The sequence below is a fragment of the Bacillus sp. Au-Bac7 genome (assembly GCF_021341655.1).
Classification (GTDB): Bacteria; Bacillota; Bacilli; order Bacillales; family Cytobacillaceae; genus Niallia.
In genome coordinates, this window is the sequence record NZ_JAJTTG010000001.1 from 1093930 (window position 1) to 1151122 (window position 57193).

The 57193-nt window shown below is 35.1% G+C and carries 70 protein-coding genes (2 of these 70 running past the window's edge); 13 read left to right on the plus strand and 57 right to left on the minus strand.

Annotated elements, in window-relative coordinates; genetic code table 11:
- The 5 genes from LXM54_RS05610 to LXM54_RS05630 form a co-directional block, all read right to left on the minus strand.
- Nucleotides 1-314, minus strand: the start of a protein-coding gene (locus LXM54_RS05610; RefSeq protein WP_233314096.1) for a sensor histidine kinase. Its footprint begins 601 nt before the window's first position; 314 of the gene's 915 nt are visible here — the first part of the coding sequence; it begins with the start codon at nt 312-314; the stop codon falls past the left edge of the window.
- 18 nt (nt 315-332) lie between these two features.
- Complete coding sequence (locus tag LXM54_RS28210) at nt 333-1004, minus strand: response regulator transcription factor (protein ID WP_233314097.1); 672 nt, start codon at nt 1002-1004, stop codon at nt 333-335.
- Nucleotides 1005-1014: 10 nt separating this feature from the next.
- Nucleotides 1015-1794 carry an ABC transporter permease gene (locus LXM54_RS05620; protein WP_233314098.1) on the minus strand — a complete coding sequence of 260 codons (780 nt, stop codon included), beginning with the start codon at nt 1792-1794 and terminating at the stop codon, nt 1015-1017.
- Complete coding sequence (locus tag LXM54_RS05625; RefSeq protein ID WP_233314099.1) at nt 1787-2704, minus strand: ATP-binding cassette domain-containing protein; 918 nt, start codon at nt 2702-2704, stop codon at nt 1787-1789. Before LXM54_RS05625 ends, LXM54_RS05620 begins: the two co-directional genes overlap by 8 nt.
- A 696-nt stretch (nt 2705-3400) precedes the next feature.
- Nucleotides 3401-3721 (minus strand): hypothetical protein, encoded by a 321-nt coding sequence (locus tag LXM54_RS05630; protein ID WP_233314100.1) that lies wholly within the window; start codon nt 3719-3721, stop codon nt 3401-3403.
- Nucleotides 3722-4582: 861 nt separating this feature from the next.
- Here LXM54_RS05630 and LXM54_RS05635 point away from each other — a divergent pair.
- Nucleotides 4583-5944, plus strand: coding sequence for an arsenic transporter (locus tag LXM54_RS05635; protein WP_233314101.1), 1362 nt, complete (start codon nt 4583-4585; stop codon nt 5942-5944).
- 330 nt (nt 5945-6274) lie between these two features.
- Here LXM54_RS05635 and LXM54_RS05640 read toward each other — a convergent pair whose 3' ends face one another.
- Nucleotides 6275-6520, minus strand: coding sequence for a hypothetical protein (locus LXM54_RS05640; protein WP_233314102.1), 246 nt, complete (start codon nt 6518-6520; stop codon nt 6275-6277).
- 372 nt (nt 6521-6892) lie between these two features.
- On the opposite strand from LXM54_RS05640, the gene LXM54_RS05645 reads away from it, so the two are divergent.
- Nucleotides 6893-7066: a YjfB family protein gene (locus LXM54_RS05645; RefSeq protein WP_233314103.1), complete on the plus strand. Its 174-nt coding sequence runs from the start codon at nt 6893-6895 to the stop codon at nt 7064-7066.
- A gap of 207 nt (nt 7067-7273) precedes the next feature.
- Here the strand turns inward: LXM54_RS05645 and LXM54_RS05650 are convergent, their stop codons facing one another.
- The 4 genes from LXM54_RS05650 to LXM54_RS05665 form a co-directional block, all read right to left on the minus strand.
- A complete protein-coding gene (locus LXM54_RS05650; RefSeq protein WP_233314104.1) occupies nt 7274-7555 on the minus strand; it encodes a hypothetical protein in 282 nt (93 codons plus the stop codon).
- Nucleotides 7556-7844: 289 nt separating this feature from the next.
- Complete coding sequence (locus tag LXM54_RS05655; protein WP_233314105.1) at nt 7845-8771, minus strand: DNA/RNA non-specific endonuclease; 927 nt, start codon at nt 8769-8771, stop codon at nt 7845-7847.
- A gap of 352 nt (nt 8772-9123) precedes the next feature.
- Nucleotides 9124-9366, minus strand: coding sequence for a M23 family metallopeptidase (locus LXM54_RS05660; RefSeq protein ID WP_325169555.1), 243 nt, complete (start codon nt 9364-9366; stop codon nt 9124-9126).
- The gene (locus LXM54_RS05665; protein ID WP_233314106.1) at nt 9351-9884 is read right to left on the minus strand and encodes a glucosaminidase domain-containing protein; all 534 of its coding nucleotides are present in this window, start codon (nt 9882-9884) and stop codon (nt 9351-9353) included. The genes LXM54_RS05660 and LXM54_RS05665 overlap by 16 nt, the downstream gene beginning before the upstream one ends.
- Nucleotides 9885-10127: 243 nt before the next feature.
- Here LXM54_RS05665 and LXM54_RS05670 point away from each other — a divergent pair, with 243 nt between their 5' ends.
- From LXM54_RS05670 to LXM54_RS05680, 3 genes are all read left to right on the plus strand, one after another.
- Nucleotides 10128-10400, plus strand: coding sequence for a hypothetical protein (locus tag LXM54_RS05670; protein ID WP_233314107.1), 273 nt, complete (start codon nt 10128-10130; stop codon nt 10398-10400).
- 170 nt (nt 10401-10570) lie between these two features.
- Nucleotides 10571-10957, plus strand: a complete 387-nt coding sequence (locus LXM54_RS05675) for a YiiX/YebB-like N1pC/P60 family cysteine hydrolase (protein ID WP_325169556.1) — start codon at nt 10571-10573, stop codon at nt 10955-10957.
- A gap of 58 nt (nt 10958-11015) precedes the next feature.
- Nucleotides 11016-12089, plus strand: a complete 1074-nt coding sequence (locus LXM54_RS05680; RefSeq protein WP_233314108.1) for a hypothetical protein — start codon at nt 11016-11018, stop codon at nt 12087-12089.
- 581 nt (nt 12090-12670) lie between these two features.
- On the opposite strand, the gene LXM54_RS05685 is transcribed toward LXM54_RS05680, so the two are convergent.
- Nucleotides 12671-13384: a Ger(x)C family spore germination C-terminal domain-containing protein gene (locus LXM54_RS05685; RefSeq protein WP_233314765.1), complete on the minus strand. Its 714-nt coding sequence runs from the start codon at nt 13382-13384 to the stop codon at nt 12671-12673.
- Between the two features lie 104 nt (nt 13385-13488).
- On the minus strand, nt 13489-13728 hold the full coding sequence (locus tag LXM54_RS28435) for a Ger(x)C family spore germination protein (protein WP_442780417.1): 240 nt from the start codon (nt 13726-13728) through the stop codon (nt 13489-13491).
- A 397-nt stretch (nt 13729-14125) separates the two neighbouring features.
- On the opposite strand from LXM54_RS28435, the gene LXM54_RS05695 reads away from it, so the two are divergent.
- On the plus strand, nt 14126-14338 hold the full coding sequence (locus tag LXM54_RS05695) for a hypothetical protein (protein ID WP_233314110.1): 213 nt from the start codon (nt 14126-14128) through the stop codon (nt 14336-14338).
- 133 nt (nt 14339-14471) lie between these two features.
- On the opposite strand, the gene LXM54_RS05700 is transcribed toward LXM54_RS05695, so the two are convergent.
- The 3 genes from LXM54_RS05700 to LXM54_RS05710 all read right to left on the minus strand — a co-directional run bounded on the left by LXM54_RS05700 (nt 14472) and on the right by LXM54_RS05710 (nt 17844).
- A complete protein-coding gene (locus LXM54_RS05700; RefSeq protein WP_233314111.1) occupies nt 14472-14957 on the minus strand; it encodes a CBO0543 family protein in 486 nt (161 codons plus the stop codon).
- Between the two features lie 158 nt (nt 14958-15115).
- Nucleotides 15116-15352, minus strand: a complete 237-nt coding sequence (locus LXM54_RS05705) for a hypothetical protein (protein WP_233314112.1) — start codon at nt 15350-15352, stop codon at nt 15116-15118.
- 1310 nt (nt 15353-16662) lie between these two features.
- The gene (locus LXM54_RS05710; RefSeq protein WP_233314113.1) at nt 16663-17844 is read right to left on the minus strand and encodes a Ger(x)C family spore germination protein; all 1182 of its coding nucleotides are present in this window, start codon (nt 17842-17844) and stop codon (nt 16663-16665) included.
- Between the two features lie 1996 nt (nt 17845-19840).
- On the opposite strand from LXM54_RS05710, the gene LXM54_RS05715 reads away from it, so the two are divergent.
- From LXM54_RS05715 to LXM54_RS05725, 3 genes are all read left to right on the plus strand, one after another.
- Complete coding sequence (locus LXM54_RS05715) at nt 19841-20317, plus strand: hypothetical protein (RefSeq protein ID WP_233314114.1); 477 nt, start codon at nt 19841-19843, stop codon at nt 20315-20317.
- Nucleotides 20314-20808, plus strand: coding sequence for a hypothetical protein (locus LXM54_RS05720; RefSeq protein WP_233314115.1), 495 nt, complete (start codon nt 20314-20316; stop codon nt 20806-20808). The genes LXM54_RS05715 and LXM54_RS05720 overlap by 4 nt, the downstream gene beginning before the upstream one ends.
- Before the next feature lie 186 nt (nt 20809-20994).
- Entirely contained in the window at nt 20995-21276 is a 282-nt protein-coding gene (locus LXM54_RS05725; RefSeq protein ID WP_233314116.1) for a hypothetical protein, read from the plus strand.
- Between the two features lie 113 nt (nt 21277-21389).
- On the opposite strand, the gene LXM54_RS05730 is transcribed toward LXM54_RS05725, so the two are convergent.
- The 41 genes from LXM54_RS05730 to LXM54_RS05930 all read right to left on the minus strand — a co-directional run bounded on the left by LXM54_RS05730 (nt 21390) and on the right by LXM54_RS05930 (nt 53535).
- Entirely contained in the window at nt 21390-22265 is an 876-nt protein-coding gene (locus LXM54_RS05730; protein ID WP_233314117.1) for an N-acetylmuramoyl-L-alanine amidase, read from the minus strand.
- A gap of 52 nt (nt 22266-22317) precedes the next feature.
- A complete protein-coding gene (locus LXM54_RS05735; protein WP_233314118.1) occupies nt 22318-22599 on the minus strand; it encodes a phage holin in 282 nt (93 codons plus the stop codon).
- 12 nt (nt 22600-22611) lie between these two features.
- Complete coding sequence (locus LXM54_RS05740) at nt 22612-23121, minus strand: phage holin family protein (RefSeq protein ID WP_233314119.1); 510 nt, start codon at nt 23119-23121, stop codon at nt 22612-22614.
- A gap of 59 nt (nt 23122-23180) precedes the next feature.
- Nucleotides 23181-23408: a hypothetical protein gene (locus LXM54_RS05745; RefSeq protein WP_233314120.1), complete on the minus strand. Its 228-nt coding sequence runs from the start codon at nt 23406-23408 to the stop codon at nt 23181-23183.
- Nucleotides 23401-23649 carry a hypothetical protein gene (locus LXM54_RS05750; RefSeq protein ID WP_233314121.1) on the minus strand — a complete coding sequence of 83 codons (249 nt, stop codon included), beginning with the start codon at nt 23647-23649 and terminating at the stop codon, nt 23401-23403. The genes LXM54_RS05745 and LXM54_RS05750 overlap by 8 nt, the downstream gene beginning before the upstream one ends.
- A gap of 1 nt (nt 23650) precedes the next feature.
- On the minus strand, nt 23651-26263 hold the full coding sequence (locus tag LXM54_RS05755; RefSeq protein WP_233314122.1) for a hypothetical protein: 2613 nt from the start codon (nt 26261-26263) through the stop codon (nt 23651-23653).
- Between the two features lie 13 nt (nt 26264-26276).
- Complete coding sequence (locus tag LXM54_RS05760) at nt 26277-26573, minus strand: hypothetical protein (RefSeq protein WP_233314123.1); 297 nt, start codon at nt 26571-26573, stop codon at nt 26277-26279.
- 3 nt (nt 26574-26576) lie between these two features.
- Complete coding sequence (locus LXM54_RS05765; RefSeq protein WP_233314124.1) at nt 26577-28013, minus strand: phage tail protein I; 1437 nt, start codon at nt 28011-28013, stop codon at nt 26577-26579.
- Nucleotides 28006-29124 carry a baseplate assembly protein gene (locus LXM54_RS05770; protein WP_233314125.1) on the minus strand — a complete coding sequence of 373 codons (1119 nt, stop codon included), beginning with the start codon at nt 29122-29124 and terminating at the stop codon, nt 28006-28008. The genes LXM54_RS05765 and LXM54_RS05770 overlap by 8 nt, the downstream gene beginning before the upstream one ends.
- Nucleotides 29117-29425: a hypothetical protein gene (locus LXM54_RS05775; RefSeq protein ID WP_233314126.1), complete on the minus strand. Its 309-nt coding sequence runs from the start codon at nt 29423-29425 to the stop codon at nt 29117-29119. The genes LXM54_RS05770 and LXM54_RS05775 overlap by 8 nt, the downstream gene beginning before the upstream one ends.
- A 5-nt stretch (nt 29426-29430) precedes the next feature.
- Complete coding sequence (locus LXM54_RS05780) at nt 29431-30102, minus strand: phage tail protein (protein ID WP_233314127.1); 672 nt, start codon at nt 30100-30102, stop codon at nt 29431-29433.
- A 14-nt stretch (nt 30103-30116) separates the two neighbouring features.
- Complete coding sequence (locus tag LXM54_RS05785) at nt 30117-30311, minus strand: hypothetical protein (RefSeq protein WP_233314128.1); 195 nt, start codon at nt 30309-30311, stop codon at nt 30117-30119.
- On the minus strand, nt 30311-31330 hold the full coding sequence (locus LXM54_RS05790; RefSeq protein WP_233314129.1) for a phage late control D family protein: 1020 nt from the start codon (nt 31328-31330) through the stop codon (nt 30311-30313). The genes LXM54_RS05785 and LXM54_RS05790 overlap by 1 nt, the downstream gene beginning before the upstream one ends.
- Nucleotides 31330-31599 carry a phage tail protein gene (locus LXM54_RS05795; RefSeq protein ID WP_233314130.1) on the minus strand — a complete coding sequence of 90 codons (270 nt, stop codon included), beginning with the start codon at nt 31597-31599 and terminating at the stop codon, nt 31330-31332. Before LXM54_RS05795 ends, LXM54_RS05790 begins: the two co-directional genes overlap by 1 nt.
- On the minus strand, nt 31596-36071 hold the full coding sequence (locus LXM54_RS05800) for a phage tail tape measure protein (protein WP_233314131.1): 4476 nt from the start codon (nt 36069-36071) through the stop codon (nt 31596-31598). The genes LXM54_RS05795 and LXM54_RS05800 overlap by 4 nt, the downstream gene beginning before the upstream one ends.
- Nucleotides 36072-36240: 169 nt before the next feature.
- Nucleotides 36241-36579, minus strand: coding sequence for a phage tail assembly protein (locus LXM54_RS05805; RefSeq protein WP_233314132.1), 339 nt, complete (start codon nt 36577-36579; stop codon nt 36241-36243).
- 17 nt (nt 36580-36596) lie between these two features.
- Nucleotides 36597-37109: a phage major tail tube protein gene (locus LXM54_RS05810; RefSeq protein ID WP_233314133.1), complete on the minus strand. Its 513-nt coding sequence runs from the start codon at nt 37107-37109 to the stop codon at nt 36597-36599.
- Between the two features lie 2 nt (nt 37110-37111).
- Nucleotides 37112-38569, minus strand: a complete 1458-nt coding sequence (locus LXM54_RS05815) for a phage tail sheath family protein (RefSeq protein WP_233314134.1) — start codon at nt 38567-38569, stop codon at nt 37112-37114.
- A complete protein-coding gene (locus LXM54_RS05820; RefSeq protein ID WP_233314135.1) occupies nt 38569-38979 on the minus strand; it encodes a hypothetical protein in 411 nt (136 codons plus the stop codon). The genes LXM54_RS05815 and LXM54_RS05820 overlap by 1 nt, the downstream gene beginning before the upstream one ends.
- Entirely contained in the window at nt 38976-39482 is a 507-nt protein-coding gene (locus LXM54_RS05825; RefSeq protein ID WP_233314136.1) for a hypothetical protein, read from the minus strand. The genes LXM54_RS05820 and LXM54_RS05825 overlap by 4 nt, the downstream gene beginning before the upstream one ends.
- Nucleotides 39483-39490: 8 nt before the next feature.
- Nucleotides 39491-40051: a phage tail protein gene (locus LXM54_RS05830; protein ID WP_233314137.1), complete on the minus strand. Its 561-nt coding sequence runs from the start codon at nt 40049-40051 to the stop codon at nt 39491-39493.
- Entirely contained in the window at nt 40051-40368 is a 318-nt protein-coding gene (locus tag LXM54_RS05835; protein ID WP_233314138.1) for a hypothetical protein, read from the minus strand. Before LXM54_RS05835 ends, LXM54_RS05830 begins: the two co-directional genes overlap by 1 nt.
- A complete protein-coding gene (locus LXM54_RS05840) occupies nt 40361-40759 on the minus strand; it encodes a hypothetical protein (RefSeq protein WP_233314139.1) in 399 nt (132 codons plus the stop codon). The genes LXM54_RS05835 and LXM54_RS05840 overlap by 8 nt, the downstream gene beginning before the upstream one ends.
- 2 nt (nt 40760-40761) lie before the next feature.
- Nucleotides 40762-41805 carry a major capsid protein gene (locus tag LXM54_RS05845; RefSeq protein ID WP_233314140.1) on the minus strand — a complete coding sequence of 348 codons (1044 nt, stop codon included), beginning with the start codon at nt 41803-41805 and terminating at the stop codon, nt 40762-40764.
- Nucleotides 41806-41820: 15 nt separating this feature from the next.
- Entirely contained in the window at nt 41821-42189 is a 369-nt protein-coding gene (locus LXM54_RS05850; RefSeq protein ID WP_233314141.1) for a head decoration protein, read from the minus strand.
- Nucleotides 42189-43337, minus strand: a complete 1149-nt coding sequence (locus LXM54_RS05855) for a head maturation protease, ClpP-related (protein ID WP_233314142.1) — start codon at nt 43335-43337, stop codon at nt 42189-42191. The genes LXM54_RS05850 and LXM54_RS05855 overlap by 1 nt, the downstream gene beginning before the upstream one ends.
- Nucleotides 43334-44914, minus strand: a complete 1581-nt coding sequence (locus tag LXM54_RS05860) for a phage portal protein (RefSeq protein WP_233314143.1) — start codon at nt 44912-44914, stop codon at nt 43334-43336. Before LXM54_RS05860 ends, LXM54_RS05855 begins: the two co-directional genes overlap by 4 nt.
- Before the next feature lie 13 nt (nt 44915-44927).
- Nucleotides 44928-45164: a DUF6148 family protein gene (locus tag LXM54_RS05865; protein WP_233314144.1), complete on the minus strand. Its 237-nt coding sequence runs from the start codon at nt 45162-45164 to the stop codon at nt 44928-44930.
- The gene (locus LXM54_RS05870) at nt 45164-46957 is read right to left on the minus strand and encodes a phage terminase large subunit family protein (RefSeq protein ID WP_233314145.1); all 1794 of its coding nucleotides are present in this window, start codon (nt 46955-46957) and stop codon (nt 45164-45166) included. Before LXM54_RS05870 ends, LXM54_RS05865 begins: the two co-directional genes overlap by 1 nt.
- Complete coding sequence (locus LXM54_RS05875; protein ID WP_233314146.1) at nt 46938-47540, minus strand: hypothetical protein; 603 nt, start codon at nt 47538-47540, stop codon at nt 46938-46940. Before LXM54_RS05875 ends, LXM54_RS05870 begins: the two co-directional genes overlap by 20 nt.
- Nucleotides 47541-47981: 441 nt before the next feature.
- Nucleotides 47982-48539: a tyrosine-type recombinase/integrase gene (locus tag LXM54_RS05880; protein ID WP_233314147.1), complete on the minus strand. Its 558-nt coding sequence runs from the start codon at nt 48537-48539 to the stop codon at nt 47982-47984.
- Nucleotides 48536-49153: a sigma-70 family RNA polymerase sigma factor gene (locus LXM54_RS05885; RefSeq protein WP_233314148.1), complete on the minus strand. Its 618-nt coding sequence runs from the start codon at nt 49151-49153 to the stop codon at nt 48536-48538. The genes LXM54_RS05880 and LXM54_RS05885 overlap by 4 nt, the downstream gene beginning before the upstream one ends.
- Before the next feature lie 282 nt (nt 49154-49435).
- Nucleotides 49436-49627: a hypothetical protein gene (locus tag LXM54_RS05890; RefSeq protein ID WP_233314149.1), complete on the minus strand. Its 192-nt coding sequence runs from the start codon at nt 49625-49627 to the stop codon at nt 49436-49438.
- Between the two features lie 322 nt (nt 49628-49949).
- Nucleotides 49950-50153, minus strand: coding sequence for an XtrA/YqaO family protein (locus LXM54_RS05895; protein ID WP_233314150.1), 204 nt, complete (start codon nt 50151-50153; stop codon nt 49950-49952).
- A gap of 305 nt (nt 50154-50458) precedes the next feature.
- Nucleotides 50459-50647, minus strand: a complete 189-nt coding sequence (fbpA, locus tag LXM54_RS05900) for a Fur-regulated basic protein FbpA (protein ID WP_233314151.1) — start codon at nt 50645-50647, stop codon at nt 50459-50461.
- 14 nt (nt 50648-50661) lie between these two features.
- Complete coding sequence (locus LXM54_RS05905; RefSeq protein ID WP_233314152.1) at nt 50662-51720, minus strand: DnaD domain-containing protein; 1059 nt, start codon at nt 51718-51720, stop codon at nt 50662-50664.
- A 46-nt stretch (nt 51721-51766) separates the two neighbouring features.
- A complete protein-coding gene (locus LXM54_RS05910) occupies nt 51767-51943 on the minus strand; it encodes a hypothetical protein (RefSeq protein ID WP_233314153.1) in 177 nt (58 codons plus the stop codon).
- Nucleotides 51944-52098: 155 nt separating this feature from the next.
- A complete protein-coding gene (locus tag LXM54_RS05915) occupies nt 52099-52428 on the minus strand; it encodes a hypothetical protein (protein WP_233314154.1) in 330 nt (109 codons plus the stop codon).
- Nucleotides 52429-52440: 12 nt separating this feature from the next.
- Nucleotides 52441-52701 (minus strand): group-specific protein, encoded by a 261-nt coding sequence (locus tag LXM54_RS05920; protein ID WP_233314155.1) that lies wholly within the window; start codon nt 52699-52701, stop codon nt 52441-52443.
- 13 nt (nt 52702-52714) lie between these two features.
- Nucleotides 52715-53227: a helix-turn-helix domain-containing protein gene (locus LXM54_RS05925; RefSeq protein WP_233314156.1), complete on the minus strand. Its 513-nt coding sequence runs from the start codon at nt 53225-53227 to the stop codon at nt 52715-52717.
- A gap of 74 nt (nt 53228-53301) precedes the next feature.
- Nucleotides 53302-53535 carry a helix-turn-helix transcriptional regulator gene (locus LXM54_RS05930; RefSeq protein WP_233314157.1) on the minus strand — a complete coding sequence of 78 codons (234 nt, stop codon included), beginning with the start codon at nt 53533-53535 and terminating at the stop codon, nt 53302-53304.
- Nucleotides 53536-53704: 169 nt separating this feature from the next.
- On the opposite strand from LXM54_RS05930, the gene LXM54_RS28440 reads away from it, so the two are divergent.
- From LXM54_RS28440 to LXM54_RS05950, 4 genes are all read left to right on the plus strand, one after another.
- Nucleotides 53705-54124: a helix-turn-helix domain-containing protein gene (locus LXM54_RS28440; RefSeq protein WP_442780418.1), complete on the plus strand. Its 420-nt coding sequence runs from the start codon at nt 53705-53707 to the stop codon at nt 54122-54124.
- A 149-nt stretch (nt 54125-54273) separates the two neighbouring features.
- Nucleotides 54274-54852, plus strand: a complete 579-nt coding sequence (locus LXM54_RS05940) for an ImmA/IrrE family metallo-endopeptidase (protein WP_233314158.1) — start codon at nt 54274-54276, stop codon at nt 54850-54852.
- 74 nt (nt 54853-54926) lie between these two features.
- Nucleotides 54927-55850, plus strand: a complete 924-nt coding sequence (locus LXM54_RS05945; RefSeq protein WP_233314159.1) for a serine/threonine-protein kinase — start codon at nt 54927-54929, stop codon at nt 55848-55850.
- Nucleotides 55850-57058, plus strand: coding sequence for a hypothetical protein (locus LXM54_RS05950; protein ID WP_233314160.1), 1209 nt, complete (start codon nt 55850-55852; stop codon nt 57056-57058). The genes LXM54_RS05945 and LXM54_RS05950 overlap by 1 nt, the downstream gene beginning before the upstream one ends.
- Here the strand turns inward: LXM54_RS05950 and LXM54_RS05955 are convergent.
- Nucleotides 57044-57193 carry the final stretch of a helix-turn-helix domain-containing protein gene (locus tag LXM54_RS05955; RefSeq protein WP_233314161.1) on the minus strand. The gene runs 576 nt beyond the window's last position, so only the last 150 of its 726 coding nucleotides appear in the window; the start codon falls outside the window, past its right edge; its stop codon occupies nt 57044-57046. The genes LXM54_RS05950 and LXM54_RS05955 overlap by 15 nt on opposite strands.

The following is a 57193-nucleotide window of genomic DNA, read 5'->3' on the forward strand; positions in this document are numbered from 1 at the left end:
AAGAGTTGCACATAGCCATTGATGGAAGTAAGCGGTGTTCGCAAATCATGGGAAAGCCCGGCAATTGATAACTTCACATTCTCTTCCATCTGTTTAGCTTGGTGATTCCTATGCTCAAATTCATCTATCATTTGGTTTAGTTCATCAACTAATTGAATTAATGCCTTCTCGCGGAAATCAAGATACAGCCTGCTTCCGAAGCTCGCGCGGGTTGATAGTTCTTTTACTTCCCTTGTTAATTTTCGCAGTTCTCGTTTTAAGAAAAATATATAAACAAGCAGCGCCAATGCTAAGAAGAAGAACAATATCCACATAACATTCACGCCCTTTCATTAATCAAATTTAAAGCCGATGCCCCAGACAGTTTTAATATAGTTGGTCCCATTACTATTAAGCTTATTTCGTAAATTACTTATGTGCATGTTAATCGTTTTATCATTATCGAAAAAAGGTTCGTTCCAGACACTTTCATATATATTAGCACGACTGAAAACTTTTTGGGGATTCTCCATAAGTAATTGAAGGATTGCAAATTCACGACCAGTAAGGTGGAGTGCCCGATCACTTAGCTTTACTTCACGGGTATCTAAATTAAGGCTGATATTTTTATAATGAATTTCTTGCCGATGCTCAGCTGTAACCTTTGCTGCATGGCGCAGTTGAATATCAATTCGGGCAAGCAGCTCTTTTACATCAAAGGGCTTCGTGATGTAATCATCTGCACCGTTCGTTAACAATTGTAACTTAGAAGGCTGGTCAATCTTTGCGGAAATGACAATGACAGGAATGCTAGAAGTACTTCTAATATGTTGTAGAAATTCCTCACCATTCATACCAGGAAGCATCAAATCTAAAAGAATGACATCTGCTTGGTTATTTTCGACTAACATTTTACCTTCTGTGCCTGAATAAGCACTTAGTGTATTAAAGCCATTTATTTCCATTGCTTCTTTTATCAAAGAATGAACGGCGGTGTCATCTTCTATAATTAATATTACTGCCACACTAATCTACCTACTTTATATCTGTTCGATTAAACAGAATGATTCCTATAGCTGATGATAACATGATTGTAATAAGACTCACCAATATCATCTCAGGAAATTTTGCGATATCTGTTTTGCTGGCGAAATCTGAATAAAACAGAAAGGATTCTGTAAACCAAAACGTTACTTGTTTAAAGTGCGTTGTTTGCTGAAAAATCCCTGCACCAAAACCTGTAGCCATCGTATAAAGGAAACTCCAAATCAAGGAAATCCCACTGTTTTTTGTCATAAACGTAATCATAACATAAATAGACACATTAGCCAGAATTAATAAGTACAGTATACTAAAAGCCTTAAAGGCGTATTCGCTGTAATTGCTAATACCTCCAAGCTCACCAAAGCCAAATACAGCTGAAAAGCTGATTATGCCAAACCCAGTCATTGCCAGCACTCCAATAATGCCTAGCAGTGCTGCTACAATTAACTTAGACAAATAATAATGCGTCCGGCTGCGCCCTAAAGATAATGCATTTCGAATCGTACCATTTTGAAATTCTTCGCCGATAAAGAAGCTGATAAAGGCACTCATAACAAGCAAAATAGTTAAAGCATTTTTCTCGATCATCAAAACACTGGATGCACCATTTACTACAGTATCAATCGCTTGAATGAGTTCTGTACCATAATGGACCATCATTTTACTATTTATAGCTTGCATGACAGGAAGTATGGAAAGTATGCCTAGAACAATCCATAGCTTTTTACTGCGTACTAATTTTATCTTTTCTGCTGTTAAAAGATTAAGCATTTTTATTTCCTCCCGTTAACTGCAAGAAATAATCTTCGAGCTTTTGTCTCGTTGTGCCAATTCGTGAAACATTTACATTTGCCAGCACTAATGAACGATTTATAGTAGCAACTTCATCGAGCTGTTCATAAATATTAATCTCTGTCCTATTCATAACTGTATAATCCTTTATTCCTAATTCATCTAAAACGACAATAGCTTTTTCGACCTCTGTTGTTTCTAATTCAATATATTGACGAGTTTCTTTCGCAAGCTCTTCCCGCGAAAATTCACTAATCAGTTTGCCATCATGCAAGATACCGTAATGGGTCGCAACTTGGGAAAGCTCATCAAGCAAATGACTAGAAAGCAACACAGTAATCCCTCGTTCTGTTACCAACCGTTGAATAATCTCACGCATTTCCACAATTCCTGACGGATCTAATCCATTTGTCGGTTCATCTAAAATGAGAAACTCAGGATTAGTAATAAGTGTTGACGCAATCGCCAAACGCTGGCGCATTCCCAATGAGAAATTTTTTGCTCTTTTCTTGCCTGTATTACTTAAATTCATTAACTGCAGCAAAGCATCCATTTCACGTTCACTCACACCGCCATTTGCCGCTTGAACACGCAAGTTCTCCCGTGCGGTTAACTCAGGATAAAGAGCCGGCGTTTCAATAGATTGCCCCATCTTCCTTCGTGCCCGCTGCAAGCCTTTTACACCTGATTGCCCAAATAGTTCCATTTCCCCACTATCAATAGATATCAATCCCATTACCGTCCGCATAAAAGTCGATTTACCTGCACCATTTTCGCCAATCAAGCCATAGATCATCCCGCGCTTAATTTCAATTGATACTTTATCAAGCGCTTTATGCTTGCCATATACCTTCGAAACATTTGCAGCTTTAAGAATTGTTTCTGCCATAAATTTCATCCCTTCATTGTAGATGTTATTAGAATAAGTGAGAGGTATAAATAATTAGACTAGAAAAGTATAAAAAAAGTATAAAGAATTCAGCAAAAGAAAAAGCATCCACAGTTGTTGTGGAATGCTTCCGTTTCTAGTAATTGTTCAGCCTACCTTATTGTTTTTCCGTTCCCTTAATCGTCTGAGGATAGTAAGAGACACAGAAATAGCAAACATAACAGCACCAATAATCATAATTACATCTACAAAAACTTGTATCCAGCTGTTAAATGTTATATCTCTTACAACACGCATATAAAAGTAAAAAACAGCTATAATGAAAAACACTAAGTCAGAGTATTTATCCATAAATTGCATAACTAAATAGACTTGGCAAAAGTTAAAAATACTGTATTATTATTGCCCACAATTCCATATTAACTTCTATTTAACCAAATCTATAGACACCTCTCTTCCATTTGTTTATGATATCATTTCTATTTGCAAAAGGATATTGGGGTGGAGATTTTTTATAGGAAATTTGAATTTAAGTAAATTCAGTTATGGTCATAAACCTTTCTAGAAATTGAAAAAATCCCTGATTCTGCATCAGGGATTTTTCAATTTCTATATAGCCATGCTTTATCTTAAAAATAGATATCCGGCTTTTTCATTAAATGTATTAGCTTCACTCTATTCTATGTGAGCAAGCTTTTACCACCAAATAGGATAAAAAGGTCCAAATCTTCTGATACCATAAAACGGGAATCCAAACAGACCAAACCCTCCAAATGGAATAAATAAGCGATTGTTATCATTCCCACTTTGGTTTGATACTAATATATAAACATTCTCATCATCATAACTGTGAAGAATACCTTGGTGAATCTCATCGTCTCTTGTCTCAATTTGAACAAACTGAAATAAAAGTTTATGGCATTTTTGATGATGCTTGTGTTTATGATGCTCATGATGATGACTCATTTTATGGTGCTGTTGACTTGAGGACTCATCAAAATCTCTAACGTTTTCCATACCCAATCTCCCCTTTTTTTAAACTCAAGGCATATTATTCAGGAGCATAAAAAAGGTGAGACTGAAAATTTTTTCTAAAACAAAAACACCAGATTATTCGAATGCTTGCATTAATTTGGTTTTAAAAGTTCATATTTCATCAGCCAACAACTATTGGATATCTTCAAAAAAATTCCCTCCTCTTCAGCTTGCTTCTTTCTATAATCACTCCATAAATTAATCGCATCAATACTGCCTTTTGCTAAAACTAGTACTCGGCCAATATTTGTTGTGATAAAAAAATATTCTTTCTACCATTCGCCTCTTCTCATCTAACATGCTTATTTAGATTGCTATTTGTAAGCCTATATTTACTACATAAGGAAACTCTTATTTATATAATCCGTGATAGATAAATCCAATAAGATTTTAATTATATATCAACAAGATAGACTTACCATTTCCAAGCCCTAATACTTTCTGTCCAACTCATTGAGCCAATTCTACCTTTTAATAATTTCAAGATAAAAAATTAAAGCATGAAGGAAGCAATCATATATGCTCTTTCTGATTTTTCTTTATCTAAGAAAAATCTCTCCATAATGAAATCACAGACAAAACCACCCATCAACTCCATCCTTTACATTTGTATCAGTTAACTTCTGTGTAATTGAGTAGAATTTTTTAGACTCTAGTGGATTTATTGAAAAAAGGGTACAAACCTAAGGCCTGTCTTAATCGTGATACATATAGATATAGTACAGCACCACATGAGGGATAAATGAAACGGAGAGACATTAGTGGATTTACTTACAAACGGAGAAAATGCCCTTTCGTTTCAAAAAAGATTCATACTATTCATCACATGAAAGGAGTATTTTTATGGCCGACTTCACCGTTTGGATAACCATTGCCACTTTTTTGGTTACCCTCGGGTTAATACTTTGGAGACCTAAAGGATTGAATGAAGCAGTGCCTGCAGCTGTTGGTGCAGTTATTGTTGTGCTTTGCGGCAGTGTATCATTCTCCGATTTAGGCATCATATTGAACACAATCAGCGGCGCCGCTATTACAATCATGGCAACAATTGTTATGGCAATTGTTTTAGAAAGCTTTGGTTTTTTTAATTGGGTGGCAGAAAAACTGGCAGCTATGGCAAAAGGATCAGGAATTCGTTTATTCTGGTATGTCAATTTATTATGTTTCCTAATGACACTATTTTTTAATAATGATGGTAGCATACTCATTACAACACCGATTCTCCTCATGCTGTTAAACAACATGCGCTTAAAAAATCATCAAAAAATCCCCTATTTACTATCTGGGGCGCTAATTGCAACTGCTTCAAGTGCTCCAATTGGTGTAAGCAATATCGTCAATCTAATTGCATTAAAAATTGTCCATATGGACTTATGGCTCCATACAGCGATGATGTTTGTACCATCAAGTATTGGATTATTATTTTTGACCTTCCTGCTGTTTCTGCGGTTTAAAAAAGTCCTGCCCGAAAAAATTCCAGTACAAGTTTCCGGTCTGTCTAGATCTTCCTATCACCCATTAAAATCCGTCATCCAACACGAATCAGAAAAAGCTCGTTCAAAATTTATGAGAAATATTTTATTATTTGTTCTTGCTGTCCGCTGTAGCTTGTTTCTTGCCTCCTATCTTCACATTCCGATTTCTGTGATGGCTGTCATCGGATCACTCGTTCTTTTAGCCTGGAGATGGATATATTTAAAAATATCCCCTGCTGATATGCTAAAGAAAACCCCGTGGTATATCATCGTCTTCGCCTTTAGTATGTATACCATCATCTACGGCCTCAACAATATTGGCTTGACTAACTGGCTGATTGGTTTTATGGAGCCTGTCGTTTCAGGAAGTCTGCTTCAAGCGAGTGTATTAATGGGTACACTGCTAACAGTTCTTTCCAATATTTTCAATAACCACCCTGCCTTAATGGTGGGTACCCTTACCTTGACACATATGGATCTTAGTTTGCTTGAATTGAAGGTTGCTTACTTGGCTAACGTAATAGGCAGCGACATGGGAGCATTACTGCTGCCGATGGGTACACTAGCCACTTTAATGTGGATGCATATCGTCAGAAAAGGTAAAGTTTTCATTAGTTGGTGGGATTATATCAAAATAACAGCCGTAGTAATTCCTCCTGCTACAATTTTCACCTTAATTATTCTATATTACTGGGTTTCTTCCCTTTTTGCTGGTGTACTTCAACAATAGAAAAATATCGATTGAGACACATACAATACCCATCCTTTAAACATGCAGAAAGAGTAATCCTCCCTAAAGATTACCCAAAGGTTAGATTACTCTGGAAACACCTATATCAACTAATAGTATATTCCCCCCTAAGGCAGACAGACAAAATAAGTTATGTTCACCATTGGGGGAGAATTTTTACATACTTCTATAATAGTCAGTTTATGTACTTACTATTTTATTATCGTTTAAATAAGCTAATTTAGTTTAACAATCAATTCCCCTTTCCTACTCCTTTATATCTCAAAAATAAAAAAACACCTGTCTAAAACAGATATCTTACTATATAAATTAAGGTTCATCCCAAAGTATAGTCATTGCAAGAAAAAATAGTACGAGTACAAGAAACACTAAGCCAAGAAACCAAAGAGCAATCTTTCTCCAAATATTTTTTTCAGCATACAAGGCAAATATTAAGGATATTGCCATGGAAACGATTAATATTTGTAAAAACCATTCGCCAATGTCATAGATAAATAACGGGCTAATACCTATTAACGTAAAGACAATAGAAAGTGCAGCAGAATATCTCTTCACTTCAACACCACCTTTTTTTAACATTTTTAATATATTTAGTATATTTGTAGAAATGTCTACTCCATTGACCAAGACCCTTTTTTCTTGATTTAAAGCCATTTACTTTATTGCAAATGGGTTAAATCTGTAGGAATTTTATCTCATTCAACATACTCATTGTCCACATTACTCTACCTAAATCTTCACCTCCCTTCGCTGAAATTTAGCTTTAAAGGAGATGTGAATCTGTAGCATTTTTTAAGTCTAACTGTACAAGTGCTAATCATCCATTACATTTTATAGCTGTTCCCTTCCACATCAAGCTGCATTTCATTCTATACAGTAATTTAGATTTTTTATATTTTGCCGATAATAATAAGGGAGGTGAGTTTCTTGGATATTCCAGCTTTATCAGTTAGCATGCACCAAGCTTCACTTAGTCAAAGTGTAAGCTTAGCATTAACTAAAATGTCTATGGATAATACTCAGCAAACTGCAACACAAATGATGGAAATGCTTCAAGCTCCACATCCAACATTAGGTAATTCTATTGACCTAAAAGGATAAATCTACATAAAAAATGTATTCTTAATGGGATGCATTTTTTTCTTTCTCCAAAACTACCCTTACATTTTTTTACGCTTTTTACCTGTATTTTGTTGGGTGTAAATTATATGCTGTTGAAAATCCACCTCTGTATATAATAGTTGGATTTTTTCGTTTCGATTTTTTCAACTCTGATTTCACCTTATCTAGAAACAGCAATAAAAATTATTATCTCTTAATACTAAACAATACAGGATTAAGGAAAGATAGAACTACAATAACAAGAAACATTACAAATGATACAGCATCTCCTACTAAATTAAATTCATCTACAACGATACCTTCTTGCCAGATATTAATAGCACCCACTATTAAACATACTAATGAAATACTTATAACAGTAAATCCATTGAGTTGCTTCCATTTCTCTTTAAATTGAATTAAAATCAGTAACAATAACAAAACCGAAATCATGGTAATAAAAACAGGTCTAAAAACCGCTAATTCCATTACGTCACCCATCCTCAAAATTAGTCAACATCCACATTTTACCATAAATTCCAAAACAACGTTTCATTTATTTTCTATTTTTGAGATATTAGACATAAGAAACAAGAGCATTCATCCTTTTTGGATAGATGCTCTTGTTAACGAAAAATAATAACCATACAAATCTAGATGATACAACCATTGATTTCAGTTGTTCATATACAAACATCCATTCGCAAATTGTTATAAAACTTCCAACGAGTTAAATGTTCTCTCATTCCTATATTATTTTGCCTCATAATTCTAGGGCTTACTCTCCTACCAAACCGTCCTTATCAGCATCGTGCATATAGGGGTATAACCAATGGTCACTCGTTATTGGCATACTGAACCCTGCTGCTTTTGCTTCTTTAATCGTCACCTGTCCATTACCGTCTGTATCAACACTAGAAATATCACCATCTGTGTTTGAACTAGTTGAATCAGAAGGCTTACTGCCTGTTAAACCGAGAGATGCGTTCACTTCATCAGGGTTCACATTGTCAAATGTATCTACAATCTCGTTCCCCATTAAAGTATAGGTATACTGATAACTTGAAGGAATCTGCGTTTTCGTATCCGGATATGTGATTATTGCTTCAAAATTAGTGGCTCCACCTGCTCTACGGATTGCGTCTTCCATATAAGCTTGATCACCATGTCGGTTAAGCGTACTATCTTGTGGAGTAATATTGTAAGCATTCGATACCCCTCCCAGAGAATCAGCAATGATATGTCCTTCATCTAAAACGTCACTTTCGACACCAGGAACCTTTGCCTCATCAGAGTAATATCTGCCAGACGATAATACAGGTTCGTTCTCGTCATCTTGAAGAGTGATTTCATCAGCAATAACACGAACTAGCTGCCCGTATTCATTAGTAAATGCCCAATATTTACGGTCCCCATAACCAATGTCAACGACGACATTAGGTTCACGATATCCAGACAAATCACCACCATCCACTTCAATAAGTTTGTACCCTGAGAACAGTTCCTTATTTGTTTCGGTTGGTGTTTCCTCTTCCACTGGTTCATTAACCAACGCAGTATCAGCTTCTTCTTTTTCACTAGTTTTATCTGTATTAACTGTGGTTACTTCTTGTGAATCTGTCTTTTCATCTGTGATAGACACATCTTCTACGTTGGTACAACCAACAAGAAAGATGGTCGTTAAAAGTAAGATTAAATAGTTCATTTTTATTTTAGTACTCTCCTATAATAATTCTATTAAACTCGGGATGTTAACAGAGATTAATGCTGGGTTATCGTTCAATTTTTCATGAAACGAAATGGTTTAAATATCAAGATATAATAATGTATTTAAGATAAACTTATTTATATCCTATTTGCACCATCACAATAAGAAAAAATACCTCTTCTTTTTTATTATACAGATTAATAGTATTACATCACAATATAATATTCTTTAGCTTATACTATAGTTCTACATGTCCATCCGTTTTCTAATGTTCATATTTAAAACTTCGTTATTCATTACAATATCTCATAAAAGGTGCAGGATGTATTTGTCCACCTAGTACGTTTTACTAATATAAAAAATGCAAGTGAGGACCCGTACTGTCTCCTGTATTCCCCACCTCACCAATAACCTCTCCTTGTTTAACTTTCTGCCCAACTTTTACATGCACTTCACTTAAATGTGCATATAGTGTCCATTCACTTCCATGCTGAACTTGAATAACATGTCCATAGCCACTATACCCTGGCACTACACGAGTGTTCGCAACTGTAACCGTTCCTGCATCAGCTGCTTTTACTGGTCTACCAATTGGATGTCCAAATCAATACCCTTATGAAGCGTTCCCCATCTTATGCCAAACCCAGAAGTAACAACGGGATTATCTACAGGCACGATATAGCTTCCTGTTCCCAAACTGGATGAATCACAGTTTTTTGTTAGTCCCCCTAACTTTCCGACTATCTCCAATACTGTTGGAACCCAATGAACATTTAATCCTGTTGGATCATTTTCTGCCCCAATCGGCGCGTACACTTGTCCTAACAATTCAATTGTACTTTTACCGTCGATTAAGATTCGGTTATGAAGTGTAACTCCCATTGCTTCTAACCCTTCATCTAAACTAACAAAGACAAATAAACCATTACTGGACATTAAGCCGCCGGGATTATTCTTTTCTATTACAGCTTTAGACGTTCCCCATGCTGTTTCATGAAAAGCTATGGACGTAAAAAGAACAGGGTCAATTCCCTGTTCCTCAGCAATATCTATTATCTTATTTCCCTTCTTCTTTAGTACACCAGCCTTAGAAAAAGACTCCTCCCACATCGACTTATTAATCTCTCCAGTTACAAAACAACTGACAATACTTTACTATTAATCCTAATTCTCTCTCACTTCACCTATCTAACTGAGATAAAATTATTAAATAGATTTATGTAAACAGTATTATAATTCTATTTTTGAATTCTTTATAACAAAAACCAAAAACCAAATTAATTAACTGAATAATATGGTAATATTTCCATGAACCGGTTCATTAGACATTTTTAATGTTGGAGGGGAAATAATGTGTTTAAAAAAATATCTACTTTTACCTTAGCTGCATTCATTATTGGAAGTAGCTTTAATCCAATAAGCAGTAATGCTAAGGAACAAAATTTATCCTATGATCAAGTGATGTTACAACTTGATTCAATTAAAGAGCAGATAAAGAACGATAAAAACATGACAGAGGACGAAAAACAGCACTTTAGTTTGCAAGGGACAGATATTGTCGAAGAATTTTTAGAAAATGATCCAGACTTGGTTGCTGACAAAACCTCTACTAAATTAATAGTTTAAATGAAATTGACAGTCTTTTATATGATGTTGCAAACCAAAAAGGAAATACTGAGTTCGTTAATGAATCTAAAGTAGGTGCTTCAAGAGCCATAAGCGGTTGGAGTGGGAAAGGAGATATCCTGATAAGTTTTAGGGCTAAAACAGGTGGTTTTGCTCATGGACATGCAGGGATATTAAGTACTACGAAAGATAAAGTAATTGAAGCTCTCCCTAAACCAGGAGTGGTACATCAATCTGCCTCAAAGTATTGGTCAACTGTTCCTGATGAACAACAATATTATGTAAAAAATGCACCTGATAAAGCATATATCAATGCTGTAAATTATGCGATGAAACAAGTAGGTGACCCTTATAAACTGAAAACTACGATAGGTAATGAATCACAGTGGTATTGCTCTAAATTAGTTTATAAAGCTTGGAAGTCTGCTGGATACAGTATTGGAGGTGGTGAACCAAAATTAATAACTGTTTTACCTTATGATATAGCTGCAGATTATGACACCGTTTCATATAAAAAAAAATCCATACTAAGTAACCTTGATAATCGTGTGCAATAACTGTACACGATTTCTGTTTAAATGCTTTTCTATATTATCCTGACGGAAGGAGAATGATATGAAGTTTTTCCTAGTAATTTCACTTGTATTTACACTAAGTAGTTGTATCCAATTAGAAAAACCTGTAACTGATATAAGAAAGTTTTCTTTAGAAAAAAATAACGGTTATTTGCTATTTCATTTCCATACACCTTTTACCCAAGATGGATATATAAAACAGATTGACTTAAATGGAAATGAAATTCAAAAGTACAATATAGAAGATTCACTCTTCGCTCCTTCAGATGTATTTAAATTTGATAACAATTTTTATTTTGCCAGCGGTGCATATTCAAATGACAATAAAGTTATTAATTATAATCCCCAAACAAAGAAAATGAGTTTGATAGAAACAAAACAAAAAAAATATATAGAAAAGTATTTTAAAAAAAGTAATTCTGAATTTATAATAACTATTCTTGATTCCAATAATCAGAATGAATATTGCGATATTACTTTAAAAAAATGCAATTACTTATCAGAAGCATTCAGAACACATGATATAACCGTACTAGAAAATTATGTAATTGCGGTAGGTATAAACAAATCTGCAATTAATGATCAAAAAGGTATCTTACAAATTAAAAAAATGGATAGTAACTTTAAACCTTTAGAAGAAATACACTTGGATAATATGCCTAATTATTTTACTTATACTAGTCCAGATGAAAAACTTTATTTATTTATGTTCAATGGAGATATAGTTAGTATAGACAGCGACTTAAATATCAAAAAATTTCCATTCCATTCTTTCGCTCCCTTTTCTGGTAACCCTAAGATTATAACTTATAATAAAAATGTTAGCATAGACAATAACACAATACTAATAAACTTTAAACTAAATGATGAAGATAAGTCCTATCTAGCTAAATTAAACTTTGATAAAGCTACACCTACGATGCAAATCATTTCTAGTAATACAGATGAACAAATATTAAATGTTGATGACTCAAAACCCGAAGTATATACACGTTCATACGTAAATGATAAAACAATAATTACAGTTAGAGATATTACTACTCTGAAAGTAATAAAAACTATCCTACTAGAAAGTGACGATCCAATTTATTTTGTAGATAATATAGAATTATAAAGTGATAAAATTCAACAGATTTGAAAATGTATTCATCTCATGACCACTAGTTTATTGGATATTCAGGGTTAGGATATTAGCAATTGCTCAAAAAACAACTTTATAAATAAGAAAAGCCCTGACACCAACAGTGTCAAGGCTTCTTCCTCTTAGTACATTTCCATGTATTGATCTCTTTCCCATGGATGCACTTGTGTGCGGAACATGCCTTCTCTCTTTACTCCACTTCATAACGTATAAAAATAACGTAGTTTTCCTAAGTTTTAAATCTGAAATTCTTATTTTGTTTCATATCTTTTTACCAATCAGGGGCATATTTGGGGCACAATTGGGGGCAAAGTTATAATTTAAGAAAATGGTACCTTATTTCACTAATGCCCCCATTTGTTTAAGTGAATTTCTTCACAAACTCTGTTTTCAAATTAAAGAAAAAAGCTACCAATCGGCAGCCGATAAATGTTCCAGTTCAAATAGTTATAATAAAATATTAGATATTTTCCGGGTTAGATATTCAACTCTAGGTAATATTAAAGAATCATTAACGCAAGAAAGATTTAAATTCAGCTATTTACTAATTCTATTTAATAATGAAGCGATCTTTCCTTAAACCACTTCTTCGATTTAGCATACCCATCATCCCAAGTATCTTTATACTTCTTAAAATGCTGGTAATCCTGTTCTCGTAACATATCACCTAAACCAAATATATCCGCGTTAAACTCCTCTTTGGTTTTTTTTACAAGCTCTTTTATCTGATTCTCCATCTTTTGATTAATACTTTTTTCAAAACTCTCAAAAGAGGAAGGTTCTTCTAACTTCTGAGTACACTCACTCCCATCTAACGACCCTTCTGTCTTAATTTTTATATGAAAGTTAGGTATACCATTTATCTCCTTAGCTGTTATCTTTGTTTTTGCTTGAGTAATTCGATACCCAAATTTCCTATTACCACCTTCACAAGTTGCAGTTAATGTAGTGGTTTTTATCTTTCCTTGAACAAAAAGCATATCTCTGACCTCATAAAGTGATGCATATCCCGCAAGCTTTCCCTTCTTTAATACCGCCAAAGAGCTCACATCGACTTCACTCTCTGGCGTATTACTTTTCATATTCTCAACATTTCCTCCTTTTTGGGGATTACCAATTACTTTTACAGCAGGGATTACTGGGGCTTGTCCCTCCGAAGTATAAATTCGAGTGTAATCATTCAACTTAACATCTGGAGTTCCACCCCAATCCTTTTGCATAGTAGTTAGTTGGGTATATAATTTAAGGGAAGCACTTTTTTTATACATGTTAGTCACTTTTAAAACATCCCCTGCACTCCTCCTTCCGCTTTTGCAATGACAATGTAAAAATCATCTCTCATTTGATTGTTGCGATCAAAGAAATCCATAAATTATAGCAATCCATCTTTAGCCAATTCTTCACTAATGACCAATAGTCGCATATGAGAGTATATAGGGATTGTGGCGTTTACTATGTTAAACTTAGAAGCAATCTCCGCAACAGTATTACCTTCCAATGAGGCAACATTGGATGGAGCTAAACCAGCTGCTGTTTTTATATTCATTTCTCTTGCTTCCGTAGTTTCTATTGTTAATCTATTTTTAAACGAATCTCCTTTATCTACAGCCATCCCTGTAACGATGGAAGTTTTAGATAATTCCCGTCTATCCCAACACCCTGTTAATAAGAACGTTCAACAAATGAACAAAATTGTCTTTGACCAATGCATGATAGGACTTCCCAAACAATCAAAATTATATAACTCCTATTATATTATGGATTTCGGGATTAATTATCCTAAACGTTACATCTTATTAATTTCAATTCCAAACTAACTGAGAATACTGCACATTAGTTTTTCTAACAGTTGACTTTAAACTCATAGAAAGTGTTGCTACACTATTGAGCATTTTATATTTTATTCAAGGGTTAATGTTTTTTCTAATACCCATTTTAATAAAAAAATCCTTTTTAATTTGTATGAAAAATCATCCATTTACCCAACCTAAAAATAGGTGGTGTGCATTATGAAAATTAAAATCTTTGTATCCATATTTGTATTTTTTTTATTAATCCTAAGTTTTTGGCGTTTGAATTATACGGAGGAAGTAGAGTTTTTAGTGTATGATAATACATGGGAAGAATTAATCGGAATGGAGAATGAAATGAATATATATATGAAGATAAAAGCTGAAAGTTTTCAATCTAGAGAATATTTAAGGACTAGAAGAGTTTTCTAAAACATTCACTGTTTTCCCCTTAGTTTTTAACAACCTGTCATTAGGATATTTATACCCCCGTGACAGGTTTCTTCAGATTCCTGTAAGTATTTGTTTATGTATAAGAAGTATAAAATTATCACTCGGATAGTCACTAATTATCCGAAACTGTAACAAGACGTTTTTTAAACCAATTATAAAATTTTTGGTTTATAAATAAGAAAAGAATAACTAAAAAGAAAGTCCAATACCACTTCCATTCATGGTATACAATTAATTTTGTCTTATTTTCTAGTACTACCTCCACTAGGGTAAAAAAACTAGAAAAAGCTATATAATAAAACAAATTATGCCATAAATCTCTTCCACTAGGAATATATAAGCTAAACAAAGTTGCTGTTATTGGAAAGAAAATAAGTTCAAAAGAAAAAGTAGGATTAACCACGCCATTTATTTGTAACAGTTTTGAATACTCAATCAACCCCAACTGAACAGCAATTAGTCCAACCGGCAATATTATTACTTGAATAAATAAAAATACTACGCACGCATCTCTTCTTTTTTTCTTTGGAACAAATTTTACTAAAGTGACTATACAAATAATAAAAAAAACAATAAGAATATATCCCTCAAAATCCATAATAACCTCCAAAATATAATTTTAGTGTTATTATTCGTTTTTTAGATTTGGATATTCCTCTAAGTTTAACATAATAATAAATATCTTCATTCTGATTTAATGGATCATTCTTATAAAGTCTAGTTATAATTCAAATTGTCTTTAAGGTTAACCCTTCCCTAAGTTTCAAAAAATAGAATGAAAACAGACCCAATTATATAGAGACACGCCAGAATTATCATTACAAGTGGAGCAATTTTATGTTCCTTTTTTATCTCGGTAGCTCCTATAACAAGAAATAATAATCCTAAAAATAAATACATAAATGCCCATATTAGAATACTTTCAGTAATATTTCCGATAATAGCTAATAGAGCTGCAAGAATGGCTAAAACAACCTTTAATCCTTTGGACACCCTATTCACCTCCTAACCAAAAAGGACCTGTCACCAAAAGACATAGTTGTCTCTTGGTGACAGGCTCCTCCAATTACATTAGTTTATTTATATATATTTTCACCATGTTAGCATATTCAGTTTATTAGGTCTAGTTAAACAGTAAATCGGTAACGCATGCTATGACAGACTATTTTTTAGTTTAATTTCTATCAGTTGATAAGTAAAACAGGATTTACTTATCGGCACGTACTATGTTACCGTTTTAATACATCACTTATTATATTGGGTCCTATTAGACTTTTCTTAGTCACCTTCCCTTTATACAGTGAAGGAGGCTAAGAAAATATAGTCATGTCAACAGCCAAGAATTTAGACCATTTTAGTAATATCACGTTCGGTCAAAAAGTTATATACAACAGTAAAATACACTTTTGTTTCTTTAATCATGAAAATAGATTATTAGAAATCATAGATCCTAATACAAACTCTATTTTTTTAGTTAGACAAAAATCACTCATTTATAGGGTAAAGTAAAACCATCAATAATTAGCATTGATGGTTTTACTTTACCCTTCTTTTGCAAACCTGCCGGTTTCTTCCATAAGCTGGTCTTTCCTTTATTACAGGAATGCTGCCCTGACTGTGACATAAGAATAGAGCTATTCATTTATTTATAAACAAAACACTCTCCATCTAGAGAGTGTTTTGTTTATTAGCTATTTCATATGATATATTAATTATTTTCAACTTTGTAGATCTTATTCCAAGCTGACATAGCGAAAAACTGCAATAGCTTCCCCAATGGCATAAAGACCTTTAAATAAAAGTTCCATAAATATTATCATCGTATTTACTATATTTTCCTACATTAGATAAAAAAAGCAACTATGACTTTTAAAAAACACATTATTTTACATATACTTATTACTTACAGTTTAGTTCCTGATAAATTTCCGCCATTTCACTAAACTTGCCACGTTAGTGCCGAAGCAATAAATAATGGATTAATGCACCATATAGTCTAGGTGAATTTTTTACACAAATATTCATTGTGTCAAAGATGGAGACTGGTCTGCGAAGTTTCCACTTTTTGCATTATATCGGATAAGCAATATTCCATAAAGAAACTTTAAAATATAGTTATATAAAAATAAGAAAGGTGTACGTGGACATTGTACACCTTTGAGGAGGAGGCTCTACATACAGTTGCGTTAACCTAATTTTATATTATTAGCATCATCCAATTCGGCCACGGCGCTTGTCCTTTTGTTCGTTTTCTTTATTTCTCGAAGTAGAATATAAAAAAAACTGGATAGTACTATTTGTGATTATTTTATAATATACCGATCTTTTCTTAATCCAGTTCTTTTTATTTCCGCATTAAAGTTAATATGTATTTTCGCTTTAGCATAACCATCATCCCAGGTATCTTTGTATTTTTTAAAATGCTTATAATCCTGTTCTCTCATAAGTTCTCCTAAACCAAAAACATCCGCATTAAATTCCTCTTTTGTTTTTTGAACAAATTCTTTTATTTCTTTTTCCATCTTTTTATTAATAGATTTTTCTAATCCCTCAAAGGCGTAAGGGTCCTTAAAATTTTGAAGGCAGTCCGTTCCATCTAAATTACCTATTGTTTTAATATTAATATAAAAATGAGGAGTTCCATTTACCTCTTTGGCAGTAACCTTTGTTTTAGAATAAGTAATATTGTATCCAAATTTTCCATTGGTGCAATTGGATGCTATTGTTGTACTTTTAATTTTATTTTGCACAAAAAGCATATCGCGAATTTCAAAAAACGATGCATATCCTGCAAGTTTTCCAAGCTTAAGAACCGCCATGGATTCAACGTCTACTTCACTTTCTGGATCCTCACTTTTCAAGTTTTCCACATTTCCACCTTTTTTGGGATCACCCACTAATTTTACAGCAGGAAGTACTGGTGCTTGTCCATATGAGTTAGTAATACGAGTATAATCATTTAACTTAACATCTGGAGCTCCTCCCCACTCTTTTTGCATCGTATTTAATTGAGTGAAGAGTTTTAGTGAAGGGCTTTTTTTGTACATATTGTTCACTTTCAGGATATCACCAGCATTGGAACCTCTTGCAACTACAATAGCAAAATCATCTCTTATTTCTCTGTTTCGATCGAAAAAATCCATGAACTCTAACAATCCTTCCTCTACTATTTCCTCACTAATAACTAACACTCTTGTATGGGAATAAACAGGATGAGTGGCATTAACAATATTAAATTTAGAAGTCAGCTCCCCGATATTATTCCCTTCTAATGAAGAAACAGTTGATGGGGCTAAACCGGCTGCTGTTTGGTAACTCATTTCTCTTGCTTCTGTAGTCTCAATAGTTAACTTATATTTAAACGACTCTCCTTTATCTACAGCCATCCCTGTAACAATAGAAACATCTCCTAACTCTCTTCTATCCCAACATCCCGTTAAAAGGAATATTAAACAAATAATAAAAATACATTTTAAGCACCTCATAACAATACTCCTTAAGGTTAAATAATTCACTTCTTATATTTTTTGAATTACTTAGAAATAATATCCCTCATCCCGATAGTTTAAGTGTAATAATTCACAGCTCTTTTTTTCACTTATTACGGGAATGCTGCCCCTTTAGCAACATAAAGAAAAAGGCTTCCCTTTTATTTATTTATTTACTTATTTTGTCCCTATTGACCAAATAAAAAATAAATAAAATAACTACCCATAAATAAAATAAGTCACCTAATAACCATTTAGGGACCAAGACTGATTTTGGTAGTCCGATTTTTTTTGATGGAACAATTCTAATGTTTCTTCATAAGATATCTTGTGGAAAAGGAACAATGAAATGAAATGCTCCTTTCTTTGTTTTCTTTTAACACATACATCATGTAAAACCACTTCCCTCCCTATGGGTAGTGGTTTTTTCTACATTACAAAATGTATAAAGCAAAACAAGGTATATCAATAAAGATACACCTTGTTTTACTGAATACAATTGAAAGGGTTGTTTTCATGGCTAAAAAACCTTCCCTATATCAATTTATGTAATTATTTCTAATGTGTAACGGCATTATCCTTAACAACATTAAAGGATGTACCACAAAATGGCACACCCTTTTTGTAATTTATCTTGGACATGTTACGATATTATACATGGTTAACAGATACATCGGGAGTAGCCAGAAATATCTGTTTCTATATACTATACAAAAATTGTAAAATGAACAGGGTAATTGTTTTGTATTAAAAGCCTTTTAATATCTCTTATTAAACAAACTTGCCATTATAGTCACACACAAAAAAATTCCTAATAATTAAGAAAATCCCTGATTATTTACAAATTTGTCATTTTCAAATTTCTTTTTCAGTCGACATCGCAACTTTCTGTACTCAAGGATAGCTCTCTGAATAAGATATATAGACTTTTCAAGTCAGAATAGTCACAGTAATGAAGAATCGGGAACTCCGTCGATGCCAGCGGAGTTCTTTTATTGAATACTGAACCGTACATAAATTATTGGGTAGAGAGTATTTGTGTCAAAAAAGGAAACCCTACTCTGAGGAATAGGGTTAGATATCAACATAATCATATGCTGGTTTATATATTATGTAAACAAGTTACTGTTATATATTTATAGTACGGGACGGAGACAAAGAAATGAACAAATGTCTCCGTTGGGTTCTTCTAGATTTAAAGGGATACTTTATACTACGTTTGATTAATTTGTTGGATCGGGTTATTACTTAACTTAACTAAGATTCTTTTATATAAAGAAGACAATCCGCCATTTGTCTCCGATAATAGAAGCTCACTTGAGAGAACTGAAAATATGTCTATATATTCTTATTAATTAGTATCTTGTTAAGGTTCAATTATTATTTTTTCACATTTATGGAAAAGTGCCGTTCATTAAATTAATGAAAGTAATATATTATAGTGTGATGTACAGGTCACACGCTATATGTATGATACGGATTGGAAGGATCCGTACTTCTCCTAACTCTTAGTTGAGTTACTGGGTTACCTATTATTTAGGTATACCCTTTTTACTTATGTAGGGGACAACCTCACTAAAGTTGTCTCCGAATATGAATGGTGGGATCAATACATAATATGTTTAGTAAAGACATTGCTAAAGGCTGGTTATTTATATCATGATTAATCCTACCTATGTTTTCCCTTTACTAAACACAATTTGCTCGACATGTTCCCAGAAAAAAAGTGCTACAAAAAGCATTGATACGTCTAGTACCATAATACAATCTTGAAACTTTATTTATTATCGTTTGTTAATAAATGTACTTAAACAAAACTCCCTGTTTGTTGATTAGAAGGTTTGTAAATTTCTCATAGAGGAAGTGCTGCCCTATTAGAAGATATGATTCTTCCTTACAACAAGCTCCTTAAATTCCTTACTTATAAATTTACTCATATTGTTTTCATAAATAGTTGTAAATAAGGAGAAATTATTGGAAAGGAGGATTTATTATGGCTTTAGCTTTTTATTTTTTCTTTGGATGGCTTGGAATTTACATCTTTTTTTTATGTAAAAAAAATTTATCTATTGTGGAAAACATCATTCTCTATTTACTAATTCTTATTATTCACATCAATTGGAATTGGTTAATAATTGAGGAGTTTGCTTTTCTAAAATACTCACATGAATCACACAAATATATATCTATCTTAATAAACCGTAGTATTTTAACACCAATAATTATTTTAATATGTTTTAATTTAATCCCAAAAGGAACTCCATTAATAATAAGAACAATTAGCTTTCTAAGTGCTTCACTTCTTTTAACTATATTTGTACAATTCTCTATCTTTTTTAATGCCCTTACAATAGTAGACTGGGATCTTGGGTTTGACTTCCTTTATTTCATTGGTCTAATTTATGTTATTCATTTTTTTCATTTATCATATTCTAAGTATATTGTGGAAAAGGAGAGCACTTTAAAATGAAATGGATTGGTGAATTTGATTTAAATGAAATATCCTTGATATTCATAACTTCAGCTGCTTATTTGTTTGTTTTCCTTGCTCCGAAAAAATTAAAAAGAGAAATAAAATTAATGAGTATTTTATGGGGAATTACAGTAGGTATAATGTTCGATTTTACTATTGGTGGGGGATTATTGGATTATTATAGTGAAAATGATACAAATCATTATGAATTCTTTGATATTGTTTATTATTTACTTTATGGTCCGTTTGGTTATGCATTTATGTATTTCTATAAACAATTAAAAATTACTAGAAAGACCTTTGGAATCTACATTATCACTTGGGTGGCTATTGGGATTCTATCTCAGTGGGTGTTTACACTACTAAATATAATTACATATCAACATCACTATAAACTCGCTTATTCTGTACCCATATTTATATTTATACAAACAGTTACAGGATTATTATATGAATTTGTCTCTAAAAATTATAATAAGACTACTTGAAAGTTTTATTTCTATATGAAGTCTCTGTGACCCCAAAAACATTAAGAAATCAATAAATACAATTAAACCCTTTTGAATGAACATACGTTCTGTTATCATTAAATAAGATTGAATTTTATCTCCTTGGAAACAAATGAATTGATTACTGCGGCTACCTATTAAATTTTGAAAAAAAGGAGGGATAACTTGAACATAGTCATTGACCTGGAATATTGGACAAAAGAAAACATAGGTAAACAGAAAGCCAGTTTTGGCGTAGATGTATTACAATATAAAATAAATCCAGATAAAGAAGCATTAAGAGTTGCTTACCAATGGTTTGATAAAGTACGTAGAGAATTTCCACATGATATTACAATCAATAGTGTTAAATACAATGGAGAGCATGATATTACACAAGGAATGAAAAATGTTTTAAATAAAGAAACCCGAATAGCCTTGGAAGAATGGAAAGCTGCCTGGGAATAAAAAAGGCCTTTCTCAAAGAGAGAAAAGGCTCATTTTTTTGTTTTAAACTGTTTTCTTGCTTCAGCTAATTCTTCTTTTAATTTTACTACTTCTACTCTTAAAAATATGTTCTGCTATTTAAGTTTAATTGTTTGTCCTACCTTCAATTCTTTTGCATCTACCTTTGGGTTTAGTTTAGACAATATACCATGCTTTAGCTTCAACTTTACTTCAATTCCCCAAAAAGTATCCCCTTTCTTAATTTTGTATGTCTTAGCAGTTTCCTTTTCTCCAAGTTGAAGTTTATCTCCAATCTGCAGTGCTTTTTCCTCTACAGCAGGATTCCACTTTTTAAGCTGAGCAACCGATACTTTCTCTTTATGAGCAATACCCCAAAGTGTATCTCCTTTTTTGATTGTATAAGTATTGCTTGTTATAGTTGCTGGCTTTTCTTTTTCCGCCTTTTCTAAATTAAAGGCTTTTACTAAACCATCCACATGACCTTGAGCAATTGCATCTAAGAAAGAATCATCTTTAAGCAATTTAGCATCTGCGGCACGGTCAATAAATAAGCTTTCTGTCAATAAAGCTGGCATATTCGTTTGTCTTAAAACGGCATAATTAGCAGCCTTTTTCCCTCGTGTTGTAACTCCATAACCCTTAATCGATTTCATAATTTCATCATGAATAGTGTTCTGAATTTTCCCCGTATTAGAAGAAGCAGAAACTTGTGAACAGCGATAATCCTCGTATCCAGTTCCTCCACCAGCATTAATATGGATAGAAAAGAAGAAATCTGCTCCCCATTTATTTGCGTCTACTGCACGTTGGGTTAAAGTCGGGTACGTATCACCCGTTCTGCTTAATTTTACGGAAACGTTTTTATAACCCTTTAACAATGCTTGTATCTTTTTAGCAATTTTCAACGTTAAGTCTTTTTCTTGGAGCCCGTTTCCTAAAGCTCCTGGATCGCTTCCGCCATGTCCTGGATCAATAAAAATTTTTGCCATAATAGATCATCCTCCATATTTTTAAATTAAAGAGCAGCCTTTTTGACTGCTCTTACTTTGCGTTTGTTAAGTTGTTTGCTTTTAGAACCGCCTTTTGTTGCTGTCCTTTTTCTGTTACATAATTGTTCTTAAACCATGCCACCAAAGTAGCAACTGCAGTAAGAATAAAACTGCCAACATAGTAAATCATTTCGATTAGGCTTGAAACTTGGTCATCGCTGAACGGCAAAGCTTCTTTCCCGAAAACAGCCAATCCTTGGTTTGCAAAAGCCAATAATAAAAGCACTGTCCGAATAACAGTGCCTTTGTCCATCTTTTTTAATGTTTGTAACATGTTCCTTCACTCCTATTTAATTGATTCATCTTCACTTTTTTCTGGAATAGAAACCCTGGTGTTAGCTCGCTTGATTTTGGAATCAATTTCGCTCGAGACATATTCAATAGCCCAATTAGGAATAAACTTATCCCATCCTGCTCTTGTGAAATTCGCAGTCATAGAATTTAAAGTGTGATACATTAAGCCACCCCAAAACAAGAAGAAGATAAGGTTTGGCATAGAAAAGATTTGATCCATTAAAACACCAAAGACAGGTAATAATAGCATTACCATTGTTCTTGCTAATCCTTGCAATCCATAGACACTGGCATAGCTGCCATCCTTCTTAGAAGCAACGGAACCACTAGTCCAATCAAATGCAATAACAAGCGTTAAAGCTGCCATGCAAAGCAAATTGTAAGTTGTTCCCCCATAAAGCCAAGTCAAAAACCCACCAACTCCACTCGCTAGAAATGCTGCGGCACCCATTTTGACATTGAATAGTTCGCTAATGTTAAATATCTCTTTGTATGAAAACACTGCTATTCTCTCCCTAATATAAAATAGCGCTACTATTTAGCAGCGCTTTGTTCCCCTGTTTATTCGGATACCGTTGATTGTTCATTTGTTTCTGCGACTGGTGTTGTTTCTACTGGAGACTCTTCCACTGGCTGTTCTTCTGGAGTTTCCACGACTGTTTCTGTTGGCTGCTCCTCAACAACATCCTGGATTCCTAATTCCTTTTTAACGTCAGCTTGAAATGCAGAAGGGACTTGATCGATAGACATATATTTAAGCCTGACTGCGGTACATAACATGTTAAGCATTGGTGTTTCCCCCTTTTAATTCGTCAATTTGTTTTTGTAATTCTGCGTTTTGCAACATAACTAAAGAAAGAATGTTTGCCGTAGCATCCATGCTTTCCATCATGAGGGAAACCAAGTTTCCCATTACCTCAATACTTGAGCTATCTTTCAATTCCTCTACTTCTTTATCAAATTCTGCTCTGGTCTTTCCAATCTTTTGTAGAGTTTGTTCTAAAAGTTGCTCCATAATTTCTTTATCCATCTTATAATCCACCAGCCTTTAACCTTTTTAGCATGTCATAAATAAACAAAGTATTTACGGATATATCCCGTTTGTTATCCTCTGTGCGCTTGATATTATCGTCTAATGCTGTGCGAATATTATTGGCAAAAGTGGCAGAACCACCAACAACATTTGTAGAAAATTTGCTCTTGTCATAGATAATATAAGAAACAAAATATTCTGCTGTTGTATCAACTAGACTTGTCTTCTTTGAAGCATACACTTTTCCATTTGCATTAATCGATGACTGAATGTTCCAATCTGATTCCAACATACTCCCCTTATAAACACCTAAGATAGCAAGCGCAGGGTTGCTTAATTGGGCTGTATTTGCGCTAAATAGAGCGTTTATATATGTTAAGCTATCAGCAGCATTGTGTAGGGCTCTCACTTTCTCACGAATAATACTTCCGCTTCCAACCTCTACTTGAGTAAGGCCATTTACAGAGATAGCTCCCTCTGATCTTAATTCAACAAGAACCAAGTTATTTAACATGTAAGAAATCTTATAGGGAATATACCCATTGGCTTTATTAGCAGCTACATAAGCTAATGTTTGTGTCGGAGCATCTGTACCGTCTACCAAACTTGTCCAAGAAGTCGGTTTTAGAGTGGTAGCGTCATACGCCTTAACTTTCCATCCATTAAAATATGCTTTTATTTCGTCAACAGCTGGAGCATAGGTTTCAGCAAATCCAGTTTCTGCATTACTTACAGATACTTTAAATTCCTTTATGTTGTTAACATAGCCAATATCGGCACCTACAAAGCCAGCATTAGCACTTGTATATCTTAATAATGCACCATTGTATTTAATGAATTGAGCATATGCTACATTGGCAACATCACTGATAGGACCGCCGAAAGTTTTAAATCCAGTTCCACTTTCAGATGGACGATAGAACCAGCTTAATGTTCCATCTGCCACATAGTCTTTTTCAATAATTTTTCTCATCATCATTTTCCCATCTTCTTCAAGCAGCAAATCACGATAGTTTCCAATGGAACCAAGCTTTGCTTCCACAAACAAATAGGATGGGTTTCTAGGAACAAAAGGCTTAATGTTTTCACCTACCACTAACATAGGATTTTTTAAAGTAACAGCCACGTTAGCCACTTGATTGCTATTGAATAATCGCACCGAAATTCTTGTAACACCAGCTGGAACCGTAAAGGTAATTTTATTTTGTATAGAAGCAATTGGTGTTTGCCATACAATGTTTGTGGCTAAATCAGAACTACGTATAACTACAGCCCCACCAGTTCCTTTTTGAATTTCTTCTACAAAGAAACTATATTTTTGTCCTGGTATTACTTTGATAATCCATTCAATTGTATTTGTTTGTGGACCCGTGGTTTGGAGATCAATTTCATAATCTCCTTTAATAACAAAATCCGAGCTAATAACGCTTAGACTGGCTTCATTAAAAGTGGGAATTAAGTTATCACCTTCTGCAATTATGAACGGATTTTGCACATGCTGATATCCTTCCACCATTGGATAACGGCGAAGTACTTCTTCCTCATTCCAGTTAACTAGAATGTTGTCGTAATGCTCTTTTGACACCTCATATAAAGGAATTCTTGGAGCATGTAAAACAGCTGTAGATTTTAATTCAATCTCCAGCTCCACATAATCAATATTAACTTGTGATTGGGATGTAGCATCTGCTGCTTCTGTGAAGGCAATGAAATGCACAAATCCATCCGTTTGTACTAAAGTATTTACGGAAGGCGAATCCGATGCTCCTTGTGCAACTTTTGCAACAGAACTGCTAGTATGAACAGAAGAAGTTGAATCTGTCCAAGCTCCACTGGTCCATCTTTGAAGGCTAATTTTGTAGCCTGACGGTCCTTTCCCATAACCATGTAAATTACAAATAATTTTAGCAACGTTTTCTTTAACCCATTGAACTTTTTCGGCAAAAGTGTTCCGTGGAATTCTTCCAACATTTCTTTCTATTTCTTCCACTACGTTAAAAGACAATAATCCTTGCGCCATATTGCCAGTAACAGTTTGAATTAGTTGAGTAAAGGCTCCGTCTAACTTGCTGACAGTAGAATAAGCACCACTAAATTCAGATTGAAAAGCAGATGGTGCTTGCAAAACGTTCCAAGTCCCTCCGCTTTGGCTATTACTCTTTGCGATATGCGGATTATCCGTATTACTACCAGCTGATTTATTCTCATAATTAGCGATTCTGGTGATAATTTGTGGTTTGGCATTAAGGCCTTGAAATTTGTTAACGCCTTGAACAATTAAACTGTCACTAAATTTTATTTTTGTTCGCTTATCAGCTAAAACATAAAATTTAGAAGCATCTAGTTCTGTATTTTGTAAGGATACAAGCGTCCGTCCATCCATTTGAATGGATACAGGAGCATTAACATCTGCATTTAAAACTTGCATGCCTTGGCCAATACTTTGAACCTGCCTATTTGCTCCTTCTAATTTTTGATGAGCAAGTTCAATGCCAGCATCCATTTTCCCTAAATTACTTGCACTTACTGGAGTGCCTTGTTGTAATACTGCTCCCGTGGTGTTGTCTTTAACATGGTCTTTCCAGCCGACCTTTTCATAGCTTATTGCCATTTATGTCACTCCCCTATAGTTTTTTCAATGAATATCGAAAGGCTACAAGAACCCCATTAAAATCTTTTTTTGAAACACTATCTGGCTGATCATCGAACACTGCTCCATCGACATCAATTAACTGAAATTTTGTGATAGATCCAGCAATAGAATCATCCAAATAAAGATAGAAAGTTATCTGATCACCCTCTTGGAGAACCTTAAAGAGTGGAATAGTCTTCGTTACTCCTCCTATGGTGTAACTTCCTTCTTTCACAATGCTTTTCATATAATTTTTTAGCTTGGTATGAGCTGTTGTTGTTAATGCCATATTTTAATCACCCTCTCCTGCATAAAATTGACCTGTAAGCTTATAATTGCTTACGGTTGTGTTCTCTTCATCCGTTAGTTCTAAGGATGATGTAGTTGTTCGTGTATATTGTTCAAATGTCTCAATGGAACCAACAAGAAAATTCATTTTAAGATCATCCCTAGCTGCCATATACTCCACAAGAGACATGTCCTTTACCATTCCAATTTCAATGTTCTGCAGGTATTCCTTTTGAATCTTTTCAAGTTCTTCTTTGCTACCCAAAAAGAATTGACCTGTTCTAGTTAACTCCTCCTGAGTGGACGAATAATTTTCACTTCTGATTGTTAAATTACTTTCAGAAGAAACCTGGATGTCCTCGAATAACTCTTGGCTCCCAGTTTTAAACTTTCCGACCATTAGAGAACCGTTTGCCATTAAGAATTCAACATTTGAATAATCCAAAGGAGCCCTTTCTAATTGAATAAAGTTACTAAAATCCTTTTGAATGTTTATAATTTCTTCCTTACTGCCAGTGTAGACCTGACCCGTTCTGAAGAACTCATCCTGGATAGAAGTATATTTCTCACTTTTAATTGTTAAATTGCTTTCTGCAGAAACTTGAATATCCTCAAATACTTCTGTGCTTCCAGTTTTAAAATCCCCTACCATTAATGATTTGTTCGCCATTAGGAAATCAACATTTGAATAATCCAATGGTTTGCGGTCTACTTGAATGGTTCCGCTAAATTCTTCTTGGAGCATTTCGGCTCTTTCCTTACTATTCGCAAAGAATCCAGGATACTCGTAAGTGGATTCCACTTTGTAATAATCTTCTCTTTGCACGGATAATCCGCCATCTATTAACCTGCCTAATGTCGAGACTTCTGGCCACTGACCGCAAAGGAATGTACCAGCCATTGGATGGATTTCAATATTCTTTTCTGCTTCTATAGCTTCAACAGCAATTCCATTTGGCCAATTAAAAAACACACGCTCTAAACGTGTGCTTTTTCGCTTTACCGTATTTACCATTCGGAACAATTTTGCAATGTCTTGCTCATTCTTTAAGTATTCATTTGTGTAGATTTGAAAATGAAATGGTTCTCCGCCATATTCAAACCATTCACTTACCTTCCCTTTAGAGAAAAAGGGAGTAATAACATCCTCAACTGCTGCCACGGTTCCTTTTGTTTTGTGAATGGATTCCGCATTAGCAATGATAATTCTCTTTTGATCATTCGTCATATTCACATCGTAAAATTCGGCTGCTTCTTCATAAGCAGCAAAATCTAATAAATGTTCTGGTATACCTTCAAACATTTGGATCAATTTAGTCTTAGAAAAGATGTCCTGAAAAATGGGAGTCAGAGCATATGCCAGAGCTGCTATGTTTTCATCCTTTTTAAGACTATCAGAAAGCAAATCGCCTAATTCAAAGTTTTCTAGTGTCTTAATCATCCACCAGACCTCCATAATTGGCGCTCACGGCGTTTGAATGAGCCACTTGGGTTTTACTAAGAACAATAAATTGCGATGGACTGCTGGCAGTTACACGGACTCCACCAGCTTCTTTTATTCTGCTAATCAATTCACTTGCATCTATTCCTCTACCAAGCTTGCTTTTTTGCCACTTAATAAAATCATCAATTGCAGTATTAATCTGAGCTTTTATAGTCGATTCTACGCTCGTTTTAGACCTCGGAATATAAAAGTTCACTTGAATATCATATCGAACGATTTCAGGCGATTCTATGCGTATCATATCCGTTAAAGGACGTATGGTTCGCTCATTCAGTTTTTCTTCAATGGCTTTAATAATATCCGAGGTTGGTAGCTCCCCATTTTCCAACAAAGGAACGATGGTGACTACTCCAACTGAAGGTGAATCAACTGCCACATCGACTATTTCAGAGCTTACCGATTTGGCATGATAAATATATGCGTCTTCTGGACCTGCAGTACTATATTGGGAATTAGATTGTCTTATCCTATCAACGTAAGGATCATCTTCTTCCCAAGCTAGTCCACCGTCTGACTTAGTAATATTGTATGCCTTTGTTACCCAGGGTAAATTATCATTGTCTACAATATTGGTAATCTGATTAGGAAGATACCCGTTTCCAACTTCTCCTAATTCAGAACAGGTTAACACTATGTCTACAAAACTCATTCCTGGTTTAACCTCATAATCTGCAGTACTCGCAAATTCTACATCTCCAACAGACAACCTTGTTCCACTTGGGATGGTAAAAGGCTCAATTGGATTGCATTCAAAACGACCAATTGTTTCGGCAGCCCTGGGCTCTAAACGGTCAACACCCTTTTTAACTCCTAAATGGTCAAGATAGTTGTCAGCTGAAAAAGCTAATAAATTCATTTTTCCAGTGAAATCAATATTGTTTCCTAACATACTAGCAAGAAAAACTATTGATTTTATAAATTTTCTCCTTGGATCTGACTCATCCAAAGAAGTGCCAGTCATACTCTCAAATCGAGAAACTGCAATACTTTCCATTTCCTCTGGATCTATTTCGATAAAATCAATATCAGGTAATCCAAATCTAGCCATTATCAATCACCACTTTCACATAGGGATAGAGAATGGCTTCTTGTGGATTTTCTTGAAAGGTGACTTCTTCCACTGTTAATCCTTCAATATTATTTTGAAGAAGCTCCACTACATCAGCAGTCATTTGGACTTTTGCTGACTCGCTTAATTCATCAACAGGAGGTAGCCAGCCAGCTTCTCGGTCCATAAAACATGTTCCTTTCATCGTAGCCAAAAGAAAGGATGCGTTTTGCAATTTAGCTTTGATACCGACAGCTCCAAAATCAATGCTGCCAAATGGAGAAATTTGATAGGTGCCCATGCTCATCATCCTTTCTTCAAAGTTGTATATTTCGAAACGGCACTACAATACTTACCTCCACCAAGATCATACCAAGGAATATCGGTTGTTTTCACACCGTAAACTTTGAATTTTTGTCCTTTGCGAAGGACCTTCAAAATCTTTCCCTTTAGGCTCCTTGAAGCCCTACAGTTCAGCATTCCAACTTTAATGGTTATCGTTCCATATACTTTTTTCTTGGATGTTGCTGTTTTCTTTTTGGCTGGTTTAGGTTTGGGCTTTTTGATGCTTACGGCTTTTATATCCTTGGCATATTCCTTTATATTGACATCCACTTTTATGCTTATAATTCGTCCTTTTCCGTCAATCTGTGGTTCCCCTTCAGATAATGATTGGATATACCAATAATTTTTGGAAATGGATTTGCTTCCAATAATAAAAGCTCCAGTCTTTCCACTATCTCGAAAAGACCGAAGCTTATCTAATGCCGCACTAGGATCTACGCCAAAACTTCTACTGAGAAGTAAAGAGAATGATGCAGATTCTTGTCCAGGACCAATGAACTCTGATATTGGTTTTCCTTTCACTTCATGTTCTGTCCATCTTGCCTCTCCACTTCTAGAAAAACTATCAAAGGTTAACACCTTTCTAGTTGATACTTCAAAAGTGATACCGCCAAAACTTCCGATTTTAGCCACGGTTCCACCACCTTTTAAATTGCTCCTAAAACATAACCGTTACCTTTCCCCATAACACAAAGAACATATTCTCCCTCAACAGGGAACCAATTATCTCCTCGGTTAAGGACGGTTAATTCCCTTGTAACGGTTCCGTTGTCATCCCTTTTTACTTTCACAGTATTACTGCTTGGATAAGCTGCTGATACTCTGCCTTCAATAATGCTCATTAGTATCCCTCCAAGCATTTTCTTAAATTTAATGTCATTTCAGATGAATCTCCAGTCTTACCTGAAATTGAAGTAATTATATATTTGCCATCCAGCTTGCTAAAACCCGATAATTTCACGTTTTGTCCAGCGTATAGGTTAATGATTCCTGCCATAGTGATTGTGACGGTTGTAGCCTCTTTATTTGCGTCACGTAATTTCTTTTTCGCTAATCGATAGGCAGCAGCATCAGAATCGACTTCCTCATTAACTATCAAGGTTCTGCCCGTTTTGGGAGGCCTGGAAGGTGTGAAAGTTTTATTAAACGTTTTCTTCTTTTGAGTATCCGTATAAGTCACTTTGCATGATTTGTAACTACCGTTCAAAGTATCTTTAAAACTCAACTTTTTGATTAATTGATCTGTACGATTAATTGTGGTGACGAAATCCTCTGATTCTAATTGTTCCTCATCAATGGCATATACTTTTTTATTGGCTAATTTTAAAGCCAACCCATTTTCATTGCAGAGTCGATAAAGAAATGCTCCATCTGACTCGTATTCTTGGTCTAATCGGTCAAAACTTGGATTGTCTGCGGCATCATAATAGATGCCTAACCCGTTCTTTTTAGCTACATCTGTAAGTACTTTTTTTAACGTCGTCTTTTCCCATGATCTCGACTTTTTTTCTCCTTTTATAGAAGACTCTTGAGGGATGGACGTTGCTTTTAAACTTACAGCTGCAGGAGGACCGCCGCCACTTGATTCGTCAATTTCGTAATAGCCTAAATCTCTTTTAATCGTACTTTTGTTTCCCCATCCAGGAGGAATAACTAAAACAGCTTGAATGGCAGCTCCCTTTTCAGGCATCCAGTTTCCTATCCAAAGGTTATCTTTATCCACTAAATTAATAGTTATATCATCTGCCGAACCCGTAAAGTTATCGGTAAAGGAGAGACTCGTGATAAATGGATTAATATCCGCTGTGAGACTTGTACCATTGTATTTAAGATCATAGCTGATACGTCTTCCATCAGTCATTAAGAATCCTCCTCACTAGCAAACTCTAATTCTTCCTCTGCTTCTGTTTCATCGTCTAAATCTTCATCTAACCAAATAGGCCTTTGATATTCATACATATCCTCTAATTCAAAATTAGGGATGGTTATTTCCACTTCACTTGAAAACATAATCGTTAACCGATATTGAGGATTAGCAGCAAGGAGCAAAGGGAAGAGATATTCACTTCCCATTTGCTCCAGTGCTATCTTATCCCAGGTATCTCCACTAACAGTTACATACGTACTCATGATAAACTCGTCCGATCTTTATCATTATTAATTTCAAGTAGCAAACGAATTAGCATTTCTTTCAGTTCTCCTTCTGCTGTTCTTAATGCGTCTAGTACTTCCTTATACAAGTTGCCACTTTTGCCGTTTACGTTTATAACAGGAGCAAAATTAATATCTAATTTGTTCCCGCTATTTCCTTGATTAACAACGCTGGAATTACCACTGCTAAAACTCATAAAGCTTCTTAGCAATCCATCCAGGATGGATCTGCTAGACGAATTGGAGTTTATTTGTGTTGCTCCAGGTAGTTTTATCAATTCTGGTCCTCGTTCTCCAGCCCAATAATAATCAGTATTCGGAGTAGTTCCACCTTGATAATATCCTTTATATCCTCCGCCGCTTGCCATTGAAGCAATACCAGGAGTGTTGAAAATGGAGCCGTATCTTGATTGCGTGTAACGAATAGACGCTACAGCGTTATGAATTGGATTCCATATATCATCCATTCCTGGAAGTTTGTAAGCATTAAAGGTTGGATCAATCGTTTGCATAAGCCCCTTGGAAGGTATCCCTCTTTGAGCGTTTATATCCCACAAGTTAATGGCTCTTGGATTTCCGCCAGATTCTTTCATGGCCATTGTTTGCAATGGTCCTAACCAAGACATTGGAACGCCAGTTATGTTAATTGCAGCTGTTAACCACTTAGTAACATCACCAGATGCAGCAGCACCTCCACCGCTCCAGCTTCCGAATCCTTCTATCTTTCCTTTGACGAATTCAACCGCTTTGCCTTTGATTAATTTAAAAGAACCACCAATCACATCATTAAAGATTCCAGAAAGGTTAGGCGCACTCACTCCAAATTGCTCTAAAACTTTGTCCATTAGTTTTGATGGATCCGAAATATAGCTCCACACATCAAGTGCAGCATCTTTTATCTCGGAGCCCTTTTCCTTTGTCCAATCCCACGCTGCAGAACTTTTCTCCTTCACCCATCCCCATCCAGTTTTCAAGGCATTGGTTACACCTGTGCCCTCTTTATAAGCAGGAATGTTGTAATTGTTCATAATCTGCTGTGTTTGTGTATGTGGAATAACCTGTGTTCCTCTCGGTAAATTCATAAGGGTATCCGTTCCTGGACTCAATCCTACAAATCCAGATGGCGTACGGAATAATTCCTGACCTCCACCGTCACCCAAAATTGCCAATCCTCCAGGATGCGATCCAGTTCCTTTTGCATATTGAGGTACTTCCCATTGGTTTAAGGAAACTTCCACGCCAACTTTATCTAGCACCCAATTGATTCCTTTAATAATTCCATTTACTATGCCACCGATAGCATTCATCGTTGCATTCGCCATGGATTTAATTCCGTCAATCAAACCATTCAGAATGGCTTTCCCTGTATCATATAAGTTAATCGCCTTAAAGAACTCAATGATATTATTCATGATATTTTTGGCAGTTTCCTTAATGTTTTCCCACGCTCCAGACCAATCGCCTTGGATTAGGGAAGTGAAAGTTTTCAGGATGCCAGTAATAAACGTTAGCGCATTATTAATTGCTGTAGAAATAAACGGAAATACAAATTGGACTATTTTTAGCAGCAACTGAATGGCTGGCACGACAATATTTGTTAAAAACATTGCCACTCCTTGAAGCAACATAGTAATTATTGGAATTACCGACTGGATAATAGCCAAAATTAAAGGAAACGCCATTTGGACCACTTGCAGTATCAAAGGTAGGGCAGTTTGCGCTATCAAAAGAATAACAGGAACCAAAGCACCGATTAGCTGAATTGCTATTGGTAAAACAGCCTGAATAATGGCCAAAATCACTGGGAAAATCAACTGTGCTCCTTGTAGAAGGAGTGGCAGAATTGATGTGGCAATTTCAACAATTACTGGTATCAATAAACCAAGTAATTCTACTATTAAAGGCATACTTGATTGAATAAATAAGACAATCAACGGGAAAATTTGTTGAACTGCACTTAACAACAACGGTAGCATAATGCTGGCTATTTCAGATGTTAAAGAAAACCATGTTGTGAAAAGACCAACCAAAATAGGAAGTAAAGTCGTTACTCCATCTATGAGCAATGGAATTAAAGACTGTGCAAATTCGGCAAATAACCCACCTACCGCTTGAAACAAATGACCAAATGTAGTGCCTAATTCCGCAAACGCTGGTCCTAGTGGAACAAAGCTTTCCACTATTATTCGTCCCGTTTTCTCAAATTCAGGACCTAATGTTGCAAAGGAAGAAGCTATTTCAGATATTGCTGGCATTAGCATGGATAACAAAGTTTGACCAAAAACACCGAATAACTGAACTATTGGTGCCATTGCATTTTTAATGGATTCCCATGCGCCAACAAGAGAAGACCGCACTTCATCATTTGTCTTAATGAGTTTATATAAAAAGGCTCCTATTGAAATAACACTGGCAATAACCCAACCTACTGGACCAGTTACTCCTAAGAAGGATAACCCGAATCGAGCAATTAATGGGGAAAGGGTAGCAAGCGTATTTCCTATTGTTGAAAAGGAATTCTTTATATAATCCACTACTTGTTTTGCTGGACCTTGTAATCCATTGAACCACTGAGCAACCGCACTTGTTTTGGACCCAATGTAATCAGCAGTTTGGCTATATGCTGATTGGATCTGAGCAAATGTGTTTTCTGTGAAATCCAGAAATCCTTGCCATAATATTGGTGCCATTGTAGTCACATATGCAACGGACGATGAGACAATCGCTCGTACACTTGCAAAGGCGCTATCCACTTTTTCTCTGAAAGTATCAGACATTTTATAAGCAGCAACAAAGGCAACCACTAAACCTGCCAGGGCAGCAGCAACCAGTACGAATGGATTAATCAGCATTGCTCCATTCAAACCAATCATAGCTGCTCTCATTCCAGCAATAACACCTTTTAGACCTCCACCATATATTGCATAAGCAATCATGGCTGCTCGATGTGCTCGGTATAAAACAATGCTTGCTTTCTGAATAGCATTAAAAGCAACCTGCGTTGCAGCAACTCCCATTAGAGTTCCTTTATACACTAAGATAGATGTAGATAAGCCTAAAACGATAGGTGCAATGACGCTCATAGCCTCTTTAAAGCTTTTAATAGATTCTGATACATCATTAGCTAAATAGTTAGAAAACACATTTAAGTGAGGCAGTATTTTTTCGGCAATTGGAATGAGAAATTCGGTTTCAAACTGCCTTCCTATGCCTTTAATTGCGTTTCCGATGGTATCGTATTTAATCTTCCCTACTTCCTCCATGGTTTGCTTGGTCATATCAAAGGACTCTTGAACATTACCTAGGGCTAACAAGGTTTTCATTTCCAAATCCTCTGCTTGCGTACCAAAAAGCGCCACAGCCATTTGAGACTGGACACTGGTATCACCAATTTCAGAGATTTTTTGGATAACCTGTTGCATCGCATCCTTACCTTCTAATGCACCAGAAGAAAGAGCATCCAGAAATTGACCTGCTCCACCCATTGTATATTCAATGTCTTTATACGCCTTTTCGGAGGCTTTTCCGCTACTCTTTAAGTCTTTTAAAAGGGCAGCAGCGTTTTCCTTCCCAACCTTGGCAGATAGCTCCATAAATTGCTTGGTAGAAGCTCCACCATTTTGAAGTTTGGTCATATAATCGTCAAATCCGTCTGCTTGAAACAGATAACTTAATGCATCGGAAGTAGCTGTACTTCCATCTTTTATACGGATGCCAAACTCTTTTACTAAATCGCCCACTTTGTCCAGATTAAAAGCGCCATTTTCTAATCCAGCATTGAAGATGTCGAACATCTGATTTGCATCATAACCCAGGGTTTTGAAGTAAACGGAATATTCGTTTGCACTATCCAAAAGCTCTTGAGATTTATTAAGCCCTTGTTGTGCCCCTTGTGATAAAAGATTATAGGACTGCTCTGCTGTAATACCGAAGTTTTTCATCATGGTATCGCTGGCTTTAATGGATTCTGCAATATCCTCTCCAAAAACGTCCCTATATTGAATGGCGTATTTGGTTGCCGTTTCTAATGACTTACCAGATAAATCAGTGACTGATTTAACTGATTGAATTGCTTGTGCTAAATCATTCCAATCTTCTCCGAGGTTTTTGTTATAAAGGTTTTTAGATATTTCCTTTATCTCCTTCATTTCCTCGGCGGTTGCACCTGTACCAGCTTCCACCTGTTTCATGGCACTTGAAAATTGATTAGCAGAAATAACAGCTGCTCCTAAACCCACACCGACTGCAGCGATGGCTCCTCCAGCTGCAATGGCAGCTTTGGATGAAAGGCTCATACCAGTATGAAGATTTTCCGTGCTATGGCTTAGTGATTCTGTATTTTGTTGAGTGTTTCCTAACGCTTCATTTGCAGTAGAAAAAGCCTGACGGAAAGAAGGATCAATATTTCCGCCAAGCTGAAAAGCAATTTGAAAGGCTCTTTCATTATTCATTTGTCATCTAACACCTCTTTAACATCTTCTATTTCTCTTAAAAGATTTAAAAAAGTAAGATTTCGGAAGTATGTTTTAGGTGTTTTCGTTGCTATTGATAACTTGATGAAGACTTTATTTAAGGTTTTTCGATCATAATTTTTCTTGTACTTTCCATCTTGAAAGCTAATTACTCCGCTGAGTTCAAAAAACTCGTCACCGTTCTTTTTACTTTCAAGCTATCTTTTGCAGGTAGCTGAAAAAAGAACTCCTGTGGTTTTCCTGTTGCTTTAGAAGCAAGGAAAAATAAGTATGTCATGCTCATTTCAGGCACCATAGAAGGCTTATTTACACGCATCAGCATGTTTTCCGCATCATCCAAGTCCTGACCAGTTAAATTTTCAATACCACTCAAATCAATTTCCGCATGGACTTCTCCGTCAAAAGAAAAAGGCTTGTTAAATTTAACAAGACCTTTCAAATTTGCTTCTGTTGTTGTAGTTTCAGCTGTTTTATTTAATTCTGGCATTGTAGTTTCCTCTTTTCTTAGATTAGTTTATTAATTGCTGCTAATTGATCTTTGCCGTTTAATTTATAAACAGCGTTTAATTTATCTAGTTCCAATGTAGTTTTACTGCCAATTTCCACTTTGATATAAAATACTTCTAATGTATTTTTAGATTCCATTGCAGAGTTTTGCGATAACTTACCAAGATCAAGTCCTTTTGACATATACTTGATGGTAATTTTCACACCAAGATAGGATAAAGCGCCGTTATTAGAGTTTACTTGTTGAATGGCTCCTCTTAGCACTAATGATTTTCCAGCATGGGTAGCAAAGTTAAATGTTGTATCTAACAATGTTCTCCAAGGAATTTCAATAGACATACTTCCAAAATGTCCAACATTAGGCGTTTCAATTTCTCCTAATACTCCAGCACCGCTGACAGTAGAAGTCATGGCCTCTAATGTAGGTAGTGTAATTTCCCCAGATATCCCTATTAGTTTGCTCTTATCATCATAAACGTTAAAATTGGCCACTTTATCAGGTATAATCATGCTTACGCACCTCCAAATAGACTGTTAGTCATGAATGTTGGATCAAATTCTAAAGTATTAACGATTTGTTCTGCTGGAGTATATCCACCAATTTTCGTCAGGAATTGTATTTTACCGTTCAAAATATCTGTTTGAGGGTTATCTTCCTCTCTAAACTCGATACTAGCTCCAGCAATATACCCTGCAGCAACTAATCCATTTGCTCGAATGTTTTCACTGTCTACAATACCCTCAATTAATCGAGTGCTTGTTAAATCATCAATGTCGTTCCAGAAGGTAACAACAAAGCTATTTCCCCACCAGTTCATTAATCTGCGTAAGTTAATGAATCGGTCTTTAGGATCTGTGGTTCCTGGATATGCTGCGGTATTGTTCCCCCATACTTTCCAACCACCCCAGTTAATGAAGGTTACAATTCCTTGTCCATTCAAATAGTTAGCTTGAACTGGATCTAAATAAACTTCAGTGCCATTCGCTAGGCATGCACCACTAATTGCAATTGGTTTATTAGATGGTGAATTCGCTGGAACATCCTCTGTTGTTGCATCCAACGCTTTTAAAGAAGCAGCATAAACAGAACTAGCATGTAAAATCCTTGTCCCAATTTTGGTTTTTGGCCATAATACTGTACTTTTAGCGTTTGTATATCCGTTATCATTTTTCCAAGTTGGCACATCCTCATATTTTAAAACTGTTGTAGTATCCACATCTGCAGCTACATCAGCATTAAAACTTCCATTGATTTTTTGTACTTTAGCCACCATAACCGCATAAACGTCTGGATACTGAGAAAATCCAGGTGCGATTAATAGGCCAGGAACAACGCCTAATCTTGGGTAAACTTGTTGAATCAATTCTAGCCCTTTATACTTTCCTGCAGCACTATCATATCCTCCGATGATATCTGCTTTCGTTACTTTAGAAGCGTCTACTTTGTCGTATGTCACTTTTGCTGCTGTAGCAGCCCCAATGGTTCCACTTGTAAAAACTGTTATAACTGGTTTATCAGCTGCGTTAAAACTGATTGTATAATCCGTATCTTTAACAAACGTTTTAGTACCATCAGAGCTTTTAATTTTTACCGTACTCAACAAAACACCCTCATCATTGATAACAGCTGTTCCCTTAGCTATAGTTAACGCTGCATCTGTAACGGCTGTTTTATGAACTGTTGGATCAAGAACATTAATAAATACTACAGGGCCAACCGAAGCGACCTGCAGGGCAGCATACATAGCCTCACAAAGCGTGTATTTACTATAATTTTCGCTATAACCAAGTTTGGATTCTGCGTCTCCAAAAGTGTTTGCCAAAACAGGAACATTTGAAACAGCCAATGGATCTGCAGCCAAGTGAATTGGAGCAATTCCGACTGCAATTAAAACGCCTCCTATATTTTGTACAGGAGGCGTTACGGACGTACTATTTTCTTTTATATTTATTCCATGTTCATAAGCCATTAGTTAGAAGCCTCCTTATAAAATGCTATCGTTTTTTCATACATGACTTGCTCTTTTGTTCCCTTTATACCAATATTGGCGCTTGCTTGTGATAGGTTGCCAACGGGCACTATTAATTCCTGAATAAACGGGCATTTTTCAATTTCTGCTTTTACTTGGACAGGAAATCCATCTGTAAAGCTAGAATATTGCGGCAGAACATTACCAGGAAGGCTTGGACCAACATAAATAAGCGTCTGAACTGTTTCTGCTTTTCTTGTTTCATGAACATCTGCATTGCCCTCTTCAGGTGCAGCAACCTCTACATTTATTTGTGGAGTAGCTTCTTTTTCAACAATTGTTTGCTTTGCTTCCTCAACCTCTGCACCAGACACAATTGTTTCCTCAACTTCAGGTTTTTTACGAGTCATATTAACTTGTTCACTTCCTCATCTAAAATTTGTATGGCTTCTTCAAACTCCAATAGCATTGCTCCAAAATAATATGGATGTGTATCCTCATCATGTATTTTCCACCTTGGCGGAACAGGTAAGGAATACTGTTTTTTCATTTGACGATTCTTCGCTAAATCCATGTGAATTTTTCTAAGAATAGCTGTTACATCTTTATATCCAGCTCTACTTTCAGAATCATCATGTACACCTACAATGATGTTAACTGTCACAATCTGTTTAGAATCCCATTGTTCTTGGATTCCTTCAAATAATTGCACTATGATTGCAGGATAATTAGATGAGCTATCATCTTCTTCTGCAAATTCATCATGTGGGTTTTCATTTCGTTTCGGTATAGGCAAATGTTGCTCATAGACTTTAACAGGGACTCTTTCCCCGTTTGCCCCGTTGAACAAATCTCCCTTAAATACCTTTTTGAATCGTTTGATTAACTCGCTCTGTAAATTCTCTGGTATCATGTTAATCCTTATCCTCTTCCTAAGGCTCTATTAATCTCATAATCCATACGACTAAGGAATGTCTCATAGCCTGATTGATTAATCTTATTAACAACCTCTTGATTGCCAATCATTTGTGGCACAGAAGGACCCATAACTCTTTTAACTGGTAAACGTTTCTCTCCTTCCCTTCTAAATACCTTAATTCCGTTGATATTTACAACGAAAGGACCTTTAACGGCTACCAATCCACTGCCTTTTTTAACAGCCATTTTGATTGGTTTTTTCCTTCTTGGTTGAACCGTTTTAGGAGACACTTTAAAACGGTCAATAGGAATTACTTGCCCCCTAGATGTTACAATGGCAGACAATCTAGACTTGGACGCTCTTGTTTTACTCAAGGTGTTTTTTACGTCACTGGCTTTTATGTTGTATTCCTGTCTTACTTCCCGTGAAATACTTGCTGCAACATTAGTCATTGCCCTGTTTAATGCTCTGGTTATGACATCGGGAGCTTTGTTTGGAAATGGACCCAGACGATTTTGAACATTGCTTAATAAAGTGCGATCAATATCGACTGTTAAAGGCATTATTGATTCCTCCCTAACGTTATGACATACATGTCATCATCACTAGAAACATTCATTACACGGTATTTCTTGCTTCCTAGCTGCATGATTTCCCCGTTTCTTGGTCTGAAATCCAACTCCACTTTAGCTACAGAAAAAAGGACCTCTGCCTTTTCGAGCCCCTCTCCACCATTCCCAAACTGTCTTTGTTGCAGCTGTTCATTGTCCAGAATTATGGTTATTTCCTTACCATTAACAGCAAGCTTTTGAGCAAACTCATTCTCATTAAAGAAGGTGTTTTTTACATCTTGAGTCAGAAAGTCTTTAAAATTACTCATTAAAATCATTTGGAAGTGCTAATACTTCCTCTGCTTTTCCTTCTTGAATGATTAAAGCAATTAATTCATCTTTTTTCTGGTCAAATGATGGAACCAAGATTCCCACTTCCATTGCCGCTTCTTTCAAGACATCTTTCAGAAACTTTTTATCCAAAAGTTTGGCGTAATCTTTGTCGTTTTCATCGAAATCATCCATAACTGGATTAGCTGGAGGAGTTAATGTTTCGTCTTCCGCATCCTCGTTTAAATCAACAACTTCTTTTTTCTCAATAAAAAAAGCAGCTCCGCATTTTACCAATCGCTTTGCTACGTCTTCTGGAATATCTGATTGTTCACCTGGATTAAACCGTTTCCCGTTATAACGACTTTTCATCTTAAATTCAATAATCATTATTACACCACCTGTGCAACGAACCATTCGTCTGCATCGTTTGGTTTTGGAACAGGACGGCTCGCTAGACGAATCATTCTAGTCTCTGCATTTACATCAGCCCATGATCTAGGAACAATTTTTCCTTCATACGTAATGAATTGCTCTGACTTTTCCATTTGAGTAATGGCACCGTATAAAGTTTCACCTAGATTAGCTTTTGCCAGGATAACAGTATTAGCAGGAATGTAAGGCTTTAATACATTGTCATCATCCAAATACCAAGAATCGTAAGTGTAAATATCCAAGTTCAGTTCTGCAATTCTGCCAATGTAACTTACACCTTCACCTTTGTAAACTGGCTTATATTCGATGTTGTTCATGTTTCTAATATCCATTAGTTTTAGGATAGTAGCATCACTGCGGAACGCTTTTAATGCGTCTCTTCCCATGATGGCCATATCAACGGTAACATCTGTTTTTTGTGTAATTTCCAGTTTCCAGCTCTCTAAATCTTCGTAAATATTGCCGCCTTGTCCCCAACGGTCAGTTCCTTCTAATATTTCTTTATTTGTGAAATTGTAGTCCAGAACATCTTCTACATAATCTTTATCACTGCGATCTGTATATCCTTTCATAACAATTCTTCCATTCAGCAGGGCTTGGGCAGACATCCATTCCTGTCTTCTAGAAATCATTGCAGAAAGCTCTCTAATATCTTTTGCTAAAAGATCAATTTGTCTTTGTTGAGGTGTTTTGCTGCTAATAACATTTTCGCCTAATCCTCTTAAAACTAAATCGTCTATAGTTATAGCTCTTTGTGGAGAAATTTTAGGAGCAAGGTATTTTAAAGTTTTATACCCTTCTCTATCCATCGTTATCCCACCAACCCTAGGAGCAACGAATGGAGCCATTTTTCTTTTCCCCTTTGTATAATCCAGCAGTACTTCTTCTGTATAAAATGTTGCGCCATCTGGAAAGAATGTATTTTTTAGAAAGCTCGTAGGAGCCGTCATTCTTTGAACCGCTGGCAACATAGTTGTTGTTTTATATAGATCTAATTTCACGTCAAATCCTCCATTTTATAGGTTGTCTTTTAGATAAATGCCTAATGTTCTTAATGTTTTTTCATGCTTGTCGGCAGTATCTGTTCCACCGAAAACTAAGGCTTTCCGATTAAAAAGACCAGAACTGTATGCTGTAGAAACCACATCAGATGAAGTTGTATCAACATTATCTGTCAGAATGCAATCTGCTGACTCCACTCCACCTGTTTTAGTGCTATCTACTTTAACTGCTAATCCAGTTGCTGCTTCAATTGCTAAAACAGTACCACGAACCAAGAGTCCTTGTCCCGATTTCAACCGAACGCCTTTCACATTTACTGGAACAGAAGTTCCTGCAAACAAATTGTCATAACCAATTTCTCCGACTACTCCATTCAATTCCATTATCCTAATGCACCTCCTAACTTATTGCTCAATTCGTTTTCTTCTCCTTCGTGTGTTCCGTTAAGTGCAGCATTTAGTGCGTTTGCGAAATCAGCATTATTGTTATTGTTTGCTGGAGCATCACCACCAGGAACTTGATTGATAATTTCAGCATCCTTTTGCACGTTGTTTAAATAATTAGTCCCTCTAGTTTTCTCTGCTTTGATAATTTCAACAGCTAGGGCACTTGCTTCCATCTTATCTTCGAATTTTGCCTTATTTACTAACTCCTCATTTCCTGGTAACTGCAAATCTTCAATATCTTTAATGCGTTTGTTCTCTGCAGTTACTCCCTCTTGATAACCAATATTTTTAACTTGGTCAAATAAATGAGGATGGTCATTTTTTAGTGTTTCTAAATCCATATTCTTAGGTTCCTCCTTTGGTTGTACCAGATCTTCTCCTGGATTCTGATTTATAGTAGTTTGATTGATAACTTGATTAGTTAAAGGTGACGGGATTTGACTATCCAGTGTTTGTATTCCTAACTTTTCATTCCTGAATTTGTCTATAATTGCTTGTGGAATTACCCCATCACTAAAGGTTGGATTTGCACTAGCTACAATACCTAAATCCCCATTATCAAACATAATTTCATCAATTAATCCAATCTGCTTTGCTTGTTGTGCAGTTAACCATGACTCGTTATCCATCATGGCCAACAATTCATCATGTGTCTTACCTGTTTTCAATTTATAGGCATTGGCAATCGAGATATTAACGTTCTTTAAAACAGTAGAAGTATGATTCATATCTCGATAATCACCACTTGCTACAGTAGAAGCGTTATGGATCATAATTTGAGCAGTTGGTGACATCAATACTTTGTCACCAGCTAATAAAAGATAAGATGCTGCACTTGCTGCTAGTCCCAAATTCTTCGAAATTACATTGTTAGGATGCTCTCTCAATAGCGTATACATTTCAGAAGCTGCCATTACAGAGCCTCCGCCACTATTCACTTCTAGAATGATGTCCTCGTTGTTATCTGGATCAATACTGTCCAAAAAATCTCTCACTTTCTTTGGACTTGCTGCATCCATTTCAAACAAATCATAAATCCACTGGTGATCACTTGGAATGATTGGTCCTCTGATGCTTAACTTCATTCTTCTTTCACCTCCTCTTCATCCTGTTCCTTTGTTGAAGTATCTGCTGAAGCCGTAATATTCTCTTGAATTAGACCAGCTTCTTTTCTTGCTTTCTCCTCCAACGCCCTTAACTGGTTATTCTTAAAGAAGTTTCCATAACCCATCGAAACAGTTTCCTGAGAACGTGTGGAGAATCCATTTGCTACACGTTTCTCTGCTGCGTTCACCTCCTTCAATGGATCTAATTGACCTTGAGATGGTCCGTTCCATTCCGCTCCACAATATGCCTTTCTAGCCATTGGATCAGTAAAGAATCCTGGTGCATATATTCTTCCTTTGGCAATTCCTTCAGCAAGAAACTCTTCGTATATCGGTTGGCAAAATCCATTTGAAAGCCAATCACGGCGCATTTTAAACATTTTCCATGCTTCTAAAAGCGCCCCTCTTGATGCTGAATAGGAAGATGTGAAATTCTTTAGAAGCAGTTCATAAGGTATCTCTAAAGCCGCTCCTATTTGCCTACAAATAGAAGTAACAAATCCATCATAGTTTGGATTTGGTCTTCCTGGATTTGACTCCTGAATCTTTTCGTTTTCACCTAAAAAATGGACGGTTCCACTTCCTAGCTCAATAGTGGAATCGTCCTCTTCGTCAACCATATCCTCTGTATCTAAAGGGCTAAATGTGCTGTCTCCTTGTCCTGTTTCTGTAGTAACAAAAACAGAATACATGCCATTAATGACAGCTGCCATTAATTCTGCTTCAGAATATCTGGCTAATTGCTTCAAACTTTCAATAACAGGAGCAAGTACAGGGACACCTCGGCGTTGCTCTGGTCTTTCGCTTTCCATTAGATGAATAACATTTATTCTTCCAGATGTAGCACCAAACTTAGGAATTCTGCTCCATTTATTTACTGCTGCCGTGAAAGAATAAGGATGTTTATCAGCTATATGGTAAGCAACGACCTCTCCCATTTTGTTAATTTCTACACCATTAATAATTTTATCGTCAGTCGTAATGGCATCATATGGAGTACAAACCCTGTCAGCTTCTATAATTTTTACTCGCAAATCATAAGGCATACCCACTCTAGGCATCATAGGAAGTAAAGCCATGCAATCTCCGCTCATTAACCAGGAAAGAAAAGCTAATTGCTGTAATTCGTAAAAATTATTCATCCTTTGAGCATCACAGTTAATGGAATCAGCCCATAAAGCAAACTCTCTTTCTACTTTTGTTTCCCATGCATCCGCTTCTTCGACTGACATATTTAAATATTCAGCATCAATTTGTGCATTTAGTCGTAAACCAGCACCAACTACATTGGTTCTCATGGTTTTTAGTGCCCCTGTTGCTATTGGTGCCCCCATATACAAATCTCTGGAACGCTCTCTAAGAACAGGAATATTTTGCTCAATATCTTCCAAGACTGAACCAGTGCTAGTTATCCATCCTTGCATTGCTTTCTTTTTAGCACTAGCGCCGTGATTATCATATCCACTATTAATGATTTCCATTTTCTTTTTAGCATGAACTCGATTGAGGCCAGCTTTAGGACTTAAAAAGGCTATGGTTTTATCTAAAAAGTTCATAAGCTATCATCCTCTATAAATCTCTTGGCATAAATCTCATGGCTTTTCTGCCTTTTCCCGTTGCTTTTCCCTCTAATTTTGCAATTTCATTTTTCCAATAAATAATCGATTTTCTAATTTCGGTTAGATTGGCTCTTGTTAAAGATCTTGTACCAATACTATAACTTTGTCCTGTAGTTACTGCTGATTCTGCAGAAAGCCAATCCAGATACATCATTTTAGCTATTTCTAAGTCAGACAATCCTTCCATTATTGAACTCCTTTCGATGCTGTGCGTCTCCGTTTCTTTTTCTTTTGTTGCAGAGAATTAGCATATTCTTTTTCTAAGTTAGGGTTAAGAATTTCTAAAGCAGCTGTATTATAAACCCTTAAATCTAACGGCTCATTTCGTGCCCTTGTTTTTACCCAAACTTGATAAGGAACGCCTCTTTCATATCTTGTCTCTAACCTTTCAGCTGTTAATCCTTTGAAGTATTCCTCGTTATAACCCTTTCCTTTTGGAAAATGGCAGTAATTAGGACCAAATTCAGCTATTTTCAGGTTAGACATGACTTTGCTTTTCCCTTCGTTTACTCCTAAGTGAACCAGTAACGTTTTTGATGGTTTAGCTCTCGTTGTTCCAGCAACTATTGGATCATACTCACCTTTTCCAGTTGATTTCCCCTTGATAGCATAAACCCTTCTTGCTTCCCTAGCTTTCGTAAACTTATAAACTTCCTGCGTAAAGTGTCCACCGCTATCCATACAAGTACAAAGAATGGAAAACTTTCTTCCATCCCTTTTTGACCAGCTGCGCAATAAGTACTCATCTAGTTCATCCCATATCTTTGGCTGGCTTAAATCTCCACGAATAGTGTGATACTCAATTCCCCAGGATTCTTTACCTTCACCCCAACCAGCCACCTCAATTTCGAACCGATCGTCCTGAACATCGACAGATGCTGTTAGGATTTTAACGCCTTCTGGTACATCAGCTTCATACTCTTCAGTTCGATTAAACAAATCACTATCATCCAGCTGCTCACCTTGCTCTTCCCATGTTTCACCTAAACTTGTATTCACCCAAACTTTCATAGCTTCTGGACCATCTTCCTTGGCATCTTTAAATGCCTGGATAATTTCCTTCCACTTTTTCCAAGGACTCAAAAGCTCGTTCAGGTGAAAACCTCTAATCCTAGCCTTTGGATTTTCCGCAATCCATTTACCCTTTTGCAGTTTCCATTCATATTCGTTATGAAGTGCCCCACATTCTTTGCAAGCATGTTCCACTGTTTCAAAATGAATTTGAGCCCACTTTAAAGGTTGGTATTCTTTACATGATGGGCAAGGTAGGTTGTAATACTCCTTTGTACTTTTCTCAAACTCTTTTTCAATTCGTGAAGCACCTTTATTTGTCGGTGTTGATACCTTTATTTTTTTACGATTATAGAAAGTCGTTGTTCTTTTTTCAGCTAGGTTTACTGGATCACCCTCTGAACCTGCCGAAACAGGGAAGCGATCAACTTCATCTGCTAATACAACTCGAATGGGTTTGGATGCTAAACCTGCAGGAGAATTAGCGCCTGTTAAAGCTAGAAATCCACCAGGAAAGGATTTAGATAATACTGTGTTTCCGCTATCCCTTGATTTAGAATCTGAAACTAAATTCCGTAATACTGGCGTATCACGAATCATGGGAGCAATCCTTTCCTTAGAGTAATCTTTTGCTTTATCTACAGTTGGTTGAATGAGCAAAATTGGTGCTGGATCTTGGTGCATATGGTATCCAGCTATGTTATTTATAATCTCACTCTTCCCTACCTGCGCAGATGCCATAATAACAATATCCTCATAATCTCGACTTGTTACAGCATCCATAATTTCTCTTTGGTAAGGAGCTCTTGATGTTCTCCATTGTCCAGGTTCTGCGCTCGCCTCACTGGATAAGCGTCTATAGGTATCCGCCCATTCTGAAACAGTTAATTCGGGAGGAGGAGGAAGTATCTCACTAACTAGTTTTTTGAATAAGGCGGCTGTCCTTTTCTTACTTTCTAGATTTTCCAACTTTTTGAACAACCTCTTCATCCATATCGTCTTCGTCTTCCTCGTCCTCATCTTTTTCTAAGAACAACTTATCGCTGCTGTAATCGTAATAGACTTCTGGATCATACTCCGCTAATTCGTTTAATGCTTCATAAACAGCTAATCGTATAGTATCGTTAATATCTTGCAAATCTGTTTTCGCAATTAACAAAGGTGCTACTTTATCGGGCAAATTAAGAAGCCTTGCTCGAAAGGAAGCAAGCATATCTCCTGTTATTCGTTCCACATCTTTCGAACGATGCAGCTCTCCTTTTATAATTTTGACTTCCAGCTCCGTCTTCTTTCTTTTTTCTCTTGTCCATAGCGCTCGTTCAACTTGAGGATTTAATTCTTCCTCATCCTCCAACATAGGAGATCGCTGGTCCACTTGATAATCAATGTATCTTTTTATGGATTTAATCAAATCAAATTTTCCATGTCCCAATTTTACAAGGGCATCTTCTTTGGCTAATTGCTGAATTCTTCGCACTGAAACACCTAGCATTTCGCTAATTTCAGCTGTACTTACGGCCTTCGGTTTTACAACAAAATCCTTATATGCCAAGGCTTCTCGTCACCTCCCAAAATTATTTCCCAAAATTTCATGTTGCGAAAGCGAAATGAATTATTTTACCCAGAAACTAGACCGTTTTTGGGCTCGATAGCACCCGTAAGAGTTTTAAAAACTCCAAAGAACCTAAGTCTTTTGTAAATTGTTGGAATTTATTTAAAATGTGTTGCGAATGCTGTTATATCAACGTTTGTCGGCACTTTTCAGTGCTGAATTTGATTTTTTAATTTTTTTCTTCTCACTTATAGTTGGCAAATGGGCGGTCTATTTTTTCGAACCTATCATATCTATGGAATTGTGTTAGATTCAAAAAAAGGCCGTGAGGCCTTGAAAACACTAGCTCTTAAGAAAATTTTATTTTTTTATCAACAAACCCACTTTTTTTGTTATATTGAGGGTTTTTTCGAAGAAAAAAGGACAAAACGAAATGGATTTTTATAAATTCAAATCCATATATGTTTTGTCCAAATAATCTTTCTCTAATCCAATATAAATATAAGTTGTTAATGGTTTATCATGATTGAATATCTTCTGTAGGGCTGCGATATTTCCGTTCTTTTTATAATGCATATAACCGAAGGTTTTTCTCATCGTATGTGTTCCACAATTATTCTTAAATCCACACGCAATAGCTGCCTCTTTAATTATCGTGTAAGCTGTGCTCCTATCAATCGGTCTTCCCTTTTTCTTTCTGTCCCTTTTCCTACTAAGAAATAAGAATTCATCGTCTGGTTTTCCTTTTATATATGGCTTCAATGCTGTCCTCAATGAGCGATTAATGGGTACATCTTTTAGCTTTCCTGTTTTCATTTCTGTAACCGTGAACTCATCTCCCCTCACATCTCCAACCTTTAACTTTAAGATATCACCAATACGTAATCCCGTATTAATCCCTAACACAAATAGAACGTAATCTCTTTCGTTCTTTTCCTTCAGATATACTTTCATGTCTTCAATAATCTCTTTGTCTCTGATTGGATGAACCTTTTTCATGCTGTCTCCCCATCCTTTTCTTCCTGCAGTATTTTAGCAACTTTCTCATTTGCTTTAACCAACCTGGAACGAACGCTGGATCTAGAAATCCCTAATAATTTAGCAATCTCATATTGTGATAATCCCTTCCCCTTATACATCAACAACACTTCTAATTCATTTTTAGTCAGAGCTTTCATTGCTTTATCTAGAATCATTCTTTCAGATGGAGTAATAACATTCTCCTTTGGTTCTGTTTCCCATGCGAATTCTGGTTGCTTACTTCTGAAATATCGTTGCATCTTTAATGGATCAACAGGTTTTGTATTTTGGTAAACGGATCTCCTTTCTATTCCTCTGTTTGTTCCTGGAGCATGTCCGTTTTTCAACCAAGAAAGAGCATACTCCAAATTTCCTTGTATCAAGGAATAGGGAGCATCTTCTCCTTCCAACTCTTGCCATCTTTCTTTCATTGCTGCTTTTCTTTTATTTGAAAGCCGAATAGATTGTCCAGGCAATTTATTCTCTTTGAAAATTTCTTTTAGTTGTTTTATTTCATCTTTAAATTCTGTTCTTTGCTCTTTTACCAGATTGAGCGTTTCTTGATATTGCTTGATTAATTCTTCATTGGACAATTCTCTGTATTCCCAATTCTCTAATAAGGACATTTCCACCTGATTTTCCCCCTTTTCCCCAGCAGAAAATATGCAGCTTGTTATACACTCTTTTTGGGAAATACCTATTAATCTCCCAAAGGGAAATGGCTTTATATCAACAATGTATAAAGAATATTTCCCGACCTTATTTCCGATATTTTAAAACCCTTATATATCAAAGGTTTTTCTGATAGCTTGTTTACATAAGAAATGTTATCTAAAGGTACTTTCTAATTTGATTGCATAGGTATACATTGCTGTTCAATTTGTTCCACGTATTCTTTTTGTTTCTTCTTCCATCAAATGTGAAGTGTATTTGCTTCTAGGGTGAACAGTCGTTGGTCCAGTCCTTTTGTCTAGTCGATATTTATTTACTCCCCATTTAAACTGGAAAATCATTTTTCGTTTTTGTTTTTGAATTTGGGTTCTTTGTTGCTTGCTCTTTTTTTGCATTAGTTGGGCAACTCCTTATTTAAAAGCTGTACAGTCAGCCAAATTTTTGATAAATAAAAAAAGGACACCGATATAACAACAATTGAAAGTTGTTTTATCAGTGTCCTCACGCTTTCGGTCTTGGACTAATAATAAATCCCTAATAAAGGTATAAAATAAATTTCTTAACAAATAATTAACCTTGAGGAGCAGAGGAAGTATAGTCTGACTAGATGATATCTCCTACCTTTACCTTTGCTCCTTTCTGATTATAATTTGTACCAAAACTTCCCTTTTATTGGTACTGATTTTACATTAAACTAAACATAATAGATTGAAACAATTATATTAGTTCACTTTCCCTGAAGTGAATCCGACGACTTTTCCCATCAACAGTCTCTATAATCGTTTCTCCATGACGTACAGCTTCACAGTAGGAGGCTGTACCCTTATTACCGTCCAGTACAAGAACTTTAACTTTCCCTGGTTCTATAATTTCTTGGATGGACATATCAGGATTAACAGCAATTTCTTTAGTTCTTTTCACATTGAACACTCCATTTTTGTTATAATGATGGTAGGTTCAAACAACGTATGGTCGGGCACTTGCTTGACTTTTTTTCTTTTTAGGAGATAGGTTTGTGTAATATTCATTTGAAAGATATCATGATTTTTTTCACAAGAATTTGAGCAAAACAAATAATTATTATCCTTCACATCAAACGTTTTACCACAGCCGCTACATTGGCTATATAGCATGGTTTATCCTCCGGAATAACTCATCAAGCGCTCGATGCCGATAGTCATTTGAATATCTTGCTAAATAGTAAAGTTGGCCTAAAGTTAATACAGTCATATGATCTGCTCCACCGTCACTTTTCTAGCCTGTTTAATCTTTTCCCTGATATGCAATAATTCCAACTCTGCTAGTGATGCTTCGTATAGTTGTCTACCATCTGCCAATTTAGTAACTTCAAAGTATATCAACTCACTGATAACAAACTCTTTTCTTTCTCCTTTAATTAATAAATGCCTTTCCATAATACTAACCACTCCTAGTTTCTAAGATTTTTAATCTCTTCTTGCAAATCCAACAACAGTACTTGTTCCTCTTCAACAGACATAGGCTCTGTATTCAGAGAGTTACCAAACCATTCAGGGATTTTTTCAGTTCGAATATGCTTTCGATTATTACCATTTGTTCTTTGCTTAGTTTGCTGCTCCTTATACTTTTGAATAAATGCATCAGCTTGTTTTACCGAAGTAATATTTTTATCTGCCCAGTTACGCAAGATGCTTTCAACGTAAGCAAATGACTTAGCACCACGTTCAACTGCAATCTCCATTGCTTTTAGTACCAATTCAGCATTTAGATCACCACACCAATGCATAATCTTTTGTGATATATGACTGCCAATCGTTCCAAATCCATTTTGCTCATAAAATTCAAATGGGTTTCCTGCCGGCAGACTATCTTTTTCTTCTTCAATATTATCTGAAGTAATTTCTGTAGTAGTATCTGAAGTAATCTCTGGTATTGCTCTTTCTTTTTCGACCTTTCCAGATTCCTTTTCGACCTTTCTATGTTCTTTTACACCCTTTGAATTTTCTTTTTCACTTATCGTATTTTCTTTAAGAAAATACGTATTTTCCTTTTCGCTAAATACAACTGGTAAAGGGTAACCTTCTAAGCTATATCCTAAATTATATAAATCCAATTGTATTTTTAGGATATTAACACGGTATTGCAGTGTACGATCCATTTTTAATTTTGGATTTCGTCTTTCATCCAGCCAGCCATTAGAAACAAGTACTTTTAAATATTCTCGCATGGCTTTTGGCTTAACATTAATCATCGTCTCAACAGATAAATCTTCTGCTTTCTTATAGATCCAACCGGAACTTTCTAATAAATTGACTGCTAGTTCCTCTGTATCCTTTACATCTTCAGAATACTTTTGCAATCGACCTATTTCTTCTTTTATAAATACCTCTGAATCTTCCTTGCGTTCAGACCAATAAATCATTTGATTTAGAACAATAGCAAGCTTAAAATCTCCAGTTAGCTCGACTAGTTCTTCCTTTATAATCGCCTTTTTTGTTTTACTAGCCACCTAAATTTGCTCCCCTCATACTCTCCAGCACTAACCAATTTATCTATTAAAGCTCACAAATATAAATTTGGATTTGCTGAGGATTTGACTGTCCTGGTATTTCTCTTTTCAAATCATTGGCTTGGTCTTTTACTTCGTTTATACTGAGACCGAATATAATAGCTTGATATATTTCTTGAAACGATTCTTTTATTCTTATTACAAAATCAACCTGATAAAGCATAATTCCCTCCTCTTTAGTAGATCGGCGCGCACCGTAATAATTAGAAAGAAGAAATATAATCATCTTTCTAGCCATTACGACAAGCCCGATAAGTACTTGTCAAACTGATATTTGCGTAAAAAGTAATCGAGTAACTTTTATAAATGAGTTTTAGTTTAAGCTGTTATTGACTTTTTTAATTTCGGCCCTTTCTGCTTTTGAAAATCCTTCCGTATTTTCTCAAAAATCTCTCCATAAATACGATATTGCTTGGATTCTATTATTTGATTAGAATTACTCAAAAACTTCCCGTATTTATGTAATGACTGAGAAACTAAAATCATTTCCATTCCGTCTAATTCCACTCGATTATTCTCTTGATTAACTTTATTAAAAGCAATATCAAATAATTTTTTGTTCATTCCTTGTAAGGTCGAACGATTATAATTCATAGCTCTGATTAACATTGATTTCTGTTTTTGAAATAGAAAAATTGACTGTTTCATAATGTCCTCCTATTAGCGTTCTGAAATCCATTGCAATAAAAACTGCTTAGCATTATCAGCAGGAAAATACCATTTGTTCCCGACTTTATATTTAGGAAATCTTGGATCAAAAAAAAATTCTTTTTGAATAGTATTCCAGCACATACAAGTTCTCCTTTTTAATTCATTGGCATCCCAGTAAACTAGTTCAGCATCAACCTCTGATATTTTTTCTTTTAGTTTCTCCATATACATTTGCTTAACTTCTTCCTGATCAATTTGAATACTTAGCATTTTTTCTCCCTCACTACTTATTAAATTTTCTAATCTTCATTGTTACGTTCCAAGCTCGAAAAATATCTTTCATTGAAAAACGATATTCTTTACAAACACAAGCCACTAAGTTAATCATGCTTGCTGCAGCATCTAAAACTTCCATTAATACTTTTTTCATTTCTTCTCTTTCATCTTCTGTTCGGACACTCGCTGGTTTTACCCAACACACACTATTAAGTTGTTCCAATGCTTCAGTTGTTTCTTTTCTTACTAAGTAATGCATACTAGCAGGATGTGGATCTATGTAATCACCATCAAAGTATGGGATACTTACTACACCACTAGCAGCCTCCCATGTTTCAAAATAAAATTGTGGGTCATCAACCGATAGTGTCACTTCTTGATAAAGCTCCTTCGGCAATTTTCTTGCACCTGTTTCATATTTGGCAATCGCTTCACGGCTGTAATTTACATCGGCTGCTAAATCTTCCTGCGTCATGCCTTGGCGTTTTCTTGCTTTTGATAACAAATCGCCAATGGCCATATCATTTCCCCCTTTATTTTTTTGTCACATTTTCATCATAGTTTTGTGTCACATAGTTTAATAAAATTACTATATTAATCATCACCATCGATACATTCTGTATCATTAACGATAAAAAAAAGATCAGGAAAAAGTGTTCTCTCTGAAACAGAATATAACTTTTCAAATTTCAGCATTGTTTCTCTTCCTGGATTTCTTAGACCCTTTTCAATTTTTCTAACAAATACTTCAGATAGTTCTAACTTTCGAGCAACTTCTCTTTGTGTTAATTCCATTTTTATTCTTTCATCAACTAGTTTCTGTCTCATAGTAACCTCCTTTCGATACAAATCGTATCAAAGTATAAACTGATTATAAATGATACGTAATGTATCGTCAATATTTATTTGATACTTTATGTATCATTTATTTAAAACGATACATAAAGTATCTATAATAATAATTAAATAATCCTAATAATAGGAAGTAGGTATTATTATGCTACCAGAGATTTTGAAGGAGCTAAGAGGTAAGGTTACTCAAGAAGAAGTAGCCAAACAGATAGGTCTTTCTAGAGCCAGATACTCCCATTACGAGAATGGTAGAAGTGAACCCGACAATGAAATGTTACAAAAAATAGCTGATTATTTTAATGTATCTGTTGATTATTTATTAGGTAGAACTCCAATTAAAGATCCTGATGTTTCAGTTGCTGGAAAAAATCTTACTTTAACTCCAGAAGAATTTGAGATATTTAAAGAACTAAGAAAATATCCTATCCTTTTTCATGATTTAGCGAAGAATCCTGAAAAAAAAATAAAAGAACTAATAAAATTACAAAAAGCAAGAAATATCTTATTAAATGATGATGACGAAGAAAACAATCATGATGATGGATTTGGAGAATTAGAAGACTAACACGATCTAATAGTTAATGATCGTGTTAATTTTTAATTTACATATAGGATTTTTCTACTATTAAATAAACTTTTTTTGGATTTTTGTTCAATTCATAGAATTTTTTTGTTCTATAAAACACACAACATGTAAATTTGGGGTAAATGAGAATGCAAACTTTAGAAAAAAAGACTGATGACTGGGAGCAACGAGCTAATAAAGTACTCTCACATTTTAATTATCAAAATGCAGATGAAATTGATTTATATAACATTTGCTGGAGATATGGTATTGTCATTAAGCCTTTAGATCAGAATTACTTCACAGACACCGAAGAATATACCTCTATTAATAATTTAAAATCATATTCAATTCCAAGTAATAAAGCTCGTCGAGGAACCATTTATATTGTTCCTAATTTAGATCCTATAGAAAAAAGAATATTGTTAGCAGAGGAATTCTGTCATATATATTCCCATTATTCTTCTCAACTTAGTATTGACAAGCTAACACTAAACAAACAGGAAAGCCAAGCAAAACGGATGGCTGCATATTTGCTAATGCCACATCGCTTTTTAAAAGAAATATATACAGCTGCTATGAGTGAACCTATTCTGATTAGTGATATATCAGACCATTTTCTAGTTACAGAAGAATTTGCACACTACCGTCTAGAATTAATTTATAAACACAAAATTGATGGTTTTATACAGCTGAGGGAGCAATTGTGGAGTTTAGAAATCTTATAATAGATTCAATTAATCTCATTTACTGTTTTTTACCAGTTAGTGAGTTTAATATAAATTTTTTAGGAGGAGTCTAAATGCAACAGACCAATTTTACTATTGAAGATGCAAGTGAAATATTAAAATCTTCCAAACACACTGTTGATGATTTACAGTATCTTGATAAAGGTGGTCAAAAAACGGTATTTACTTGCAAAATAAATACTAATATATATGCTTTAAAATTTATAGATGTTACAAAAATGTCAGATGCAGATTCAAATAATGATGAAAGTGATTCACAGAATACAGATAATACTGTAGTTTCAAGGGCTAAAAGAGAAATTGAAATTATGGAAAAAGTTAATACACCCCATCTAGTAAAACTTGGACCAATAGGCTTGAATTTAATTGAGCATAAAAACAGAAAAATAATTTATTTTTCTGAAGAGTATATAGACGGTACTGACTTATCAAAAATACTGAAATCTTCAAATGGTCTTAATTTTAAGCAAACAGTCGACTTAGGTATTGATATTACCACTGCGATTCAACACTTAGCGAATATTAATATGGTACATAGAGATATCAAACCCCAAAATATAATGATAAATAGTAATGGACAATTTGTTTTACTAGACACTGGAATAGCATTTGATATGCAAGGAGAAACATTGACAGCTGCTTTCCACTTAGTTGGAACTAAAATATATATATCTCCAGAACAATTAATTGGTGTAAGAAAAGACCTTGATTTTAGATCTGATTTATTCTTATTAGGTATTGTGATGTATGAAGCAGTTACTGGTACTCACCCATTTTATAGTTCAGGTGAGCATACACTACAAATTTTTTCTAATATTACTACCAGATCACCTGAATCTCCTAGAAATATTATATTAGATACCCCTAAAAAACTTGAACGAATAATTATGCGACTTTTAGCGAAAGAACCACATTTAAGATATAAGTCATGTGAACAGTTGTTAAAACAGTTGAAACAAGTAAGGGAGGAATTATAATGAATGTTTATGCTCAACAGGGATACGGTAAAGGGGATAAAATACATCAGGGGTTAAAAAATAATTATTTAGACGGTATTATTTTATCTCCTCGTGATGAAAAGAAAGAAAAAATGGAAGCATTTGTTAAAGAAGTACAACTGAAATTTCCAGAAACAGATATTTTGTTTGATCCTCAATTCTACTATTCAATGTATATTGATGGAACAAGTAAAAATTTAGACAACTGCACCTATTATCCTGGAGTAATAAAACTATCAGATTTAAGATCATTTAAAAATGTATCAGAATATGCAAGGAAAACTATAGAACATCAAGAAAACTTAGGATTGAATACAGTTGTATCTCCTAATATTCTTATTCCTAACTTTGGCGATAGACAGGCTCAAATAGCATTAAATTTGGCAGAAGAATCTGCAAACATAGCTAGTGAAAAAGGATTAAAAATATTTATCTCTCTTATCTTTAGTGAAAGCGCCTTAAATGAATCACGAAATGTAAATGATTATTTAAATGAACTAACAACACTTGATGTTGAAGGCTTTTACATCACTATTGATAGAAAAAATACCGATTACAACCAGAAGTTCGATTCAGAAACAACCCTATTAAACTTACTAACCTTTATTTATTCATTATCTGAAATTAATGAATATAAAGTAATTATGGGTTACTCTGATATTTTAGGGATTCTTTACACAGCAGTTGGCGCACAAGGATTTGCTACAGGTTGGTATAATAGTTCGAGAAAATTCACTGTACAACAAAGGATATTACCTAGTAATGGTGGCAGAATGCCCCGTGAACGATATACTTCTATCCCCCTATTAAATTCTATCTTGATATCTGAGTTAGATTCAATCGCTAAGCAATATAAAAACAATAGTTTAGACCTTAACATTCTTTTAAGTAATTCAATTTATGAACATATTGTTAAAGCTGGATCGAATCCTTCCGAAACCTGGTCAAGAGGAATAAGTCATTTACAACATTGGTCAGCTTTAAAAAATGCCACCAACGATATATTTACTAATCCTGATGACATTTCTGATAGGCTAGACGACTTAGAAAAACATATTGCTACAGCAATTGGTCATTATAAATTACTTGAAAATTTACCATTACAATTAGAAAGGGCTTCTAATGGAGATCATTTGTTAACATGGCAAAAAGTACTCGAGTCTTTTCGTAAATTACACAACGTTTAAAAATTCCATCATAAATTTTCCTATACCAACTAAGTAGAAAGCCTTCCTATTTGGTTGGTTTTTTTTTGCTCTTACATAATATTTTTTTACTCCCTTTTCATCAATACTCAAAAGTCCAATTCCGTTTGATTCAAA

Bases quoted from the DNA above. Each gene is read 5' to 3' on its own strand.
- LXM54_RS05620 (WP_233314098.1), bottom strand. From the start codon at position 1,794: ATGCTTAATCTTTTAACAGCAGAAAAGATAAAATTAGTACGCAGTAAA.
- LXM54_RS05625 (WP_233314099.1), bottom strand. From the start codon at position 2,704: ATGGCAGAAACAATTCTTAAAGCTGCAAATGTTTCGAAGGTATATGGC.
- LXM54_RS05630 (WP_233314100.1), bottom strand. From the start codon at position 3,721: ATGGAAAACGTTAGAGATTTTGATGAGTCCTCAAGTCAACAGCACCAT.
- LXM54_RS05635 (WP_233314101.1), top strand. From the start codon at position 4,583: ATGGCCGACTTCACCGTTTGGATAACCATTGCCACTTTTTTGGTTACC.
- LXM54_RS05650 (WP_233314104.1), bottom strand. From the start codon at position 7,555: ATGGAATTAGCGGTTTTTAGACCTGTTTTTATTACCATGATTTCGGTT.
- LXM54_RS05655 (WP_233314105.1), bottom strand. From the start codon at position 8,771: ATGAACTATTTAATCTTACTTTTAACGACCATCTTTCTTGTTGGTTGT.
- LXM54_RS05665 (WP_233314106.1), bottom strand. From the start codon at position 9,884: ATGTGGGAGGAGTCTTTTTCTAAGGCTGGTGTACTAAAGAAGAAGGGA.
- LXM54_RS05680 (WP_233314108.1), top strand. From the start codon at position 11,016: ATGAAGTTTTTCCTAGTAATTTCACTTGTATTTACACTAAGTAGTTGT.
- LXM54_RS05685 (WP_233314765.1), bottom strand. From the start codon at position 13,384: ATGTATAAAAAAAGTGCTTCCCTTAAATTATATACCCAACTAACTACT.
- LXM54_RS28435 (WP_442780417.1), bottom strand. From the start codon at position 13,728: ATGGCTGTAGATAAAGGAGATTCGTTTAAAAATAGATTAACAATAGAA.
- LXM54_RS05695 (WP_233314110.1), top strand. From the start codon at position 14,126: ATGAAAATTAAAATCTTTGTATCCATATTTGTATTTTTTTTATTAATC.
- LXM54_RS05700 (WP_233314111.1), bottom strand. From the start codon at position 14,957: ATGGATTTTGAGGGATATATTCTTATTGTTTTTTTTATTATTTGTATA.
- LXM54_RS05710 (WP_233314113.1), bottom strand. From the start codon at position 17,844: ATGAGGTGCTTAAAATGTATTTTTATTATTTGTTTAATATTCCTTTTA.
- LXM54_RS05715 (WP_233314114.1), top strand. From the start codon at position 19,841: ATGGCTTTAGCTTTTTATTTTTTCTTTGGATGGCTTGGAATTTACATC.
- LXM54_RS05720 (WP_233314115.1), top strand. From the start codon at position 20,314: ATGAAATGGATTGGTGAATTTGATTTAAATGAAATATCCTTGATATTC.
- LXM54_RS05730 (WP_233314117.1), bottom strand. From the start codon at position 22,265: ATGGCAAAAATTTTTATTGATCCAGGACATGGCGGAAGCGATCCAGGA.
- LXM54_RS05735 (WP_233314118.1), bottom strand. From the start codon at position 22,599: ATGTTACAAACATTAAAAAAGATGGACAAAGGCACTGTTATTCGGACA.
- LXM54_RS05745 (WP_233314120.1), bottom strand. From the start codon at position 23,408: ATGCTTAACATGTTATGTACCGCAGTCAGGCTTAAATATATGTCTATC.
- LXM54_RS05750 (WP_233314121.1), bottom strand. From the start codon at position 23,649: ATGGATAAAGAAATTATGGAGCAACTTTTAGAACAAACTCTACAAAAG.
- LXM54_RS05755 (WP_233314122.1), bottom strand. From the start codon at position 26,263: ATGGCAATAAGCTATGAAAAGGTCGGCTGGAAAGACCATGTTAAAGAC.
- LXM54_RS05760 (WP_233314123.1), bottom strand. From the start codon at position 26,573: ATGGCATTAACAACAACAGCTCATACCAAGCTAAAAAATTATATGAAA.
- LXM54_RS05765 (WP_233314124.1), bottom strand. From the start codon at position 28,013: ATGATTAAGACACTAGAAAACTTTGAATTAGGCGATTTGCTTTCTGAT.
- LXM54_RS05770 (WP_233314125.1), bottom strand. From the start codon at position 29,124: ATGGCTAGATTTGGATTACCTGATATTGATTTTATCGAAATAGATCCA.
- LXM54_RS05775 (WP_233314126.1), bottom strand. From the start codon at position 29,425: ATGGGCACCTATCAAATTTCTCCATTTGGCAGCATTGATTTTGGAGCT.
- LXM54_RS05785 (WP_233314128.1), bottom strand. From the start codon at position 30,311: ATGAGCATTATTGAAGGCAGAGTATCAGCAGCTTATCCAAGCAGTAAT.
- LXM54_RS05790 (WP_233314129.1), bottom strand. From the start codon at position 31,330: ATGACTGATGGAAGACGTATCAGCTATGATCTTAAATACAATGGTACA.
- LXM54_RS05795 (WP_233314130.1), bottom strand. From the start codon at position 31,599: ATGAGTACGTATGTAACTGTTAGTGGAGATACCTGGGATAAGATAGCA.
- LXM54_RS05800 (WP_233314131.1), bottom strand. From the start codon at position 36,071: ATGAATAATGAAAGAGCCTTTCAAATTGCTTTTCAGCTTGGCGGAAAT.
- LXM54_RS05805 (WP_233314132.1), bottom strand. From the start codon at position 36,579: ATGCCAGAATTAAATAAAACAGCTGAAACTACAACAACAGAAGCAAAT.
- LXM54_RS05810 (WP_233314133.1), bottom strand. From the start codon at position 37,109: ATGATTATACCTGATAAAGTGGCCAATTTTAACGTTTATGATGATAAG.
- LXM54_RS05815 (WP_233314134.1), bottom strand. From the start codon at position 38,569: ATGGCTTATGAACATGGAATAAATATAAAAGAAAATAGTACGTCCGTA.
- LXM54_RS05820 (WP_233314135.1), bottom strand. From the start codon at position 38,979: ATGACTCGTAAAAAACCTGAAGTTGAGGAAACAATTGTGTCTGGTGCA.
- LXM54_RS05825 (WP_233314136.1), bottom strand. From the start codon at position 39,482: ATGATACCAGAGAATTTACAGAGCGAGTTAATCAAACGATTCAAAAAG.
- LXM54_RS05830 (WP_233314137.1), bottom strand. From the start codon at position 40,051: ATGCCTTTAACAGTCGATATTGATCGCACTTTATTAAGCAATGTTCAA.
- LXM54_RS05835 (WP_233314138.1), bottom strand. From the start codon at position 40,368: ATGAGTAATTTTAAAGACTTTCTGACTCAAGATGTAAAAAACACCTTC.
- LXM54_RS05840 (WP_233314139.1), bottom strand. From the start codon at position 40,759: ATGATTATTGAATTTAAGATGAAAAGTCGTTATAACGGGAAACGGTTT.
- LXM54_RS05850 (WP_233314141.1), bottom strand. From the start codon at position 42,189: ATGGAATTGAATGGAGTAGTCGGAGAAATTGGTTATGACAATTTGTTT.
- LXM54_RS05855 (WP_233314142.1), bottom strand. From the start codon at position 43,337: ATGAAGTTAAGCATCAGAGGACCAATCATTCCAAGTGATCACCAGTGG.
- LXM54_RS05860 (WP_233314143.1), bottom strand. From the start codon at position 44,914: ATGAACTTTTTAGATAAAACCATAGCCTTTTTAAGTCCTAAAGCTGGC.
- LXM54_RS05865 (WP_233314144.1), bottom strand. From the start codon at position 45,164: ATGGAAGGATTGTCTGACTTAGAAATAGCTAAAATGATGTATCTGGAT.
- LXM54_RS05880 (WP_233314147.1), bottom strand. From the start codon at position 48,539: ATGAAAAAGGTTCATCCAATCAGAGACAAAGAGATTATTGAAGACATG.
- LXM54_RS05890 (WP_233314149.1), bottom strand. From the start codon at position 49,627: ATGCAAAAAAAGAGCAAGCAACAAAGAACCCAAATTCAAAAACAAAAA.
- fbpA (WP_233314151.1), bottom strand. From the start codon at position 50,647: ATGGAAAGGCATTTATTAATTAAAGGAGAAAGAAAAGAGTTTGTTATC.
- LXM54_RS05910 (WP_233314153.1), bottom strand. From the start codon at position 51,943: ATGCTTTATCAGGTTGATTTTGTAATAAGAATAAAAGAATCGTTTCAA.
- LXM54_RS05915 (WP_233314154.1), bottom strand. From the start codon at position 52,428: ATGAAACAGTCAATTTTTCTATTTCAAAAACAGAAATCAATGTTAATC.
- LXM54_RS05920 (WP_233314155.1), bottom strand. From the start codon at position 52,701: ATGCTAAGTATTCAAATTGATCAGGAAGAAGTTAAGCAAATGTATATG.
- LXM54_RS05925 (WP_233314156.1), bottom strand. From the start codon at position 53,227: ATGGCCATTGGCGATTTGTTATCAAAAGCAAGAAAACGCCAAGGCATG.
- LXM54_RS05930 (WP_233314157.1), bottom strand. From the start codon at position 53,535: ATGAGACAGAAACTAGTTGATGAAAGAATAAAAATGGAATTAACACAA.
- LXM54_RS28440 (WP_442780418.1), top strand. From the start codon at position 53,705: ATGCTACCAGAGATTTTGAAGGAGCTAAGAGGTAAGGTTACTCAAGAA.
- LXM54_RS05940 (WP_233314158.1), top strand. From the start codon at position 54,274: ATGCAAACTTTAGAAAAAAAGACTGATGACTGGGAGCAACGAGCTAAT.
- LXM54_RS05945 (WP_233314159.1), top strand. From the start codon at position 54,927: ATGCAACAGACCAATTTTACTATTGAAGATGCAAGTGAAATATTAAAA.
- LXM54_RS05950 (WP_233314160.1), top strand. From the start codon at position 55,850: ATGAATGTTTATGCTCAACAGGGATACGGTAAAGGGGATAAAATACAT.